Source organism: Mycobacterium sp. NGS61 (genome assembly GCF_059812325.1).
On the sequence record NZ_JCALCL010000019.1, the window covers coordinates 1 to 56,686 of the forward strand.

52 protein-coding genes, 2 tRNA genes and 1 pseudogene (1 of these 55 cut by a window edge) are annotated in these 56,686 nt (G+C 66.7%); 33 read left to right on the plus strand and 22 right to left on the minus strand.

Annotation, left to right across the window (positions count from 1 at the left end; all coding sequences use genetic code 11):
- Positions 1-45: 45 nt before the first annotated feature.
- The 3 genes and pseudogenes from AC5Y3Z_RS24355 to AC5Y3Z_RS24365 all read right to left on the minus strand — a co-directional run.
- Positions 46-990 (minus strand): annotated as a pseudogene (locus AC5Y3Z_RS24355) (IS110 family RNA-guided transposase); the annotation flags it as partial.
- A 550-nt stretch (positions 991-1,540) separates the two neighbouring features.
- A complete protein-coding gene (locus tag AC5Y3Z_RS24360; protein ID WP_463827491.1) occupies positions 1,541-1,897 on the minus strand; it encodes a hypothetical protein in 357 nt (118 codons plus the stop codon).
- A 238-nt stretch (positions 1,898-2,135) separates the two neighbouring features.
- Positions 2,136-2,498: a hypothetical protein gene (locus tag AC5Y3Z_RS24365; protein ID WP_463827490.1), complete on the minus strand. Its 363-nt coding sequence runs from the start codon at positions 2,496-2,498 to the stop codon at positions 2,136-2,138.
- Between the two features lie 664 nt (positions 2,499-3,162).
- Between AC5Y3Z_RS24365 and AC5Y3Z_RS24370 the strand changes: the two genes are divergently transcribed.
- Complete coding sequence (locus tag AC5Y3Z_RS24370) at positions 3,163-4,269, plus strand: tyrosine-type recombinase/integrase (protein ID WP_463827489.1); 1,107 nt, start codon at positions 3,163-3,165, stop codon at positions 4,267-4,269.
- Between the two features lie 15 nt (positions 4,270-4,284).
- On the opposite strand, the gene AC5Y3Z_RS24375 is transcribed toward AC5Y3Z_RS24370, so the two are convergent.
- Positions 4,285-4,358 (minus strand) — tRNA-Leu (locus AC5Y3Z_RS24375).
- Between the two features lie 350 nt (positions 4,359-4,708).
- Here AC5Y3Z_RS24375 and AC5Y3Z_RS24380 point away from each other — a divergent pair.
- The 10 genes from AC5Y3Z_RS24380 (at position 4,709) to AC5Y3Z_RS24425 (ending at position 17,931) form a co-directional block, all read left to right on the plus strand.
- Entirely contained in the window at positions 4,709-5,590 is an 882-nt protein-coding gene (locus AC5Y3Z_RS24380) for a PPE family protein, SVP subgroup (protein WP_463827488.1), read from the plus strand.
- A gap of 57 nt (positions 5,591-5,647) precedes the next feature.
- Positions 5,648-6,832: a PPE family protein gene (locus AC5Y3Z_RS24385; protein WP_463827487.1), complete on the plus strand. Its 1,185-nt coding sequence runs from the start codon at positions 5,648-5,650 to the stop codon at positions 6,830-6,832.
- Between the two features lie 492 nt (positions 6,833-7,324).
- A complete protein-coding gene (locus tag AC5Y3Z_RS24390; RefSeq protein WP_463827486.1) occupies positions 7,325-8,098 on the plus strand; it encodes a response regulator transcription factor in 774 nt (257 codons plus the stop codon).
- A gap of 7 nt (positions 8,099-8,105) precedes the next feature.
- Positions 8,106-9,635, plus strand: coding sequence for a sensor histidine kinase (locus AC5Y3Z_RS24395; RefSeq protein WP_463827485.1), 1,530 nt, complete (start codon positions 8,106-8,108; stop codon positions 9,633-9,635).
- 218 nt (positions 9,636-9,853) lie between these two features.
- Positions 9,854-9,943 carry a potassium-transporting ATPase subunit F gene (locus AC5Y3Z_RS24400; RefSeq protein ID WP_463827484.1) on the plus strand — a complete coding sequence of 30 codons (90 nt, stop codon included), beginning with the start codon at positions 9,854-9,856 and terminating at the stop codon, positions 9,941-9,943.
- Positions 9,943-11,604, plus strand: a complete 1,662-nt coding sequence (gene kdpA, locus AC5Y3Z_RS24405) for a potassium-transporting ATPase subunit KdpA (RefSeq protein WP_463827483.1) — start codon at positions 9,943-9,945, stop codon at positions 11,602-11,604. Before AC5Y3Z_RS24400 ends, kdpA begins: the two co-directional genes overlap by 1 nt.
- A 7-nt stretch (positions 11,605-11,611) precedes the next feature.
- Entirely contained in the window at positions 11,612-13,765 is a 2,154-nt protein-coding gene (gene kdpB / locus AC5Y3Z_RS24410; RefSeq protein WP_463827516.1) for a potassium-transporting ATPase subunit KdpB, read from the plus strand.
- 1 nt (position 13,766) lies between these two features.
- Complete coding sequence (locus AC5Y3Z_RS24415; protein WP_463827482.1) at positions 13,767-14,690, plus strand: potassium-transporting ATPase subunit C; 924 nt, start codon at positions 13,767-13,769, stop codon at positions 14,688-14,690.
- 8 nt (positions 14,691-14,698) lie between these two features.
- Positions 14,699-17,254 (plus strand): DUF4118 domain-containing protein, encoded by a 2,556-nt coding sequence (locus AC5Y3Z_RS24420; RefSeq protein ID WP_463827481.1) that lies wholly within the window; start codon positions 14,699-14,701, stop codon positions 17,252-17,254.
- A complete protein-coding gene (locus AC5Y3Z_RS24425) occupies positions 17,251-17,931 on the plus strand; it encodes a response regulator (RefSeq protein ID WP_463827480.1) in 681 nt (226 codons plus the stop codon). Before AC5Y3Z_RS24420 ends, AC5Y3Z_RS24425 begins: the two co-directional genes overlap by 4 nt.
- Here AC5Y3Z_RS24425 and AC5Y3Z_RS24430 read toward each other — a convergent pair.
- The 9 genes from AC5Y3Z_RS24430 to AC5Y3Z_RS24470 form a co-directional block, all read right to left on the minus strand.
- Entirely contained in the window at positions 17,894-18,883 is a 990-nt protein-coding gene (locus AC5Y3Z_RS24430; protein ID WP_463827479.1) for a Ppx/GppA phosphatase family protein, read from the minus strand. The two genes, AC5Y3Z_RS24425 and AC5Y3Z_RS24430, sit on opposite strands and share 38 nt — an antisense overlap.
- Positions 18,874-19,362, minus strand: a complete 489-nt coding sequence (locus AC5Y3Z_RS24435) for a DUF501 domain-containing protein (protein WP_463827478.1) — start codon at positions 19,360-19,362, stop codon at positions 18,874-18,876. The genes AC5Y3Z_RS24430 and AC5Y3Z_RS24435 overlap by 10 nt, the downstream gene beginning before the upstream one ends.
- Positions 19,355-20,044, minus strand: a complete 690-nt coding sequence (locus AC5Y3Z_RS24440) for an FtsB family cell division protein (protein ID WP_463827477.1) — start codon at positions 20,042-20,044, stop codon at positions 19,355-19,357. Before AC5Y3Z_RS24440 ends, AC5Y3Z_RS24435 begins: the two co-directional genes overlap by 8 nt.
- A gap of 6 nt (positions 20,045-20,050) precedes the next feature.
- Complete coding sequence (gene eno, locus AC5Y3Z_RS24445; RefSeq protein WP_463827476.1) at positions 20,051-21,340, minus strand: phosphopyruvate hydratase; 1,290 nt, start codon at positions 21,338-21,340, stop codon at positions 20,051-20,053.
- Positions 21,341-21,419: 79 nt separating this feature from the next.
- Positions 21,420-22,163 carry a lytic transglycosylase domain-containing protein gene (locus AC5Y3Z_RS24450; RefSeq protein WP_463827475.1) on the minus strand — a complete coding sequence of 248 codons (744 nt, stop codon included), beginning with the start codon at positions 22,161-22,163 and terminating at the stop codon, positions 21,420-21,422.
- A 329-nt stretch (positions 22,164-22,492) separates the two neighbouring features.
- Positions 22,493-23,548 (minus strand): nucleoside triphosphate pyrophosphohydrolase, encoded by a 1,056-nt coding sequence (locus AC5Y3Z_RS24455; RefSeq protein ID WP_463827474.1) that lies wholly within the window; start codon positions 23,546-23,548, stop codon positions 22,493-22,495.
- Positions 23,545-27,201, minus strand: coding sequence for a transcription-repair coupling factor (gene mfd / locus AC5Y3Z_RS24460; RefSeq protein ID WP_463827473.1), 3,657 nt, complete (start codon positions 27,199-27,201; stop codon positions 23,545-23,547). The genes AC5Y3Z_RS24455 and mfd overlap by 4 nt, the downstream gene beginning before the upstream one ends.
- Before the next feature lie 145 nt (positions 27,202-27,346).
- Positions 27,347-27,940, minus strand: coding sequence for a TetR/AcrR family transcriptional regulator (locus AC5Y3Z_RS24465; protein WP_463827515.1), 594 nt, complete (start codon positions 27,938-27,940; stop codon positions 27,347-27,349).
- 118 nt (positions 27,941-28,058) lie between these two features.
- Positions 28,059-28,286: a hypothetical protein gene (locus tag AC5Y3Z_RS24470; protein WP_463827472.1), complete on the minus strand. Its 228-nt coding sequence runs from the start codon at positions 28,284-28,286 to the stop codon at positions 28,059-28,061.
- 255 nt (positions 28,287-28,541) lie between these two features.
- On the opposite strand from AC5Y3Z_RS24470, the gene AC5Y3Z_RS24475 reads away from it, so the two are divergent.
- The 5 genes from AC5Y3Z_RS24475 to AC5Y3Z_RS24495 all read left to right on the plus strand — a co-directional run bounded on the left by AC5Y3Z_RS24475 (position 28,542) and on the right by AC5Y3Z_RS24495 (position 32,226).
- Positions 28,542-28,613 (plus strand) — tRNA-Gln (locus AC5Y3Z_RS24475).
- A gap of 101 nt (positions 28,614-28,714) precedes the next feature.
- Positions 28,715-30,178: a bifunctional UDP-N-acetylglucosamine diphosphorylase/glucosamine-1-phosphate N-acetyltransferase GlmU gene (gene glmU / locus AC5Y3Z_RS24480; RefSeq protein WP_463827471.1), complete on the plus strand. Its 1,464-nt coding sequence runs from the start codon at positions 28,715-28,717 to the stop codon at positions 30,176-30,178.
- 70 nt (positions 30,179-30,248) lie between these two features.
- On the plus strand, positions 30,249-31,229 hold the full coding sequence (locus AC5Y3Z_RS24485) for a ribose-phosphate diphosphokinase (RefSeq protein WP_463827470.1): 981 nt from the start codon (positions 30,249-30,251) through the stop codon (positions 31,227-31,229).
- Entirely contained in the window at positions 31,229-31,579 is a 351-nt protein-coding gene (gene arsC, locus AC5Y3Z_RS24490; protein ID WP_463827469.1) for an arsenate reductase (glutaredoxin), read from the plus strand. The genes AC5Y3Z_RS24485 and arsC overlap by 1 nt, the downstream gene beginning before the upstream one ends.
- A complete protein-coding gene (locus AC5Y3Z_RS24495) occupies positions 31,576-32,226 on the plus strand; it encodes an LpqN/LpqT family lipoprotein (protein WP_463827468.1) in 651 nt (216 codons plus the stop codon). The genes arsC and AC5Y3Z_RS24495 overlap by 4 nt, the downstream gene beginning before the upstream one ends.
- Positions 32,227-32,238: 12 nt before the next feature.
- Here AC5Y3Z_RS24495 and AC5Y3Z_RS24500 read toward each other — a convergent pair whose 3' ends face one another.
- The gene (locus tag AC5Y3Z_RS24500; protein WP_463827467.1) at positions 32,239-32,682 is read right to left on the minus strand and encodes a nitroreductase family deazaflavin-dependent oxidoreductase; all 444 of its coding nucleotides are present in this window, start codon (positions 32,680-32,682) and stop codon (positions 32,239-32,241) included.
- Between the two features lie 92 nt (positions 32,683-32,774).
- On the opposite strand from AC5Y3Z_RS24500, the gene AC5Y3Z_RS24505 reads away from it, so the two are divergent.
- The 3 genes from AC5Y3Z_RS24505 (at position 32,775) to pth (ending at position 35,117) form a co-directional block, all read left to right on the plus strand.
- Positions 32,775-33,641 (plus strand): oxidoreductase, encoded by an 867-nt coding sequence (locus AC5Y3Z_RS24505; protein ID WP_463827466.1) that lies wholly within the window; start codon positions 32,775-32,777, stop codon positions 33,639-33,641.
- A gap of 228 nt (positions 33,642-33,869) precedes the next feature.
- Positions 33,870-34,535 (plus strand): 50S ribosomal protein L25/general stress protein Ctc, encoded by a 666-nt coding sequence (locus AC5Y3Z_RS24510; RefSeq protein WP_463827465.1) that lies wholly within the window; start codon positions 33,870-33,872, stop codon positions 34,533-34,535.
- Positions 34,536-34,541: 6 nt separating this feature from the next.
- Positions 34,542-35,117, plus strand: a complete 576-nt coding sequence (pth, locus tag AC5Y3Z_RS24515; RefSeq protein ID WP_463827464.1) for an aminoacyl-tRNA hydrolase — start codon at positions 34,542-34,544, stop codon at positions 35,115-35,117.
- A gap of 112 nt (positions 35,118-35,229) precedes the next feature.
- On the opposite strand, the gene AC5Y3Z_RS24520 is transcribed toward pth, so the two are convergent.
- The 5 genes from AC5Y3Z_RS24520 to AC5Y3Z_RS24540 form a co-directional block, all read right to left on the minus strand.
- The gene (locus AC5Y3Z_RS24520; RefSeq protein ID WP_463827463.1) at positions 35,230-36,864 is read right to left on the minus strand and encodes a fatty acyl-AMP ligase; all 1,635 of its coding nucleotides are present in this window, start codon (positions 36,862-36,864) and stop codon (positions 35,230-35,232) included.
- A gap of 249 nt (positions 36,865-37,113) precedes the next feature.
- A complete protein-coding gene (locus AC5Y3Z_RS24525; RefSeq protein ID WP_463827462.1) occupies positions 37,114-38,067 on the minus strand; it encodes a 4-(cytidine 5'-diphospho)-2-C-methyl-D-erythritol kinase in 954 nt (317 codons plus the stop codon).
- A 37-nt stretch (positions 38,068-38,104) separates the two neighbouring features.
- The gene (rsmA, locus tag AC5Y3Z_RS24530; RefSeq protein ID WP_463827461.1) at positions 38,105-39,040 is read right to left on the minus strand and encodes a 16S rRNA (adenine(1518)-N(6)/adenine(1519)-N(6))-dimethyltransferase RsmA; all 936 of its coding nucleotides are present in this window, start codon (positions 39,038-39,040) and stop codon (positions 38,105-38,107) included.
- Entirely contained in the window at positions 39,013-40,140 is a 1,128-nt protein-coding gene (locus AC5Y3Z_RS24535; RefSeq protein ID WP_463827460.1) for a resuscitation-promoting factor, read from the minus strand. The genes rsmA and AC5Y3Z_RS24535 overlap by 28 nt, the downstream gene beginning before the upstream one ends.
- 180 nt (positions 40,141-40,320) lie before the next feature.
- Positions 40,321-41,163, minus strand: a complete 843-nt coding sequence (locus AC5Y3Z_RS24540) for a TatD family hydrolase (protein ID WP_463827459.1) — start codon at positions 41,161-41,163, stop codon at positions 40,321-40,323.
- Positions 41,164-41,222: 59 nt separating this feature from the next.
- On the opposite strand from AC5Y3Z_RS24540, the gene metG reads away from it, so the two are divergent.
- From metG to AC5Y3Z_RS24555, 3 genes are all read left to right on the plus strand, one after another.
- A complete protein-coding gene (gene metG, locus AC5Y3Z_RS24545; RefSeq protein ID WP_463827458.1) occupies positions 41,223-42,776 on the plus strand; it encodes a methionine--tRNA ligase in 1,554 nt (517 codons plus the stop codon).
- A 71-nt stretch (positions 42,777-42,847) separates the two neighbouring features.
- Positions 42,848-43,213, plus strand: a complete 366-nt coding sequence (locus AC5Y3Z_RS24550; RefSeq protein ID WP_463827457.1) for a PAS domain S-box protein — start codon at positions 42,848-42,850, stop codon at positions 43,211-43,213.
- Positions 43,214-43,279: 66 nt separating this feature from the next.
- Positions 43,280-43,840 (plus strand): LbetaH domain-containing protein, encoded by a 561-nt coding sequence (locus AC5Y3Z_RS24555; RefSeq protein ID WP_463827456.1) that lies wholly within the window; start codon positions 43,280-43,282, stop codon positions 43,838-43,840.
- Here the strand turns inward: AC5Y3Z_RS24555 and AC5Y3Z_RS24560 are convergent.
- The 3 genes from AC5Y3Z_RS24560 to AC5Y3Z_RS24570 all read right to left on the minus strand — a co-directional run bounded on the left by AC5Y3Z_RS24560 (position 43,837) and on the right by AC5Y3Z_RS24570 (position 45,468).
- Positions 43,837-44,532: a TetR family transcriptional regulator gene (locus AC5Y3Z_RS24560; protein ID WP_463827455.1), complete on the minus strand. Its 696-nt coding sequence runs from the start codon at positions 44,530-44,532 to the stop codon at positions 43,837-43,839. The genes AC5Y3Z_RS24555 and AC5Y3Z_RS24560 overlap by 4 nt on opposite strands.
- 131 nt (positions 44,533-44,663) lie before the next feature.
- Positions 44,664-45,341, minus strand: a complete 678-nt coding sequence (locus AC5Y3Z_RS24565) for a TetR family transcriptional regulator (protein WP_463827454.1) — start codon at positions 45,339-45,341, stop codon at positions 44,664-44,666.
- Positions 45,331-45,468, minus strand: a complete 138-nt coding sequence (locus AC5Y3Z_RS24570) for a hypothetical protein (RefSeq protein WP_463827453.1) — start codon at positions 45,466-45,468, stop codon at positions 45,331-45,333. The genes AC5Y3Z_RS24565 and AC5Y3Z_RS24570 overlap by 11 nt, the downstream gene beginning before the upstream one ends.
- A gap of 238 nt (positions 45,469-45,706) precedes the next feature.
- Between AC5Y3Z_RS24570 and AC5Y3Z_RS24575 the strand changes: the two genes are divergently transcribed.
- The 11 genes from AC5Y3Z_RS24575 to AC5Y3Z_RS24625 form a co-directional block, all read left to right on the plus strand.
- On the plus strand, positions 45,707-46,006 hold the full coding sequence (locus AC5Y3Z_RS24575; RefSeq protein ID WP_463827452.1) for a PE family protein: 300 nt from the start codon (positions 45,707-45,709) through the stop codon (positions 46,004-46,006).
- Between the two features lie 19 nt (positions 46,007-46,025).
- A complete protein-coding gene (locus AC5Y3Z_RS24580) occupies positions 46,026-47,204 on the plus strand; it encodes a PPE family protein (RefSeq protein WP_463827451.1) in 1,179 nt (392 codons plus the stop codon).
- 154 nt (positions 47,205-47,358) lie between these two features.
- Entirely contained in the window at positions 47,359-48,156 is a 798-nt protein-coding gene (locus tag AC5Y3Z_RS24585) for a glycosyltransferase family protein (protein ID WP_463827450.1), read from the plus strand.
- Positions 48,153-48,818, plus strand: a complete 666-nt coding sequence (locus AC5Y3Z_RS24590; RefSeq protein ID WP_463827449.1) for a PIG-L deacetylase family protein — start codon at positions 48,153-48,155, stop codon at positions 48,816-48,818. The genes AC5Y3Z_RS24585 and AC5Y3Z_RS24590 overlap by 4 nt, the downstream gene beginning before the upstream one ends.
- 51 nt (positions 48,819-48,869) lie before the next feature.
- Positions 48,870-49,433 carry a dTDP-4-dehydrorhamnose 3,5-epimerase gene (gene rfbC, locus AC5Y3Z_RS24595; protein ID WP_463827448.1) on the plus strand — a complete coding sequence of 188 codons (564 nt, stop codon included), beginning with the start codon at positions 48,870-48,872 and terminating at the stop codon, positions 49,431-49,433.
- Positions 49,434-49,469: 36 nt separating this feature from the next.
- Positions 49,470-50,315, plus strand: coding sequence for a WecB/TagA/CpsF family glycosyltransferase (locus tag AC5Y3Z_RS24600; protein WP_463827447.1), 846 nt, complete (start codon positions 49,470-49,472; stop codon positions 50,313-50,315).
- A gap of 17 nt (positions 50,316-50,332) precedes the next feature.
- A complete protein-coding gene (locus tag AC5Y3Z_RS24605) occupies positions 50,333-51,832 on the plus strand; it encodes a sugar transferase (RefSeq protein WP_463827446.1) in 1,500 nt (499 codons plus the stop codon).
- On the plus strand, positions 51,833-53,338 hold the full coding sequence (locus AC5Y3Z_RS24610) for a flippase (protein ID WP_463827445.1): 1,506 nt from the start codon (positions 51,833-51,835) through the stop codon (positions 53,336-53,338).
- Complete coding sequence (locus tag AC5Y3Z_RS24615) at positions 53,335-55,395, plus strand: glycosyltransferase (RefSeq protein ID WP_463827444.1); 2,061 nt, start codon at positions 53,335-53,337, stop codon at positions 55,393-55,395. Before AC5Y3Z_RS24610 ends, AC5Y3Z_RS24615 begins: the two co-directional genes overlap by 4 nt.
- Positions 55,392-56,642, plus strand: a complete 1,251-nt coding sequence (locus tag AC5Y3Z_RS24620; RefSeq protein ID WP_463827443.1) for a methyltransferase domain-containing protein — start codon at positions 55,392-55,394, stop codon at positions 56,640-56,642. The genes AC5Y3Z_RS24615 and AC5Y3Z_RS24620 overlap by 4 nt, the downstream gene beginning before the upstream one ends.
- Positions 56,639-56,686 carry the 5' portion of a transferase gene (locus AC5Y3Z_RS24625; RefSeq protein WP_463827442.1) on the plus strand. It continues 1,041 nt past the right edge of the window, so 48 of the gene's 1,089 nt are visible here — the first part of the coding sequence; it begins with the start codon at positions 56,639-56,641; the stop codon falls past the right edge of the window. The genes AC5Y3Z_RS24620 and AC5Y3Z_RS24625 overlap by 4 nt, the downstream gene beginning before the upstream one ends.

A 56,686-nucleotide genomic window follows, 5' to 3' on the forward strand; every position in this document is an offset into this window, starting at 1 on the left:
CAACGACTGGACCACTACAGGGGGCTCACCTCATATGGTCTGGTGTCAAGTGGCGGCTTGAAGTTGTCGAAAGACTGATCGGCAGACGTAGCGTTTGAGGCAGCGTCGGGTTTCGCGGGTGGACATGCCTTCTGCGGTGCGTCGGGCGACGTAGCGGCGGGTGGTGGGGTCGCTGGTCATTCGGCTGCGGACGATGATGTCGAACGCGCGGTTGAGTTGGCGGTCCCCGGCGCGGGACAGGCGGTGTCGGGTGGTGTTGCCTGATGAGGCGGGAAGTGGTGCCACGCCGCCCAGGGCGGCGAAGGCAGCCTCGGAGCGGATGCGTCCGCGGTGGGAGTAGGCGCAGATGATGATGGCTGCGGTGACTGGTCCAACACCGGAGAGCTCTTGGAGCCCGGGGGCCGCGTGCGCGGCTAGGGCGCGCAGCTGCTGATGATTGTCCTGCAGCTGGGTCGTGTGTTCCAGGACCGCTCTGGCTAGTTGGCGTGCGACCGCGTGGGTGTTCGTGGCGGCCAGTTTTTGGTTGATCCGCCATGCGGCGATCGCTCGGATCTGGTTGTCGTGCAGTGGTTTGCGTGCATCGATTCCGAGGTCGACTGTCCGGAGCAGGGCGGTCAATGCGTTGCGGTTGGCGGTGCGCTGCTGATCGAGGATCCTGCGTGCGGCCAAGAGAATCCGCAGATCCTCGCGTTCACTGCTCTGGCGGGGTACCGGTATGCGTTGGCGTTCGACCCCGAGCACTGATCGTGCGGCGAGCTCAGCGTCGATCACATCGGACTTGCCCGCACGATCGCGGTGCCGGCCCACGGGACGAGCTTCGGTGACTTCGATGCCGGCAGCCCCCAGTGCCGCGGTGACCCCGGCGCCGTAGGAGCTGGTGCCCTCGACCGCAGCCAAGACGTTCATTGCCGGGCTGTGTCGGCGGATCCAGGACAGCGCCCGGCGGTGTCCCGGACCGGTGTTCGGGAAGGTAGCGCCCGCGAGCACCGCGCCGGTGTGTGTCGATGACGCAGAAACCCGCTGCGGTAGCGCTTGTCGTCAGGTTCCCCTTCGGCCTGGGACACGAGCCAGATAGCTGTTAGCGCTTTGGCTTTCAGAGAGTTGGGGGCTAGCGTATGTAACGGCCCGTCGACATATTCTGCGATTTTAGTGGGCGTGCAAAAATTACTTTAAGGGCACTTCTCAGTGTCAATGCGAACCACGCCAAACGTGATACTGGTGCCCGTAGTAATAGCAGCCCCAGGCGGGGGTGTCGAAGTGCACACCACCCAGTTCCGATCGACGACCTGGGAACGGCCCTTACCGGTCAAGTCCTTCGAGCCCGAGTACCACACTTGACCATTTGTCAATGACTGGATGGCATCCTGAGCGCCCTGCAGATCCTTGCCAATCAGGTTCGGCATCGTCCAGGACGGATCAGCAGACGCTAGCGCTAGGCCCAAAGTCGTCGCCAGGCAAAGCACACCGAGGCCGACAACAGCGGCGACGATCAGTGATAAACGCTTCATGGTGTTCTCTTTCCTCCCTCTCCCTCCCGGCCTTATCCGCCGAGGAGTCCTTGGAGAAACCCCTCCCCAAATTTTGTACCGAAGTAAAGCCCTTGGTGCTGCGGGCAATAGGTATTAATGGACGCTGCTGTGATCTGCTCAGCCTCGTCTTGGAAGAAGTACCAACCGTCCGAAAGGCGCACGCCGACCAGCCTGTTGGTGAAGTTGTGAACGTTAAGCGCCGTAGGCGCTGCGTCAAGCTGGGCGCATAACGAGGGACCGAAGTTGTTTACCGCCCATATCCGATGTTGTTGGGCTTGATAACTGTCCGCGTGAGCCGGTGCCGCTAGCCCAATTGTGACCGCGACAGCCCCCACCGCCGATCCGGCGACGATTGCCTTCTTTGACATGGCGATTTCTCCTTCAGTGGTTCCTTGAATCAGTTCAGCTCTATGGGGCGTAGCGGCCCGGTGAGTATTGCCTTGTGGGTCAAGCCAGATAGATGCGCAGCAGTGGTGGACTTCGGGTCGACGATGACGACCACAGTTCCGTCCTGGGATGTTTCGCTCATCGCCCGCTGTCGCTTCTCGCGTCGCCGCCGACACGTATCTGGCGGCAGGAGGAGCTTGCCCGCCCGCTCGAACCTGATCAGGCCGTTAGGATCCGGTGACAGGTGACGTCGGAGCCATCACCTGCGTAGGCGGCGTCTGACCAAGACAGAACGCCGTTAATCCACATTTTGCAGTCGATGTAGCTTGCCGAGCCCATGATCGGATCCAGCCCGATCTGATCCCCCGGCCAGGCGTTGCCCTCGGTGTAGGTGTAGGTGCCGCTGGGATTACAGACCGGCTTGGCCACCCCATTCCAGCCGTGGTAGATGAGGATGCAGTCAGCTCCCACCCAGGTCACGGTGGTACGCACAAATGAGTCGGCGTGAGCGGGGGCGGCAGCGGCCAGTGAGATGCCGGTCGCCGCCAGGGCGGCTGCGGCGGCGGCGACGATCTTGTTCATGCGGGTTCCTTGGGTTTGCTAGCTTGATTCAGATATGAGGTTGGAGCCGATTGCAGAACACACGTCCCCGGATATGGCCAAGCGTGATGGTTAACTGGTGGACCCGCGATGGCCGCGTCGGCATCAATTTCGTTGTGTGTGGTGCGCACGCCCCCAAAGGAGCACGCCAAAAGGCGCATGTGCCCTATTGACCAGCGGTAACGCGCGATGCCCCCCGGCAATCTCCGCCCCCAAACCCCGAGAACAGAATAATCTCTGGCGGCCATTCGCGTGGCCGTTTTCGTGATATTGATTCGTCGGTTTGGCGACCTCTTATTTGGACTGGTAGATAATCGTGTGACAGCTGTGGTTGGTGAATGGTTTTGTTGCTCGTGTTTCGTCTGATCCGCTTCTACCGTGAGATAACAGGCAAAAGTGGCCACTCGACACCAACAGAGGATCCATCCGCCTTCACCTCAATGAACACAACTGCGCGAGAAACAGGTCCCGTTTATAGCAACGTCAATACGCCGCCCTCAACGACGATCACCACTCACCACCAGACGGTGTGATGCTGCTCAAGAATGGGAACGCTGCACGCGAGCGGCGACTTCCGGTAGGAGTGCACGTTCAGCACACGGGATAACGCGGCGAGGTCGCGTCGGTCGCGTCGGCAGGACGGCGAATGGAGCGCCAATGCTCGCAAGTCAGCGACCAGGTCACCGGCACCTGGACCGACCCCAAACTCTCAGCCGTCACCTTCGGCGTGATGGCGGAGCGGTGGATCTCCACCAAGGCCACGCGGGCACCTAAGACCGTCGCCGGTTACCGCTCGTTGCTGGACACGATCGTCCTACCCAAATGGGAGAACGTACCGCTGCGAGAGATCAGCTTTGATGACTTACAGATCTGGATTACTGGCCTGGCAGTAGACGGCTCGGTGCGCTTCGAGGGCAAGGGGCTCAGCGCCTCTCGGGTGCGCCAGGCCCACCAGCTGATCGGTGCGGTCCTGAAGTTCGCCGTCAAGGCCAAACACCTGCCCGCCAACCCTGCTGACGGGATCGAACTGCCCAGGCTGCCCGAGTTAGAGCAGCGCTATCTCACTCATGAGCAGCTGCACCGGCTGGCGATCGCCTCGGGCCGGTTCCACACGTTTGTCCTGGTGCTGGGTTACTGCGGGCTGAGGTTCGGTGAAGCTGCCGCCCTCCGCGTGGGGGACCTGCACCTTGAGGCGCGGCGCATTCGGGTCACCCGGTCAGTGACCTACGTTCCCGGTGCGGGGCTGGTTGAGGGGCCGACCAAGAATCACAGTGCCCGCACCGTGCCGGTGCCCAAGTTCTTAGCACCGCTCCTGAGAACCGAAATACAGGGCAACAAGGGCGCAGCGATTGATTTTTTCTCACGGCGCGGCGGCTATCTCACGCTGGGAGAAGTTCGGTGGGTATTTGACCCGGCAGTGCAGGCCGTCCTCGCCTCCGAGAGGGCGCAACGCGCGCAAGAGCTCAAGGAAACAGGCGAAGCGACCACTTTGGAGTTTCCCGAGATCACCCCACAGGAGTTGCGTCATACGTGCGCATCACCGGCGATCAGCGCGGGGGCGAATGTGAAGGTGCTGCAGACACTGCTGGGCCACAAGACGGCCACCCTGACATTGGACCGCTACGGCCACCTGTTCCCTGATGACCTGGGCAGCATCGCGGACGCTTTCGACGCTGCCGTACAAACTGCTGCGGACGATCTGCGGACGATTTCTCCACTGCAGGCAAAGGCATTCGAGCAAAAACGCTACTGAGCAGCGCTTTCTCTGTGCCCCCAGTCGGACTCGAACCGACACTGTGCGGATTTTAAGTCCGCTGCCTCTGCCAATTGGGCTATGGGGGCTCAGCGAGTGAATCTAGTGTGCGATGCGCCCCGATCGGGCATGCCGTCGGCCGCGCAACGCCAATGTGCGGCGGGGCGGGGACTCCGCTAGGATCGCGCGCCGCGCATCTGAATAGGCGCGCCCACCCCGTTGGGGCATATGACACGGCCGTATCAGCCGCCAAGAGCTTGTTAAAAGCATCCACGCGATCGTTAAGAGGCCGTAAACGTCCGTCACCCTGTGCGCTTCGGCGGGAACTGTGGGGCAGTAGCTCGTTAGCGTTACGCCAACGCACAGCAGCCGTTACGCAAACACTCAGGGCCGACGGGCAGTACAGGTCGGCCATGTTTCCGGATACAAGGAGCAACAGATGTCATACCTGACAGCGGTACCTGCAGAACTGTCCGCCGCAGCGGCACAGCTGGGTGCCATCGGCAGTGCTTTGGCGGCGCAGAACGCGGGCGCGGCGGCCCCGACCACCTTCATTTCTCCCGCGGCTTCCGACGAGGTGTCGATCATCCAGTCCGGGATCTTCACCGCCTACGGCGCTCTGTATCAGCAACTTGCGGCCGAAGCTCAGGCAATTCAGGAACAGTTCGTGCAGACCCTCGGCATGAGCAGCGGTACCTACGAGTCATCGGAGTCGGCGAACGCCGCAGCGGCGACTCTGGCGGACGCCGTCGGCTCCGCCGCCGCCGCCCCGGCGGCCTCCGACCCCGTCTCGGACATCTTCACCGAACTTGCGACGCTGCTCGGCGGACCGGTCGGAAGCGTGAACAGTGAGCCCCTCAGCCTCTCGGGGAACATGGCCAACATCGCCAGCTACGAGATCGGTAACTTCGCCTCGGCCTCGTCGAACATGCTCGGTCTGACCAGCGGCGGCTTGATGCCGGAGGGATACGGCGTCCCCGAAGAACTTGCCGCGGCAGCCGAAGCCGCAACCGCGGCCGAAGGCGCCTCAGCGGTCAGCGCGGTGAGCGGCGGCGCGCCGATCGCGGCGGTCGGCGAGGCCGCGATGGTCGGCTCGATGTCGGTGCCACCGAGCTGGGCCGCGGGCACCACCCTGGTGTCGAGTTCCACCACGGGTGCGCTCTCCGGAGCCGGCTGGACGACCGCAGCGCCCGCGGCTGCACCCGGCGCGTTCTATCCCGGCATGCCTGGCGTGGCGTCGGCGGCCCGCAACAGCGCCGGTTTCGGTGCACCTCGCTACGGGGTCAAGCCCATCGTCATGCCGAAACCGGTGAGCGTCTAAGCCCCGCACGCCGAGCCTGCCACTAATCGGAATCAAACTAAAAGAAACGGATAGGACATGTCTTTCTTAGGATTCCCCCCGGAAGTCAACTCCGCGCTGATGTACGCCGGCGCAGGCGCCGGCCCGCTGATGGCGGCCGCGACGGCGTGGAACAACCTGGCCGCCGAGCTGAGCACGACCGCGACCCAGTACGAGTCGATCATCACGTCGCTGACCACCGAGCAGTGGACCGGCGCCGGGTCGGCGGCGGCCGCCGCCGCGGCCCAGCCCTACGTGGCATGGCTGACCTCGACAGCGGCAGCGGCAGAGCAGGCCGGCATTCAAGCCTCCGCCTCGGCAGCTGCCTACGAAGCCGCCTTCGCGGCCACGGTGCCCCCGGCGGTGATCGCCGCAAACCGCGCACTGTTGGCCACCCTGGTCGCCACCAACTTCCTGGGCATCAACACCCCGGCGATCATGGCAACCGAGGCCCAGTACCTGGAGATGTGGGTCCAGGACGTCCTTGCGATGACCACCTACCAGGCCAGTTCGGCCGTCGCGGGAATCTTGGAACCGGTGACTCCGTTGGCGCCGGAAACCAACCCCGGCGGCGCGGGAGCTCAGGCTGCCGCCGTCGCCGCCGCGCAGGCGGTGGGACCCGCCGCCGGGTTGGGCGACATCGTCACCGGTTTGCAGAGCGAAATGTCCAACTTGCTCACCGGGGCAACCGGGATCGGCGATGGCATCTACAAGGCGCTGCCGGCCGGTGCACAGGACCTGATCACGGCACTCGACGGCTTCTTGGGCACCCCATTCATCTTCAACGGCATCCAGCAGGTCGGCGTGACGGCGTCGTGGTTCATGTTCGCCGCGATCCCCAACGGGATCTTCGCCGCCCACACCATCGACGGCAACATTGCCGCCGCGGCCGAGGCGGCCGGGGTGGGTGCCATTGCGGCCGAAGGGGCGGCCGCGGGACTGATCAGCGACGTGGGAGCAGCCGGCGCCGCCGCCAGCATGGGCGAAGCGTCGCTGGTGGGCACCCTGTCGGTACCGGCGAGTTGGGCCGCGGCCGCTCCGGTGGCCGCCAACGCCGGAACCGCGCTGGCGGGCAGTGGTTGGACCGTCGCCGGGGAAGCCGCGGCGCCGGGAATGATGGCTGGGATGCCGGGCATGGCCGCGGCCGCCAAGGGCGCCGGAGCCGCTGCCGGCCCGCGCTACGGCGTCCGGCCGATCGTCATGCCCAAACAGGTCGTCTGCTGACGCGACGATCCCGGTAGATCACACCGGCACGTTTCGACGCGTGGCCGCATTCCTTCGGGGGTGCGGCCACGCGCGTTTGTATTGACCAGGTCGTTAGTTTGCTACAGCAACGGCAATTTCCGGGCCCCCGGCCTGCTGCCCCATCGCTTCGACCGACTCCTTCGGCAGCCGTACCAGCCCCGTCGAATCCGGGCCGGCAGAACTCACCCACACCCGTCGGCACACCGAGCACCGGTCGTCGGCCCACATCTCCCAACGGTCGCCGGCCGACGGCCCCAAAGGAGCAGGATCGCCCGTTGCGAAACCTGCCCCACCGATGAATCATGCGCTATCACAGAGTCTTTGGAAGTTCCGGCGGATGGTCTGCACCGCTTCGATGCATATCGAACGCATATCCGATCGCTCCGCGGCCGCCGCGTACCATGGTCATTAGTTTTGAGAAATCTATGAAGCCAGTGACAACCACATATGCGGTTGAAAGAATGCTCGAATATGACAGCAATGACGGGATACGGGCGCGCGCAACGTCCACGCCAAGCAATTCTTGGGCAACTGCCGCGAATCAACCGGGCCGACGGCTCGCCGATCCGAGTGTTGCTGGTCGACGACGAACCGGCTCTGACCAATCTGGTCAAGATGGCGCTGCACTACGAAGGCTGGGATGTCGAGATCGCGCACAATGGGCGCGAGGCCATCGCCAAGTTCGACCGCATCGGCCCGGACGTACTGGTTCTCGACATCATGCTGCCCGACGTGGACGGCCTGCAGATCCTGCAACGGGTGCGCGAATCCGACACCTACACACCTACCTTGTTCCTCACTGCCCGGGACTCGGTGATGGACCGGGTCACCGGCCTGACCGCGGGCGCCGACGACTACATGACCAAGCCGTTCAGCCTCGAGGAACTGGTCGCCCGGTTGCGCGGGCTGCTGCGCCGCTCCAGCCACCTGGCGCCACCAGCCGACGAGTCCCTGAAGGTCGGCGACCTCAAGCTCGATGCAGCCAGCCGGGAGGTGACCCGCGGGGGCACCCCGATGTCGCTGTCGTCGACCGAATTCGAACTGCTGCGCTTCTTGATGCGCAACCCGCGGCGTGCCCTGAGCCGCACCGAGATTCTCGATCGGGTGTGGAACTACGACTTCGCCGGCCGCACCAGCATCGTCGATCTGTACATCTCCTACTTGCGGAAGAAGATCGACGCCGACAGAGAGCCCATGATCCACACCGTGCGTGGGATTGGATACATGCTCCGACCACCCGAATGAGTTCGGCATGACGGGGGATCGCTACACCCCGCGGTGGTTCCCGCGCTCGCTTCGCCGTCAGTTGCTGCTGGGTGTGCTGAGCGTGGTGTCGGTGGTGCTGGTGGCTGTCGGCGTCGTCTCGGTGTGGACGCTGCGCGGCTACGTCACCGCCATGAACGACGCCGAAGTCGCCGAATCGATGCACGCGCTCAGCCACGCCTACGCGCGGTACCGCAACGGGGAACACACCTCGGTTCACAACGGGATACCGCCGGTGTCGCAGGCGTTGCTGGAGTTCACCGGCCAGACCCCCGGAAACCTCATCGCCGTGATTCGCGACGGGAAGGTCATCGCGTCGGCCGTCTTCTCCGAGGACGAGCCACGACCGGCGCCACCGGATGTCATCCGCGCCATCGAAGCGCAGTCGTGGACCGACGGCTCGTCGCGCGTCGAGAATCTGGGCACCCTCGGCCCGCATCAGGTGGACAGCCGCATCGCCGGATCCGACCGCCTGGTGGTCGGTGTCTCGCTGAGCATCGCCGAGGCGATCATCTCCCGCAAACAACTCACCACCGCCGCCCTGGTTGCCACCGCACTGCTGGTCACCGCCGCCTTGACGGCGTGGGTGGTGGGCTATGCGCTGCGGCCGTTGAGCCGCGTCGCCGCAACCGCCGCGGAGGTGGCGGCGATGCCGCTTGCGCACGACGACCACCAGATCAGGGTGCGGGTCCGTCCGGAGGACACCGACCCGGACAACGAAGTCGGAATCGTCGGGCACACCCTGAACAAGTTGCTCGACAACGTCGACAGCGCGCTGGCCCACCGCGTCGAATCCGACTTGCGCATGCGCCAATTCATCACCGATGCCAGCCACGAGCTGCGCACACCGCTGGCGGCCATCCAGGGCTACGCCGAGCTGACCCGCCAGGACAGTTCCGATCTGCCGCCCACCACCGAGTACGCGCTGGCACGCATCGAGTCCGAGGCGCGGCGAATGGCGTCCCTGGTCGACGAACTGCTGCTGCTGTCACGGCTGGGTGAGGGCCAGGACCTGCAAACCGAAGAGCTGGACTTCGCCGATCTGGTGATCAACGCGGTGAACGACGCGGCCGTGGCCGCCCCCACGCACCGCTGGGTCACCAAGCTGCCCGACGTGCCGGTGTGGGTGAACGGGGACCACGCCCGGCTGCACCAGCTGTTGAGCAATCTGCTCACCAACGCTTGGGTGCACACTCCCCCGGACGTCACGGTGACCACCGCCATCACCTGCCACGCCGCCGGCAACCCCGACCCTGACGGCGCGGGCGGGCCCTACGTCGAGCTGACGGTCGCCGACGACGGACCCGACATCGACCCGGAGGTCCTTCCCTATCTGTTCGAGCGGTTCGTCCGGGCCGATAAGGCACGTTCCAACGGTTCCGGTCACGGACTGGGACTGGCCATCGTCAGCTCGATCGTCAAGGCGCACGAGGGCACGGTGGCCGCCGAATCCGCCAATGGTCTGACCGTGTTCCGGGTGCGGCTGCCACTGATCGATCCGCCGGTCGACGCCACCTAACGCGCCGCCGCTGCCTGCGCCGTAAAGGTCGCGGCCCACTCCGTAAAGAAACCGTCAAGGCCGCGGCCCCCGGGCCGCCGTCGCGCCTAACGTTCGATCCGGCCCTCACCCCGAGGGTCCACGTGCGCGAAAGTTGAGACGGAGATGTCGGTGGTGGCCTATCTCGCGCTGACCGTGGCGATCTTCGCCACGCTCGGGGCATTGCTGAAGTTGGACAGATGAGTTTCGCCAACACCGTGGGCCTGGTGCTGGCCGTCTTGGTCGCGGCGCTGCTGATGGCAGCCCTGCTCTATCCGGAGAAATTCTGATGGGCCCCGGTGCGCTGTTCCTGGCGTTGCTGATGATCGCGATAGCGGCCGCGCACGTCCCGCTGGGCGACTACATGTACCGCGTCTACAGCTCCGACAAGCATTCTCGGGCAGAGCTTCTCGTCTACCGCATGGTCGGCGCCGATCCCGCGGCCGAGCAGACGTGGAAGACCTACGCCCGCAGCCTGCTCGCATTCTCGGCGGTCAGCGTCGTCTTTCTGTACCTGTTGCAACTCAGTCAGAGCCGACTGCCGCTGCACCTGTCCGACCCGGCCACCCACCTGAGTCCGGCGCTGGCCTGGAACACCGCGGTCAGCTTCGTCACCAACACCAACTGGCAGGCCTATTCGGGCGAATCGACGCAGGGGCACCTGGTGCAGATGGCCGGGTTGGCGGTGCAGAACTTTCTGTCCGCCGCGGTCGGCATGGCCGTCGCCGTCGCGCTGATCCGCGGATTCGCTCGCCACCGCACCGAGGAGCTCGGCAACTTCTGGGTGGACCTGACCCGGGGTACGGTGCGTATCCTGCTGCCGATCTCGATCCTCGGCGCGATCGTCCTGGTCGCCGGCGGCGCCGTGCAGAATTTCCACCTGCATGACCAGGTGGCCAGCACACTGGCCGGCGCGCCGCAGATCATTCCCGGCGGTCCGGTCGCCAGCCAGGAGGCGATCAAAGAGCTCGGCACCAACGGCGGCGGGTTCTTCAACGCCAACTCCGCGCACCCGTTCGAGAACCCGACGGCGTGGACCAACTGGGTGGAGATCTTCCTGTTGGTCGTCATACCCTTCTCGCTGCCCCGCACCTTCGGCCGGATGGTGGGCAACAAGAAACAGGGCTACGCGGTCGCCGCGGTCGTCGGCGCGTTGGCCACGCTCAGCGTCACCCTGATGATGGTGTTCCAGCTGCAGCACCACGGCACCGTCCCGACGGCCGTCGGTGCCGCCAGCGAGGGCGTCGAACAGCGTTTCGGAGTCATCGATTCGGCGATCTTCGCCGACGCCACCACCCTGACGTCCACCGGTGCGGTCGACTCGACGCACGACTCGTACACCAGCCTGGGCGGTCTGATGACGATGTTCAACATGCAACTGGGCGAGGTCGCGCCCGGCGGTACCGGCTCGGGGTTATACGGCATCCTGATCCTGGCCGTGCTGACGGTTTTCGTCGCCGGGTTGATGGTTGGCCGCACCCCGGAATACCTCGGCAAAAAGATCACCCCCCGCGAAATGAAGCTGGCGGCAAGCTACTTCCTGGTGACGCCACTCATCGTGCTGGTCGGAACCGCCGTCGCGATGGCGCTGCCCGGCCAACGGGCCGGCATGGCCAACTCCGGGCCGCACGGGCTGTCCGAGGTGCTCTACGCGTTCACCTCTGCAGCCAACAACAACGGCTCGGCGTTCGCCGGTCTGAGCGCCAACACCGTCTGGTACAACACCGCGCTGGGACTGGCGATGGTGTTCGGCCGGTTCCTCCCCATCATCCTGGTCCTCGCCCTGGCCGGTTCGCTTGCCCGCCAAGGTTTTACCCCGGAGTCCCGCGGCACCCTGCCCACCCACCGACCACAGTTCGTCGGCCTGGTGGTCGGGGTGACGCTCATCCTGGTCGCGCTGACCTTCCTGCCCGCGCTGGCGCTCGGGCCGCTCGCCGAAGGGATCCACTGACGTGACGATCACCACCGAACCACCGACGAACCAGCACAGCGGCCACGCCGCGGCCGCAAAGCTGCCGGGCGGCCTGCTCGACCCCACCATGCTGGTCACGTCGCTGCCCGACGCACTACGCAAGCTCGATCCCCGCACGCTGTGGCGCAACCCGGTGATGTTCATCGTCGAGATCGGTGCCGTGTGGTCCACGGTGTTGGCGTTCGGGGAAGAGACCTGGTTCAGCTGGATCACCGTCGGCTGGCTCTGGCTCACCGTCGTCTTCGCGAACCTGGCCGAAGCGGTGGCCGAGGGACGCGGCAAGGCGCAGGCCGATTCGCTGCGAAAGTCCAAGGCCGACACCATCGCCCATCGCCTCACCAGTTGGACCCCGGGCAGTCCCGGCCCGGCCGAGGAGGTGGCCGCACCGCTGCTGCAGCAGGGCGACATCGTGGTGGTCACCGCCGGTCAGGTCATACCCGGCGACGGTGACGTCGTGGAAGGTATTGCTTCCGTTGATGAATCGGCGATCACCGGGGAATCCGCGCCGGTGATCCGGGAATCCGGTGGTGACCGGTCCGCGGTGACCGGCGGGACGACGGTGCTGTCCGACCGCATCGTCGTCAGGATCACCCAGAAGCCCGGCGAAAGCTTCGTGGACCGGATGATCGCCCTCGTCGAGGGCGCGAACCGGCAGAAGACGCCCAACGAGATCGCGCTCAACATTCTGCTGGCCGCGCTGACCATCATCTTCGTCTTCGCAGTCGCCACCCTGCAGCCGTTGGCGATCTATGCCAAGGCCGACAACCCGGGGGTGGCGGACACCTCGGCGCTGAGCGGTGACGGCATCAGCGGCATCGTGCTGGTGGCACTGTTGGTGTGCCTGATTCCCACCACCATCGGGGCGCTGCTGTCCGCGATCGGCATCGCAGGCATGGACCGGCTGGTGCAGCGCAACGTGCTGGCTATGTCCGGCCGTGCGGTGGAAGCGGCCGGCGACGTCAACACCCTGCTGTTGGACAAGACCGGCACCATCACCCTGGGCAATCGCGAAGCCGCACAATTCATTCCGGTTACCGGTATCACGCACGAGGAACTGGCCGACGCCGCCCAGTTGTCCAGCCTGGCCGACGAGACCCCCGAGGGCCGTTCGATCGTCGTCTACGCCAAGTCGGCCTACGGGTTGCGGGCGCGGACGCCGGGCGAGCTCGGCAACGCTTCGTGGGTCGAGTTCAGTGCGACAACCCGGATGTCGGGCGTCGACCTGGACGGACGGCAGTTGCGCAAAGGTGCGGCCAGCTCCGTGGCCGAGTGGGTCCGTAGCCATGGCGGCACCGTGCCCGCCGAACTCGGCAACATCGTCGACGGCATCTCCGCGGCGGGCGGCACCCCGCTGGTGGTGGGCCGGGTGCGCCAGGGCGGCCGCCCCGACGACGAGGCCCGGGTGCTGGGCGTCATCCACCTCAAAGATGTTGTCAAGCAGGGCATGCGGGGCCGATTCGACGCGATGCGGCAGATGGGCATCCGCACGGTGATGATCACCGGGGATAATCCGTTGACCGCCAAGGCGATCGCGGAGGAAGCCGGAGTCGACGACTTCCTCGCCGAAGCCACCCCCGAAGACAAACTGATGCTGATCAAGCGCGAGCAGCAGGGCGGGCGACTGGTGGCGATGACCGGCGACGGCACCAACGACGCCCCCGCGCTGGCCCAGGCCGATGTCGGGGTGGCGATGAACACCGGCACCTCGGCGGCCAAAGAAGCCGGGAACATGGTGGACCTGGACTCCGACCCCACCAAACTGATCGAGATCGTCGAGATCGGCAAACAACTGCTGATCACCCGGGGCGCGCTGACCACCTTCTCCATCGCCAACGACATCGCCAAATACTTCGCGATCATCCCGGCCTTGTTCGTCACCTTGTTCCCCGGCCTGGACCTGCTCAACGTGATGCGATTACACAGCCCGCAATCGGCGATACTGTCCGCGGTCATCTTCAACGCCGTCGTCATCGTCGCGTTGATTCCGTTGGCGCTGCGCGGCGTTCGGTACACGCCCAGCCAGGCCGCAAAGCTGTTGAGCCGCAACCTTTACCGCTACGGACTCGGCGGCATCCTCGCCCCGTTCGTCGGGATCAAGCTCATCGACCTGATCGTTCAACTGCTGCCGGGGATCGCCTGAGATGAACTTCGCCAACACGATTCGTCAACATTGGGCCGCACTGCGCGCGTTGCTCGTCTTCACCGTGCTGCTCGGCCTCGGTTACCCGCTGCTGATCTGGTTGGTGGCGCTGCTGCCCGGGTTGCACGACCGAGCAGAAGGGTCCCTGCTGCGGGTCGGCGGTACAACGCTCGGCAGCAAGCTGATCGGGCAATCGTTCACCGACTCAGCCGGCAACCCGCTCCCGCAGTACTTCCAGTCCCGCCCGTCGGCCGCAGGCGCCGGATACGACCCGATGTCCACCGGCGGCAGCAACCTGGGACCCGAGAACGTCATCGACACCATGGCCGATCCGGCCAAGATGGCCGCCGGAAAGAGTGCGGCCGACGCCGGCTTCAAGGCCAGCCTGCTCACCCTGGTCTGCTCGCGCAGCGTTGCCGTGGGGCGACTCGAGGGCGTGGACGGGTCGCGTCCCTTCTGCACGGCGGCGGGCGTCGGTTCGGTGCTGGCGGTGCTGGGTCCCCGCAACGAGCGCGGCCAGGTGGTGCACCCGACGCGGGTGGTCAGCATCAACGAGCCCTGTGCGTCCACCAAGCTGCCCTTCGTGGACAGTTACCAGGGCGTGCGAGTCGAATGCGCCGTCTTCGGCGAGGACTACGCCAGCGGCATGATCGTGCCGGTGCGCGGCGCCGCGCCCGGCCGGCCCCAGGTGCCCGCGGATGCCGTCACCGCCAGCGGCAGCGGCCTGGACCCGGACATCTCCCCCGGCTACGCCGAGATCCAGGTGAACAGGGTCGCCAAGGCCAGACATGCCACACCCGATCAGATCCGCCACATGGTGCAGCAGTATCGCAGCGATCGCACGCTGGGCTTCATCGGTGAGCCCGCAGTCAACGTCGTCCAACTCAATCTCGCGTTGGACCGCAGGTACCCGGCCACGGGTTAGCGCCGAAGGTGGATGATGTTGATGTGACCGACCCCGGCTTCACAGTGCACCGTCCCAAGCCCGGCGAGCTGCGCATCTATCTCGGTGCGGCGCCCGGCGTCGGCAAGACTTTCTCGATGTTGAGCGAGGCGCACCGTCGACTCGAACGCGGCACCGATGTGGTGGCGGCGGTGGTGGAAACCCACGGGCGGGCGAAAACCGCTGAGCTGCTTGACGACATCGAGGTCATCCCACCGCAATACATCGACTACCGTGGCGGCCGCTTTCCCGAACTCGACGTTCCGGCGGTGCTGGCGCGACACCCGCAGGTAGTCCTGGTCGACGAGCTCGCCCACACCAACACCCCGGGCAGCCGGAACGAGAAACGCTGGCAGGACGTCGAAGAACTGCTCGACGCCGGGATCACCGTAATCTCCACCGTCAACATCCAGCACCTGGAAAGCCTCAACGATGTGGTCGCCCAGATCACCGGGATCGAGCAGAAAGAGACGATTCCGGATTCGATCGTGCGACAGGCCGCCCAGGTCGAGCTCATTGACATCACCCCGGAGGCGTTGCGGCGCAGGCTTTCCCACGGCAACGTCTACGCGGCTGAGAAGATCGACGCGGCGCTGTCCAATTATTTCAGGCGTGGAAATCTCACCGCACTGCGGGAATTGGCGCTGTTGTGGCTGGCCGATCAGGTCGACACCACGCTGGCCAAGTACCGCGCGGAGAACAAGATCACCGACACGTGGGAGGCCCGCGAGCGAGTGGTGGTCGCTGTCACCGGCGGCCCGGAGTCAGAGACGCTGGTTCGACGGGCGTCGCGGATCGCCTCGAAATCCAGTGCCGAACTGATGGTGGTGCACGTGCTGCGCGGCGACGGGCTCGCCGGGCTGTCCGAGTCCCGGATGAGCAAAATCCGGGAACTGGCAAACAGTTTGGACGCCTCGCTGCACACCGTCGTCGGCGACAACGTGCCCGATGCGTTGCTCGACTTCGCCCGCGAGATCAACGCCACCCAGCTGGTGATCGGCACCTCCCGCAGGTCTCGGTGGGCACGCCTGTTCGACGAGGGCATCGGCGCCGCGATCGTGCAACGTTCCGGCAAGATCGACGTTCACATCGTCACCCACGACCAAGCCAAGCGGGGCACCCGGACACCTTCGTCGCCCCGTGAACGACGGCTGATCTCCTGGTTGGCGGCGGTAATCATCCCGTCGGCGATATGCACTATCGCGGTCACGCTGCTAGATCCCTACCTGGACACCGGTGGCCAGAGCGCGTTGTTCTTCATCGGCGTGCTCCTGGTGGGTCTGCTGGGAGGCGTTGCGCCGGCGGTGCTTTCGGCGGTGCTGTCCGGACTGCTGCTGAACTATTTCCTGATCGCTCCGCGACACAGCTTCACCATCGCCGCACCCAACAGCGCGGTGACCGAATTGGTGCTGCTGCTGATCGCGGTCGCGGTGTCGGTGCTGGTGGACAGTGCCGCCAAGAGAACCCGGGAGGCCCGCCGCGCCGCCCGAGAGGCCGAGCTGCTGACCCTGTTCGCCGGATCGGTGTTGCGCGGTGCCGATCTGGCCACGCTGTTGGAGCGGGTGCGCGAGACGTACTCGCAGCGCAGCGTCAGCATGCTGCGCGAACAATCGGGTCACCGTAAGGTCATTGCCTCCGTCGGCAAAGACGCCTGCGCCACAGTCGATTCCGCGGATACTGCGATCGAGGTCGGGGACGACGAGTTCTGGATGCTGCTGGCCGGGCGCAAACTTGCGGCGCGGGACCGCCGGGTGCTCGGCGCGGTGGCCAAGCAGGCTGCCGGGCTGGTCCGCCAGCGCGAACTCGCCGAAGAGGCCGGCCGTACCGAAGCCATTGTGCGGGCTGACGAATTGCGCCGGTCACTGCTTTCGGCGGTCAGCCACGACCTGCGCACGCCGCTGGCCGCGGCCAAGGTGGCGGCGTCCAGTCTGCGCGCCGCCGACATCGCGTTCTCCCCCGAGGACACCGCCGAATTGCTGGCCACCATCGAAGAATCCATTGATCAGCTGACCGCGTTGGTGGGCAACCTACTCGACTCCTCGCGGCTTGCCGCCGGCGTGGTGCGTCCCGAACGGCACTTGGTGTACGTCGAGGAAGTGGTGCAGCGCGCCCTGGTCAGCATCGGCAAGGGCGCCACCGGCTTCTACCGGTCAGCCATCGACCGCGTCAAGGTCGACGTCGGCGACGCCGTGGCAATGGCCGACGCCGGGCTGCTGGAGCGGGTGCTGGCCAACTTGATCGACAATGCGCTGCGCTATGCGCCCGACTGTGTGGTCCGGGTCAACGCGGGCCGCGTCGGCGCCCGGGTGTTGATCAACGTCGTCGACGAGGGCCCGGGCATCCCGCACGGCACCGAAGAGCACGTCTTCGAATCCTTCCAGCGCCTTGGGGATCAGGACAACACCACCGGCGTGGGCCTGGGCATGTCGGTGGCGCGCGGCTTCGTCGAGGCGATGGGCGGCGCGATTTCCGCCGGTGATACGCCCGGTGGCGGGCTGACCGTGCTGGTGGATCTGCCTGCCCCGTGCGAAGGCGGTGAACGATGACCCGCGTGCTGGTGATCGACGACGAGCCGCACATCCTGCGGGCGTTGCGCATCAACCTTTCGGTACGCGGATACGAGGTGATCACCGCGTCCACCGGGGCCGGCGCGCTGCGCGCCGCCGCCGACCATCCCCCCGACGTGGTGATTCTGGACCTCGGGCTGCCCGACATGTCGGGCATCGACGTGCTCGCGGGTCTCCGCGGCTGGCTCAGCGCACCGGTGATCGTGCTGTCCGCCCGCACCGACTCCGCCGACAAGGTCGAAGCACTGGATGCCGGTGCCGACGACTATGTCACCAAACCCTTTGGCATGGACGAGTTTCTGGCCCGGTTACGGGCGGCGGTACGCCGCAACACCGCGGCCTCGGAGCTGGACCAGCCGGTCATCGAAACCGAGGCGTTCACCGTGGATTTGGCCGCCAAGAAGGTCACCCGCAACGGCACCGAGGTGCATCTGACCCCCACCGAGTGGGGCATGCTCGAGGTGCTGGTGCGCAATCGGGGCAAGCTGGTGGGCCGCGAAGACTTGCTCAAAGAGGTGTGGGGACCGGCGTACGCGACCGAAACCCATTATCTGCGAGTGTATCTGGCGCAGTTGCGGCGCAAACTCGAAGACGATCCGGCCAACCCTAGGCATTTGCTCACCGAGTCGGGTATGGGCTACCGATTCGAAGTGTAGGCGCGGCGATCGACAGCACAATGCCGTCCAGGATGTCGTGTTCGCTGACCGTCAACTCGGCGATACCGGCCCGGTCGTGCAGTTCGCGGGCCAACTCCCGCACCACGATCGCACCGCCGCCGATCACATCGACGCGGCCCTCGTGCATAGGTCCCAACGCGGCGCGCTCAGCGCGGGTCATGGCGATCAACCGATCACAGACGTCCAGCAATGGGGCCAGCGCCACCCGCGAAAGATGAATGGCTGCAGCGTCATAGGTGGTCATCTCGTGGGCCAGGGCCGACAAGGTGGTCATCGTCCCGGCCAGTCCCACCCAGGTCCGTGCCCCCTCGACGGGCACTGCGCGCAGTGCGACCTCGAGTCGTTCGCGAACCACCTGTGCGGCCGCCTCGACTTCCGCCGCGGTCGGCGGGTCGGAATGCAAGCAGCGCTCGGTCAGCCGGACACAACCGATGTCGGCCGAGTAGCTGGCGATCACCTCGTCAGCCGCCTTGCCGAGCACGATCTCGGTCGAGCCGCCGCCGAGGTCGACAACAAGGAAAGGCGCGTTAGCGCTGTCCAATTCGCCGACCGCACCGCGGAACGACAACTCGGCCTCCTCGGCACCGGTGATGACTTCGGCGACCGCACCGGGGATCACCGTGCCCAGCACCTCGGCCGTCATCGCGAAGAATTCGTCGCGATTGCTGGCATCGCGGGTGGCGGAAGTGGCGACCATCCGCACCCGCTGCACGCCGTGCTGCGCCAGCAATTCAGCGTAGTCGGTCAGCGCGGCCCGGGTGCGGGCGATCGCGCCCGGAGCGAACGCGCCGGTCGCATCCACCCCCTGGCCCAGCCGCACGATCCGCATTTCCCGGTGGACGTCCGTCAGCCGGCCGTCGGCGACATCGGCGATCAGCAGACGAATCGAGTTGGTACCGCAGTCGATTCCGGCTAGACGGCTCATACCCATTGTCTCCCAACCAGATTCGCGGTCGCAGGCTCAGCAGCCAACAGTGCCAGCGCTTCGTCCCCGAAGGGGTTGATCCCGGGCCCCTTGGCCAACGAGTGTGCGATCAGCACATGTAGGCACTTGACCCGGTCCGGCATGCCACCGCCGGAAAACGTGGTTCCCAGTGGCTCGATCGCGTCGCGCTCAGCCAGATACGACTCGTGCGCCCGGCGGTACGCGGCCGCCAGGTCCGCGTCCCGGCCCAACCGTTCCGTCATCTCACGCATCAAGCCGGTGGTCTCCAGTCTGCTCGCAGCCGCCGTCAGCGCCGGATGCGTCAGGTAGTACAACGTCGGAAAAGGCGTTCCGTCAGGAAGTTTCGGAGCGGTCTTCACCACGCCCGGGGTGCCGTCGGGACACCGGAAGGCGATGCTGAGCACCCCACGCGGCTCGCGCCCGAGCTGTCGCGCCACCGCCTCCAGGTCCGCCCGATCAACCACCGGAATCCGGTGGATTCGGCGGCACCGGCCCCGGTTCGGGTGCCGGGGCAACAGTGGGCGGCAGGTGCGGCGCATCGGCGATGGTGTGCCACAGCGAGGTGTACCAGGGTTCGTTCTTGGCCTGGGGGTTGCCCTCACCGCCCGGCTGTGGCGCGGTCGCGGCCGTCGGCGGCAGCTGCACCTGGAACGGAATGTCGCCGGGTTTGACGAATCCCAGCCGTTCGCGCGCCTGCGCCGCGATGTAAGCCGGGTCGCCCAGCTGGCCCTTGCGTTGCTCCAGGTCGGCGATCTGGCGGCGCAGCGCGGTTTCGGTCGCGGTCAGCTGCGCCATTTCGGTGCGCTGCGCGAAATAGGTGCGCACCGGGCCGGCAATGGTCAACGTCAGCACGCAGACCACCGCGGCCAGAATGGCGGCTCGGCGCGCGGTGAAGCCGAGTCGCTGGTCGGAGCGCTGGTCGACGGATTCGCTGAACTTGCGCTTAATGGGCTCGACGACGTGGTCCTGCAGCGAATGCGCAGAGCTGCGGCTCTCGTCGGGCGCGGTCTGCGCGGGCTTGGACTGCGGCCTGGAGCCCGGTTTGGCGACCGGTTTGGAGCTGGCGCGCCGGCCCCGAGCCGAGTCGCCGGCCTTCCCCGGCCGCGATGCCGGGGAACGACGCTTCGGATCAGACTTGGCGGCCAAGCGGCTTTACTTCGGGTCCAGCGCGAATCGTGGGAATGCCAGGTCGCCGGCGTAGCGGGCCGCGTCGCCCAGCGCCTCCTCGATGCGCAGCAGCTGGTTGTACTTCGCGACGCGCTCGCTGCGGGCCGGCGCACCGGTCTTGATCTGCCCGCTGCCGACCGCCACCGCGAGATCGGCGATGGTGGTGTCCTCGGTCTCGCCGCTGCGGTGGCTCATCATGGTGCGGTATCCGCTGTGGTGGGCCAGCGCCACCGCATCCAGCGTCTCGGTCAGCGTTCCGATCTGATTCACCTTGACCAGCAACGCATTTGCCACGCCGCGTTCGATGCCTTCTTCGAGGCGTTCGGGATTGGTGACGAACAGGTCGTCACCGACGATCTGCACCCGGTCGCCGATGCTGGCCGTCAACGCGGCCCAGCCGTCCCAATCGTCTTCGGACAGCGGGTCTTCCAGGGACACCAACGGGTAGTTGCCGAGCAGCTCGGCGTAGAACCCGGCCATCTCCTCGGCGGTGCGGGTGGAACCTTCGAAGCTGTAACCGGTGCCGTCGGTGTAGAACTCGGTGGCAGCGACGTCGAGCGCCAGGGCGATGTCGGCACCGGACTTGAAGCCCGCCGACTCGATGGCCCGGACGATCAGGTCCAGCGCGGCGCTGGTGCCGGCCACGTCCGGGGCGAAGCCGCCCTCGTCGCCCAGGCCGGTGGAGAGCCCGTCTTTCTTCAACTCCGCCTTCAACGCGTGGTAAACCTCCGCACCCCAGCGCAGCGCCTCGTGAAAGCTGGGGGCACCGATCGGGGCCACCATGAACTCCTGCACGTCGACGCCGGTGTCCGCGTGCGCGCCGCCGTTGAGGATGTTCAGCATCGGCACCGGCAGGATGTGCGCGTTCGGGCCGCCGATGTACCGGAACAGGGGCAGCGCGGCACTGTCCGCGGCCGCCTTGGCGACCGCCAGCGACACCCCCAGGATGGCGTTGGCGCCCAGCCGGGACTTGTCCGGCGTGCCGTCCAGGTCGACCAGCGCCTGGTCGACCAGCCGCTGATCGTCGGCGTTGAGCCCGATCACCGCCGGACCGATCTCGTCCAGCACGGCTTGGACGGCCTTCTTCACGCCCTTGCCGCTGTACCGGTCACCACCGTCACGCAGTTCGACGGCCTCGTGCTCCCCGGTCGAGGCGCCCGACGGCACCGCAGCGCGGGCAAATGTTCCGTCGATCAGCGCAACCTCGACCTCGACGGTCGGGTTGCCGCGAGAGTCGAGGATCTCGCGGGCTCCGACCTGCTCGATAATGGGCACTGGGCTCTCCTTCGCCTGCTGACTTCTGACACACCCCCGGCAACGTTTAGCGTAAAGCCTGGGTCAGCGCTTCATCTTTCTACAGCGGATGACCCGCCGCATAGGCGGTCGCCCAGTCCCGCACCGCGCGTGCGTACACCCCGGAATTGTTGTAGGCGCGAAGCGCCGTGATCCAGCCGCGGGGCGTCGCGAGATCCTTTCCGCGCCAACATAAATATCCGGCGGCCGAGAGCGCGGCATCGTCGATGTTGTCCGCACTGGCGGCGCCGTCGTTGTTGGCGTCGACGCCGTACAGCCGCCACGTCTCGGAGATGAACTGCATGGGCCCCATCGCGCGTTGCACGCCGTCGTCGTCACTGGAGCCGTTCGACGCGGCCGCGTCGGCCTCGTCCACGATCCGCAGATTGCCGCCGGTGCCGTCGAGGCGCACCCCACGAATAGGCGGCCTGACGTCGCCGTTGGGCGCGATCGTCGCCCCCCGGTAGGTGCCGTTATGACTCTCGACCTGCCCGATACCCGCCAGCGTTGTCCAGGCGATATGACACTTGGGATTCTCGACCTCAGCCACCCGGGCGGCGTAGGCGTAGGCCTCCAGCGCGGTGACAGGCATCTCCAGAGCAGGCGCCCGCTGCTGCGCCCACTCCCGTAACTGGTCGGCGGGACGGCCGGCGGCATGGGTGTCCACCGGCGGTACCGGGTCCCCCGCGGGCGGTGGCACACCGTCAGGGATGAAAAGGCTGAGCTGCCACGTACAACTTGAAGCCAGCAGCATCGCGGTCGCCCCTATCACGGCGACCGCGCGCAACCAGCGTCTCGGCGACACAACTCTCCCTGTCGGATCTCCCTGTCGGACCCCGCAACGGTGTTTTCTCCCCGCTCATCGTCCCACGGGTTGCGGGCGGGCCCGGTTGACCGGTACGCCTAGCAAACGTGCGCGTCCGATATTTGGGACGCTGCCGCATCCCATCTGAAGCAGCTCGGCCAGCGCCTCAGGGACATATTCACGGCGCTATTTGTGGAGTGCCCCTGAGTCGCCGCAAAGATCACGGAGACGGTCTGTCGGCGCCCTCAGACGCTGCCTTCGCACACTGTCGATGGTGCCGGGCGCAAACGCCGGTGCCGAGCGCGATCACTGCCGTCGCGTGCAAACGGCTATCGCCGGCCTTTGCGCTTCTTGGATGACCCGCCGCGAGATTCCTTCTGCGACGTGGCCGGCTGCTCGGTTTCCGGCGCCGCGGCTTCCCCGTCGACGACATCGGATGTCGGGGTGCCGGCCACCCAGTGACTGCGCCACTCCTCCTCGGTGACGAAACCGAGCGGGGTCATGTCCAGCTCTTCGGCGATGCTGTCACCGCGGCGGCTCGCGGCAATCGCTCCCTCCACCCGGTGCACAGTGTCCACAAAATCCAGAACTGCTGCGCGCAAAGTGTTTTCGGCATCCACATCAGCAGATAGCGTGATGATGGTCAGCTCGGCGGGAATGAACTCCGCGGGCAGCCCGGCGTGGGTGACGCGCTCAATCACCTTCTGCGCCAACGCCAACGACGGCTGACCGGTGTGCACGTCGTCCAGCACGGAGTGCCGCGACTTTCGGGACCGTTCGGCCGCCTTGGCCGCCTCCCATTGTGCGAGCTGGTCCTGCAGCGAGATCGATTCTCCGGCAAGCACTCCCGGAACCCGGTTGCCGAGCTTGCGGATCAAGGTGTCGGCGACGTCGTCGATGGTGAACGGCAGCTGCGCCGCATCCTCGGCGATACGGGCGTGGAACAGCACCTGCAACAGCAGGTCACCGAGTTCTTCGCGCAGTTCGTCGACGTTGCCGCTGCGTACTGCGTCCAACAGTTCGTAGGTCTCTTCCAGCAGGTATCGGCGCAGTGAGTCGTGGGTCTGCTCGCTTTCCCACGGCCCCGCGGTGCGCAGCTTGTCCATCATCGCGACGGCATCCAGCAGCCGTTCGCCGCGTTGGCGATCCGGCGCCGAGATCAGCCGGGCTCCGGCGGCCAGCCGCGCGGTGACCGCCGGGTGACTGGGATCCGACGACAGCAGCACCGGCGCATCCTCACCGGTATGGGCCGGGTGCGCATCGGGCAGCGACCACGGCACCGCGATCGGCATCTCCTCGGTGTACTGCACCTTCCCGCAGAGCAACTCGATGGCATCGACCGGAACCAGTGCCGGCCGGCGGGGGTCGACGAGGACGACAATCATCTGCCTTGTCGCTCCTTACTCGGCGGTCCGGGCTCCGTTATACCAATATCTTGCTGCGGTTTACCCGCCATTGCGGTCACCAAGTCGGCCACCATCTGCACCAATTCGACATCACGGATGTGTCCGGCACCAATTCCGCCCGCCCGCGGAACGGGAACCTGGACCGTCGACGTGGTGGCGCGGTAGCGAGCACCCGGGTACATCCGCGCCAGCCGCACCTGGGCAGAGTCCGGCAACGTCATCGGGGACAGCCGCACCGTCGTCGCCGACACGGCACTGACTTCGGTGATCCCGGAGGTCCGGCACAGCAGCCGCAGCCGCGCCACCGCCACCAGCCGCTCGGCCGGTTCGGGCAGCGGGCCGTACCGGTCGGTGAGCTCCTCCACGACCGCGGCGATGTCGCTGTCCGACGCGGCGGCCGCCAGCCGGCGATAACCCTCCAGCCGCAGCCGGTCACTGGCGATGTAGTCCGGCGGTAGATGCGCATCGACCGGCAGATCGATCCGCACGTCCTTGGGCTCCTCGGCGGTGCTCACCGTCTCGCCGTCGGCGGCGGCCTTGTACGCCTCGACGGCCTCCCCCACCAGCCGCACATACAGGTCGAAGCCGACCCCGGCGACATGCCCGGACTGCTCGACGCCCAGGACGTTGCCCGCGCCGCGGATCTCGAGGTCTTTGAGCGCCACCGCCATGCCGGCGCCCAGTTCGTTGTTCTGCGCGATGGTCGCCAACCGGTCGTAGGCCGTTTCGGTGAGCGGCGCATTCGGTGGATACAAGAAATAGGCGTAACCGCGTTCCCGGCTGCGCCCCACCCGTCCGCGCAACTGATGCAGCTGGGACAGACCGAACGTGTCGGCGCGCTCGACGATCAATGTGTTGGCGTTGGAGATGTCCAGGCCGGTCTCCACGATCGTGGTGCACACCAAGATGTCGTAGTCGCGGTTCCAGAACCCCTGGACAGTGCGTTCCAGCAGGTCTTCGGGCATCTGACCGTGTGCGACGACGACGCGCGCCTCGGGGACCAGGCCACGCACCCGGGCAGCGGCGGAGTCGATGGAGCTGACCCGGTTGTGCACGTAAAACGCCTGCCCGTCGCGCAGCAGCTCGCGGCGCAACGCCGCGGCGATCTGTTTGTCGTCATGCGGACCCACGTAGGTCAGCACCGGGTAGCGCTCCTCGGGTGGGGTCAGGATCGTCGACATCTCCCGGATCCCGGCCAGGCTCATCTCCAGCGTGCGCGGGATCGGGGTGGCGCTCATGGTCAGCACGTCGACGTGGGTGCGCAGGCTCTTGATGTGCTCCTTGTGTTCGACGCCGAACCGTTGCTCCTCGTCGACCACCACCAGTCCGAGGTTCTTCCAGCGCACCCCGGTCTGCAACAACCGGTGGGTGCCGATCACGATGTCCACCGACCCGTCGGCCAGGCCTTCCACGACCTTGCGGGACTCGGCAGGATCGGTGAAGCGCGACAGGCCCTTGACAGTCACCGGGAACCCGACCATCCGGTCGGTGAACGTCTGCAGATGCTGGTCAGCCAGCAGTGTGGTGGGCACCAGCACGGCGACCTGCCGCCCGTCCTGCACCGCTTTGAATGCCGCCCGCACCGCGATCTCGGTCTTGCCGTAGCCGACGTCGCCGCAGATCACCCGGTCCATCGGGATCGGCTTTTCCATGTCGGCCTTCACCTCGGTGATCGCGGTGAGCTGGTCGACGGTCTCGGTGAAGCCGAACGCGTCCTCCATCTCGGCCTGCCACGGGGTGTCCGGGGCGAACGCGTGGCCCGGACTGGCCTGCCGCTTGGCGTAGAGCGCCACCAGTTCGCCGGCGATCTCACGCACCGCGCGGCGTGCTTTGGTCTTCGTGTTCGCCCAGTCGCTGCCGCCCAGTTTGCTCAGCGCCGGCGCCTGACCGCCCACATACCGCGACAGCTGGTCCAGCGAATCCATCGGGACGTAGAGCTTGTCGGACCCGCCGCCACGCTTGCTCGATGCGTATTCGAGCACCAGGTACTCGCGCCGGGCGCCGCCGACGGTGCGTTCGACCATCTCCACGAACCGGCCGATGCCGTGCTGATCGTGCACCACCAGATCGCCGGCGGACAGCGCCAGCGGGTCGACGGTGTTGCGGCGCTTGGCCGCCAGCCGCTTGCCCTCGACGGCGGTGGCGCGGCTGCCGGTCAGGTCGGCCTCGGTGATGACGACCAGGTTGGCCCCCTGGACCACCACCCCGTCGTGCAGCGGGCCCTTGAGCACACCGACCACACCGGCCGTCGGGGCGGACCCACACTCCAGCATGGCCGCGGGGATGTCCGACTCGGCCAGCCGTTCCACCATCCGGTGGGCGGTGCCGGCGCCGGGCGCGACCATCGCGGCGTACCCGCCGGTCGCGACGTGCGCGCGCAACATCGCGAAGATGCCGTCGATGTCGTGCTGATGCCCCCGCGCGGACGGCGCGGCCCGGATGTCCAGCTCGACCGCCGACTCGTCGGACAACTGGCTCAAGGTCCACCACGGATGACCGGCGCTGGTCGCGGCGGCGCGCACCTCGTCGAGTTCGGTGAACCCGGACCCGCCCAGCTGTTCGACGTCGACGGGCGCGTCGGTACCCAGCGCCGCCACCGACCACGACGCCTCGAGGAACTCCCGGCCGGTCTTGATCAGGTCGGCCGCGCGGGTGCGGACCTTCTCCGGGTCACACACCAGTACCGGGGTGCCGTCGGGTAGCTGATCGGTGAGCTGCGCATGAGCCCCGTCTTCTGCGGGCTGCAGCACCGATTGCAGCGCCTCCATGCCGTCGGTCGGGATGCCCTCGGCGAGCTTGGCGAGCATGTCGATGATGCTGCCGGTCACGGTGTTCTCGGTGGCCGGATGCTCCTTGGCGAGTTCGGCCGCACGTGCTTTCACCTCAGGGGTGAGCAGCAATTCGCGGCAGGCGACCGCAATCAGCGTGTCCACCTCGACGTCGGGGATCGAACGCTGGTCGGCGACGGAGAACATCCGCATCTCGGTGATCTCGTCGCCCCAGAACTCGACGCGCACCGGATGTTCGGCGGTGGGCGCGAAGACGTCCACGATCCCGCCGCGGACCGCGAACTCGCCGCGACGCCCCACCATGTCCACCCGGGTGTAGGCCAACTCCACCAGCCGCTGCGCCACGTCCTCGAACGGCATCTCGTCACCGACGGTGAGCGTGAGCGGCTGCTGATGCCCCAGCCGCGGGGCCATGGGTTGCAGCAGCGATCGGACTGCCGTCACCACCACCCGCAGCGGCGGACCCAGCCGCGCGTCGTCGGGGTGGGCCAGCCGGCGCAGCACCATCATCCGGCTGCCCACGGTATCGACGCCGGGCGACAACCGCTCGTGCGGCAGGGTCTCCCACGACGGGAAGACCGCGGCGGCGTCGCCGAAGACTCCTCGCAGCTCGGCGGTCAGGTCGTCGGCTGCCCGGCCGGTGGCGGTGACCACCAGCAACGGACCATTGCTGGCCAGCGCGCTGGCTACGAACACCCGCGCGCTAGCGGGTCCTACCAGCGGCAGTTCGGCAGGCCGATCGGAGGCACGCTCGATGAGCTGTTGGAATGTCGGTGCGGTCAGCGCCAATTCGACGAGCCCCGCGATCGGGGTATCTGGGCTAGCAGCCCCCGGTGCGGTCATGATGCGCCCATTCTAGGGCGCTTCAATTCCGCAGCCCGTCGGGCGGCGGGCGTCCCTCGGGGTGCTGACTCTGCGCTCAGGGCGCGCTCACTCGCACTTCCCCGCCACAGCCGCAGAATCAACCGCGCCCGCGCACCGAGCTGGCTTATTCGTCCCGCAGCTGCGGGTCGGCTTCCAGATGCGTCAGGCCGTTCCACATCAGGTTGACCAGATGCGCGGCGACCACTTCTTTCTTGGGCTCGCGCGTGTCCAGCCACCACTGCGCGGTCATCGACACCGAACCCACCAACGCCTGGGCGTACAGCGGCGCCAGGCCCGGGTCCAGACCGCGCCGGGCGAAGTCGCCGGCCAAGATGGAGCTGACCTGGCTGACGGCATCGTTGAGCAAGCTGGAATAGGTGCCCGAGCTGATCGCGGCGGGCGAGTCCCGGATCATGATGCGAAAGCCGTCGGTGCGTTCTTCGACGTAGGTGAGCAGCGCCAACGCCACCCGCTCGACACGGACCCGGGACCGGTTGTTGGTCAGCGACGACGTGATGCCGTCCAACAGCGCCGACATCTCCCGGTCGACTACGACGGCGTACAGCCCCTCCTTGCCACCGAAATGCTCGTAGACGACGGGCTTGGACACATTGGCGCGCTGGGCGATTTCTTCGATCGACGTGCCCTCATAGCCGCGTTCGGCGAACAGCGACCTGGCGATGCCGATGAGCTGATGTCGGCGCTCGCTGCCGGTCATCCGGGCGCGGGGCGTCCGCGCTTCCTTCTCCACACTTTTCAGCGGCTCAGCCACGGGAATCAGGGTATCGGTGTTTGCGGTCGTTGCACCGAACGTCGACGGGTCGGCTGCGGAGCGGTCAAGCGGCCTTGCCCGGCTGCCCCGACTGTTCCATGGACCCCTTGGTCCCGGCCGGCAATAAGGCGACGATCACGATGCCGATCAGACCCAGCAAAGCGCCGAGGGCAAAAGACTCGCCGACGCCGCGGTTCTTGCGTCGCGCGACCCTGACCGCGTACAGCCCGCACAACACCGAAAGGACGACCGAGAACACCGCAATCGGCCACAGCTCGCCCAGGTTGTCCATCTCAGACATTCTGCCGTCGACGCACGTGGCGGTCTAGCCGGCCGCAAGCACCCGGCGGCCAGCCTCCTCCTCCGGCCGCAAGCGCCCGGCATCGTCGGCAGACCCAGCCCCACACTCAGCCTCCTCCTCCGGCCGCAAGCGCCCGGCATCGTCGGCAGACTCAGCCCCACGGTCAGCCTCCTCCTCCGGCCGCAAGCGCCCGGCATCGTCGGCAGACTAAAGTCATCTGGGCGGTCGCGCACCGGCCACTCCCAATCCGTCGTGGTGTAATCGGCAGCACCTCTGATTTTGGTTCAGATAGTTCAGGTTCGAGTCCTGGCGACGGAGCCCCGTTTTTTGCCGCGAGCGTGCATGAAATGCCACTCTTAACGGCGTGTCGGCGTACAAATGCGCACGCTCAGCGCGCCAAACTTCGGTGAGGAGGGTCGATGACGTTTCGTGGTGACACCGCGGTCCTGGTCCTGGCGGCCGGGCCCGGCACCCGGATGCGCTCGGACACCCCCAAGGTGCTGCACACCCTCGGCGGGCGCAGCATGCTGTCACACTCCCTGCACGCGATGACCAAGCTCGCGCCGCAACATCTGGTCGTGGTACTAGGCCACGACCACCAGCGCATATCCCCGCTGGTCGGCGAGCTGGCCGACAATCTGGGCCGCAGCATCGACGTCGCGCTGCAGGATCGGCCGCTGGGCACCGGGCACGCGGTGCTGTGTGGTCTGTCCGCGTTGCCCGACGACTACGCCGGCATCGTCGTCGTTGCCGCCGGCGACACCCCGCTGCTGGACGCCGACACCCTGGCCGACCTGATCGCCACGCATAGTTCGACGTCTGCGGCCGTGACCGTGCTGACCACCACGCTGGACGACCCGCACGGCTACGGCCGCATCCTGCGCACCCAGGACGACGAGGTGATGGCGATCGTCGAGCAGACCGACGCCACCGCCTCGCAGCGCGGCATCCGTGAGGTCAATACCGGCGTCTACGCGTTCGACATCGCCGCCCTGCGCTCGGCGCTGGGCCGGCTGAGTTCCAACAACGCCCAGCAGGAGCTCTATCTGACCGACGTGATCGCGATCCTGCGTCGCGACGGCCACACGGTCAGCGCCCGCCACATCGAGGACAGTGCGGTGGTGGCCGGGGTCAACAACCGCGTCCAGCTCGCGGAGTTGGGCGCCGAACTCAACCGCCGCGTGGTGGCCGCCCACCAACTTGCCGGAGTCACTGTGATCGACCCTGCCACCACCTGGATCGACGTCGACGTCACCGTCGGCCGCGACACCGTCATCCAGCCGGGCACCCAGCTGCTCGGCCGTACCCAGATCGGCGCCGGCTGCGCTATCGGACCGGACACCACGCTGACCGACGTCAGCGTCGGCGACAGCGCAACGGTCTGCCGCACCCACGGCTCGTCCTCGACGATCGGCGACGGCGCCACGGTGGGACCGTTCACCTATCTGCGGCCCGGGACCGTGCTCGGAGCCGACGGCAAACTCGGCGCATTCGTCGAGGTCAAGAACGCCACCATCGGCACCGGAACGAAGGTGCCGCACCTGACGTACGTGGGCGACGCCGACATCGGCGACCACAGCAACATCGGCGCCTCCAGCGTGTTCGTCAACTACGACGGCGTGACCAAACGGCGCACCACCATCGGCTCCCATGTGCGGACCGGCTCGGACACCATGTTCGTCGCCCCGGTGAACATCGGCGACGGCGCGTACACCGGCGCCGGAACCGTGGTCCGCGAAGACGTGCCGCCGGGCGCCCTGGCGGTGTCAGCCGGTCCCCAACGCAACATCGAGAACTGGGTGCAGCACAAACGCCCCGGGTCGGCAGCGGCAAAAGCGGCCGACGACGCCGGCCGCAAGCCCGAATCAGAACAGACACCGTGAATTGGTTTCCCGGAAACCCGGCTACGATGAGGCCTTCCATTCCCGATCCCGACACGGCGAGGGCAGCACGTTGAGCCACGACTGGACCGACAACCGCAAGAACCTGATGCTGTTCAGCGGCCGCGCCCACCCGGAGCTGGCCGAGCAGGTAGCCAAGGAACTCGACGTTCACGTCACCGCGCAGACGGCGCGCGACTTCGCCAACGGCGAGATCTTCGTGCGGTTCCACGAGTCGGTGCGCGGCTGCGACGCCTTCGTGCTGCAGTCCAATCCGGTGCCGGTCAACACCTGGCTGATGGAACAACTGATCATGATCGACGCGCTGAAACGGGGCAGCGCCAAGCGGATCACCGCGGTCCTGCCGTTCTATCCCTACGCCCGGCAGGACAAGAAGCACCGCGGCCGCGAACCGATCTCGGCACGGCTGGTGGCCGACCTGCTGAAGACCGCGGGCGCCGACCGGATCGTGACCGTCGACCTGCACACCGACCAGATCCAGGGATTCTTCGACGGACCCGTGGACCACATGCGCGGGCAGAACCTGCTGACCGGCTACATCCGCGACAACTATCCCGACGGCAACATGGTGGTCGTCTCCCCCGACTCCGGGCGGGTCCGCATCGCGGAGAAGTGGGCCGACTCCCTCGGCGGCGTGCCGTTGGCGTTCATCCACAAGACCCGCGACCCCCGCGTGCCCAACCAGGTGGTGTCCAACCGCGTGGTCGGTGAGGTGCAGGGGCGCACCTGCGTGCTGATCGACGACATGATCGATACCGGCGGCACCATCGCCGGCGCGGTCAAGCTGTTGCGCGACGACGGCGCCAAGGATGTGGTGATCGCGGCCACCCACGGCGTGCTGTCCGACCCGGCCGCTGAGCGACTGGCCGCCTGCGGGGCGCGTGAGGTGATCGTCACCAACACTTTGCCGATCGGTGAGGAGAAGCGCTTCCCGCAGCTCACCGTGCTGTCCATCGCGCCGCTGCTGGCCAGCACCATCCGGGCGGTCTTCGAAAACGGCTCAGTCACAGGACTGTTCGACGGGGACGCGTAATGGGTTCTGGTCGCACCGTGATCTACCACAACCCTAAGTGCAGTACGTCGCGCAAGACGCTGGACTTGTTGCGGGACAACGGGTTAGAGCCTGAGGTCGTCCAGTATCTGAAGACGCCGCCCACTCGGGACGAATTGGTGCAGCTGATCGCCGATGCCGGCATCGAGGTGCGTGCCGCGGTGCGTAAACGCGAGTCTTTGTACACCGAACTTGATTTGGCCGACGCCGGTGACGACGAGTTGCTCGACGCGATGGCCGAGCATCCCAGCCTGATCGAACGGCCGTTCGTCGTCACCCCCAAGGGCACCCGACTGGCCCGACCGATCGATGCGGTCCGCGAGATTTTGTGAGAGACAAGCTTTTCAGCACCCTCGTGGTTACTGTCCTGGCGTTATCGGGGGTCGCCTGCGGCGCCAAAGCCCCCGACTATCAATCGATCTGGACGACCAGTGCGACTACCAGCGGGTCTGCCGAGCCGACGGCCCCGCCGGTCCCGTTGTCGAAATATCTTGAGGGTGAAGGAGTTACCGGTGAACCGGTCTCGCCAGGTGACCTGACCGATCTGACGGTGTCGATTCCCACGCCGCCCGGGTGGTCAGCACGCGGCGGCGATCCGAAGGTCACCGCCGCCAGAACAATGATCTCTAAGGGGAATAACTACCCGGCGGCAATCATGGTGGTAATCAGGCTGCGCGGAGAATTCAACCCTCGCGAGGCGATCAAGCACGCCAATGCCGATCTGCCGCAGGACTTCCACCAATTGGACGCGTCCACCGCTGATTTCAACGGCTTTCCCTCGTCGATGGTGCAGGGTACCTACGAGCTGAAGGGCGCGCGGATGCGCAGCTGGAACCGGGTGGTGTTGCCCACCGGTGCAGCGCCGGGAAATCAGCAGTATCTGGTGCAGCTGATCATCACCAGCCTGGCCGACGAGGCCGTCGCCGAGTCCAATGACGTCGAGGCGATCATCCGCGGCTTCGTGGTCGCCAAGAAGTAGCGCCGGTCCTCCTCAGGCCTTCGGTGTCAGCACAATCACCGGGATCGGCCGCGAGGTCTTCTTCTGGTACCCGATGTACCGGTCGGAGTTGTTGGCGTTGACGAGTTTCCACAGTCGCGCGTAGTCGGGATCATCGGGCAACACCGGGTGCGCGGTGACGGCCAACCGCTTTGCACCGACATTGATTTCGACGTTGGGGTCGGCCTTCAGATTGTGATACCAGCCGGGCGCCTTGGGATACCCGGCCTTCGACGCCACCACCAGGTAGTCGTCGCCGTCTTCGGCGTAGGTCAGCGTTGTCGTGCGCGGCTGACCCGTCTTGGCTCCCACCGTGTGCAGCAGCAGGTTGGGTGGCATCCCCGGCAACCGATGGCCTATCCGGCCGTTCGTGGCCTGATAGATCTTGTCGTGAATGCTGAGGAACTTGAAAAGCAACCGCTCGGACGAGGATGTCATCGCCTCAGTCTTATGGAGTCACGCCGCATTTGACCAGCCGGCAGAGCCGCCCTGTCCGAGGCCGCACTGTGCACGCCAATACAGTGGGGACCATGACTTGGACAGCTGCTGACCTTCCCTCGTTCGCCGGCCGCACCGTGATCGTCACCGGCGCCAACGGGGGGCTGGGCGCGGTCACCGCCCGCGAACTGGCCCGTACCGGCGCCACGGTCGTCATGGCCGTCCGCAACACCGAGAAGGGCGAGAAAGCCGCGGCCGAGATCGACGGTGATGTGCAGGTGCGCGCGCTGGACCTGCAGGATCTGTCCTCGGTGCGGCAGTTCGCCGAGAGCGTCGACGGCGCCGACATCCTGATCAACAATGCCGGGATCATGGGTGTCCAGTACGCCCTGACCACCGACGGCTTCGAGAGCCAGATCGGCACCAACCACCTCGGGCATTTCGCCTTGACGAATCTGCTGCTGCCCAAGCTCACCGACCGGGTGGTCACGGTGTCGTCGATCATGCACTGGCCGGGCCGGGTCGATCTGGACGACCTGAACTGGCAGCGCCGCAAGTATTCGCCCTGGCTGGCCTACTGCCAGTCCAAGCTGGCCAACCTGCTGTTCACCAGCGAACTGCAGAGGCGACTCGAGGGCGCCGGGTCGTCGCTGCGCGCAGTGGCGGCGCACCCGGGTTACTCGCGCACCCACCTGCAGGGAGCGTCCGGTCGCAAACTCGAGGACGCCGTCATGTCGACGGTGACCCGGTTCCTGGCCACCGACGCCGATTTCGGCGCCCGGCAGACGCTGTATGCGGCGTCCCAGGATGTGCTCGGTGACACGTTCATCGGGCCCCGCTTCGGCCAGTTCGGCCGCAGCCAGCCCGTCGCACGCAGCCGGGCCGCCAAGGACACGAACACCGCGACCAAGCTGTGGGAACTCTCCGAGCAGCTCACCGACACCAAGTTCGCGCTCTGAAGCCGCCCCAGAGTCGCTGACTCTGCGCCGACGGCGGGCGTCTCTCGTCCGAAGTCGCCACAGCCGCAGCGTCAACAGCCGGTCCCGAATTTCCGCCGCGACCCGCCGATGCGGTAACCTAGCCGGGCGTCACGGCGAGGGTGCACCGGTTCGACCAGCACCGTTATCGACGGAGACCGACAAATCGTCGCGTTCCTGGCCGTGCCCCGAAACACAGGAGCGACACACATGGCTAAAGCCACCGCCAACCAGCTCACCGCCACCGTGCGTACCGAGACCGGCAAAGGCGCCTCCCGCCGGGCCCGCCGCGAAGGCAGGATTCCCGCCGTTCTCTACGGCCACGGCAGCGAACCCCAGCACCTCGAACTGCCCGGCCACGACTTCGCCGCCGTGCTGCGCCACTCCGGCACCAACGCAGTGCTTAGCCTGGACATCGCCGGTAAGGAACAGCTGGCGTTGACCAAAGCGCTGGACATCCACCCGATCCGCCGCAGCATCCAGCACGCCGACCTGCTGGTCGTGCGCCGCGGCGAGAAGGTCACCGTGGAGGTCACCGTCGTGGTCGAGGGCGAAGCGGGTCCGGACACGCTGGTCACCCAGGACGCCAACGCCATCGAAATCGAGGCCGAGGCGCTGTCGATCCCCGAGCAGTTGACCGTCTCCGTTGAAGGCGCGACCGCCGGCACCCAGTTCACCGCCGGCCAGATCGAGCTGCCCAACGGTGTCAGCCTGGTCTCCGACCCCGAGCTGCTGGTCGTCAACGTGGTTCCGGCGCCGACCGCCCAGGACCTGGCCGAGGAGGGCGCGGGTGAGGAAGGCGAGGCCGCCGAGGAGGGCGCGGAAGCCGGCGACGAGGGCGGCGACGCCGACGCCGACCAGGCCGAGTCCGAGTAGGAAAGCGTGGCCGAACCGCTTCTGGTGGTCGGCCTGGGCAACCCGGGCGACAACTACGCCCGGACCCGCCACAACGTCGGCTTCCTGGTTGCCGACGTACTCGCCGCCAGAATCGGTGCAAAGTACAAGGTGCACAAACGTTCTGGCGCGGAGGTGAGCACCGGCCGGTTGGCCGGCCGGTCGGTGGTGCTGGCCAAGCCGCGCTGCTACATGAACGAGTCGGGGCGCCAGGTGGGGCCGCTGGCCAAGTTCTATTCGGTGCCCCCCGCCGACATCATCGTCATCCACGACGAGCTCGACCTGGAGTTCGGCCGCATCCGGCTCAAGCTGGGCGGCGGCGAGGGCGGCCACAACGGGCTGCGCTCGGTGGCATCGGCGCTGGGCAGCAAGGACTTTCAGCGGGTCCGGATCGGGATCGGCCGGCCGCCCGGACGCAAAGACCCGGCAGCCTTCGTGCTGGAGCCGTTCAACGCAACCGAACGCGCCGAAGTGCCGACCATCTGCGAGCAGGCCGCCGATGCCGCGGAGCTACTGATCGAACTGGGCCTCGAACCCGCGCAGAACCGGGTGCACGCCTGGTAGAAGCCAGATCCATTGTGCTAGCACTGCTTTGAGTGTGAACGCGGGGCGGGCGACACGCCGTGCCGAGCGCCACCGGCTCACACTCAAAGCCACCGGCTCACACCCGCCCGCGCTACGTAACCAGCGTGACCGAGTTGGCGCGGCGCAGCTTGCCCGACGGCGTCTTCGGGATGGTCCCGGGCCCCAGCACCACCACGTTGCGCGGACGCACGTCGACCTCCTTGACGACCTCGTGTGCCACGTCGTGCTCGATGCGACGCACCTCGGCCGGGTTCTCGAAAGCGTTCGACTCGACGGCCACGGCGAAGGACTCCCGCGAATGCCCGGCGTCGAGGCGGACCGCCACCGCGCAGCCGGGACGGACCCCGTCGACCCGACCCGCCGCCCGCTCGATGTCGGTCGGGTAGATATTGCGCCCAGCCATGATGATCACGTCCTTGACGCGGCCGCACACCACGACGTGGCCTTCGTCGGTGAGGTAGCCGAGGTCACCGGTGTCGTACCAGCCGTGCTCGTCCTGCGCCGGGATGAAGCCGCCCATGGTGATGTAGCCGGGCGTGAGGCACTCGCCGCGCAACTCGATGACACCGACGCCGCGCGACGGCATCACCGTGCCGTCCTCGTCGACGATGCGGGCTTCCAGATCCTGCAGCAGCGGCCCCAGCGTGGCCAGCCGGCGGGTATTGCCGTGGGTCGCGGGGACGGCCCGGCGCAGCGCGGCCAGCAGGTCGGCGTCGACCTCGTCGACCACCAGGCCGGAGTTGCACTTCGAGAACGACACGGCCAGCGTCGTCTCGGCCATGCCGTAGGCCGGCAGGATCGCCGACGACCGCAGCCCGAACGGCTTGCCGGCGTCCAGCAGGTCCTCGACGTCGGCGGGTTCGACCGGCTCGGCGCCGGACAACGCGAAACGCAGCGTGGACAGGTCGAACTGCCCCGGCTTGGCCTGCCGTCGCAGCCGCTTGGCCAGCAGCGCGTAGGCGAAGTTCGGCGCCGCCGTCATGGTGCCCCGGTACTTGTCGATCAACTTCGCCCACAGCAACGTGTCCCGCAGGAAGTCCATCGGGGTGACCTTGACCAGCTCCGCCCCGAAGAACATCGGGATGGTGAGGAAGCCGACCATGCCCATGTCGTGGAAGCAGGGCAGCCAGCTGACCATCACGTCTTTGTCGACGTCGTATTCGGCGCCGACGAACATCGCCTCGGCGTTGGAGTAGATGTTGCGGTGGGTGATCTGGACCGCCTTCGGCGAACCCGTCGAACCCGAGGTCAGCTGCATCAGCGCCAGGTCATCCTCGCCGACGTCGATTGGGTCGATGGGGTCCGACGCGAGCAGATCGGTGACTGTCAGGACCTTGATGCCCTTGTCTTCGAGCACCGGAATCGCCACCGTGAACGGCTCGGAGACGATCACGGCCTTGGCCTCGATCATCCCGATCACCGTCATGGTGTCCTCGGCCCACACCGCCAGGTCTGTCCGCGGCGTCGGCTGGTGCAGCATGGTCAGGCTGGCGCCGCGCATCCACAGGCCCTGCGCGGTCGGCGCGATCTCCACCGGGAAACCCGCGAGGACGCCGACAGCGTCGCCGAGACCTACGCCCGCGGCGGCCAGCCCGCCGGCAATGCAGCGGGCCCGCTCGTGCACCTCGCCCCAGGTGTGCCGGATGGGTTCGTGGGGTTCACCGGTGACCATGCCCGTCGTCGCGGTGCGGGCACTGCGGTACATCTTCTCGGTAAACCTGCTCACGCAAACCTCCTCGGTTCCAGCGCATCCCCAAGGTCCGGGTTTTCATGTTGCACCCGCCAGATCTCGCTTGAGGGCAGGCGCGCACACATTTTGGGGAGCGGTTAGGTCTCGATTTGGTGATGAACGCGGTCCTGCGCTGGGTTTGCTTTTGCCAACCGTGACTCGTCACCGCGGCTTATCTTAAGCAACTCTTAAGTAACTGCCAAACGGTGACGGGATTTGAGTGCGATCTCACATCGACGACGGCCGTCAGGCACCGTCGGCGGGGGTCGGCACCACCCGGGCTCCCGGCACCGGACCGGTGGCGACCCGGACCGTGCGGCACACCCCTGCCCCGGTCAGCTGCGTGGCGACATCGACCGCCGCCTCCGCGGAGGCGCACAGAAAGGCGCAGGTCGGACCCGAACCGGACACCAGGCCCGCCAGCGCGCCCGCATCCACTCCCGCCCGCAGCGCCCGGCGCAACGCCGGGTCCAGACTGACCGCCGCGGCCTGCATCTCGTTGCCCAACAGCGGCGCGAGCTGGTGCGGGTCCCCGGCCGCCAGGGCCGCCAGCACGGGGCCCGCCTCGTCCAGCCGGGGCGGATCGCCCACCTCTCGAAGCCGGTCCAACTCCCCGTATACCGTCGCGGTCAGCAACTCGCTGTCGGCGAACGCCAGCACCCAGTGGAACGTGTTGCGCGACAACACCGTAGCGAGCTCCTCGCCGCGCCCCGTGCCCAGCGCGGTGCCACCGTGCAGCGCGAACGGCACGTCGCTGCCCAGCTGGCTGGCGAGCAGGCGCAGATCACGGCGCGGCAGGTTCAGTTCCCACAGCGAATTCATCGCCACCAGCACCGCGGCCGCATCGGCACTGCCGCCGGCCATGCCACCGGCCACCGGGATGGATTTGTCGATCAGGACGGAGACGTCCGGCGCCCGGCCCACGTGCTCGGCCAGCAGCTCGGCGGCCTGCCAGGCCAGGTTGCGCTCGTCGGTGGGCAGCTTGTCGGCGCCTTCGCCGACCAACTCCAGCGACAGCACGTCGGCGTTGCGCACCGTGACCTCGTCGAACAGCGAGACAGCGTGGAACACCGTCGTCAGCTCGTGATAGCCGTCATCCCGCCGGTCACCGACGGCCAGATAGAGGTTGACTTTGCCCGGCACCCGCACGGTGACCGACCCGGTGGGCACCCACAACTCGGCGGTGTTGCTCTCAGACATCCGCGACCACCGCAGCAGACTATCGCGGCGCATCCCGTCAGCCGGCCGAGACCTGTGCGGGATCCTCCCCGCCCCCGGGGTGGTCTGACGCCGACTCGGAACGCTGCAGCAACCGCACGAAATCCTCGATCGACAGCGTCTCACCGCGCCGGGCGGGGTCGATGCTGGCGGCAAGCAGCCGACTCGCGGACTCGTTGCCGGAACCGGCCCACTGCACGAAGGCGTTGCGCGACGTCTTACGCCGCTGACCGAAGGCGATGTCGACCAGCTCGAAGACGCGCCGGCGGAACGCTTCGTCGGTGGGCCACGGCGACGTCTCGTGGCGGTCGATGCGCACCAGCCCCGAATACACCCGCGGGATGGGCCAGAACACCGTCGGCGGCACCGTGCCGCAGCGGCGTACCCGGCCGTAGAAACCCATCTTGACGCTGGGCACCCCGTATTCCTTGCCACCGGGATCGGCAGCCAGCCGTTCGGCCACCTCGGCCTGCACCATGACCGTCACGACACGGATGGAGGGAAATTCCGCGAGCAGATGCAGCAGCGCCGGCACCGCCACGTTGTAGGGCAGGTTGGCCACCACCGCGGTGGGTTGCACGTCGAGTTCTTCGCGACGCAGCGACAGCACGTCGCGGTTGATCACCGAAAATCGCTGCATCTCACTGTGGGAATGTTCGGCGATGGTCTGCGGCAGCCGGGCCGCCAGCACCGGATCGATCTCGACGGCGGTGACGGTCGCGCCGCGGTCCAGCAGCGCCAGCGTCAGCGACCCCAGCCCCGGCCCGACTTCGAGGACCACATCGGACTTGCCGACGCCGGAGGCCGTCACCACGCGGCGCACCGTGTTGGCGTCGTGAACGAAGTTCTGTCCGAGTGATTTCCGTGGCCGCAGATCAAGCTCTTTGGCCAGCCGCCTGATTTCGGTGCGTCCGAGCAGCCGGATCGTCAGCGCGCACCCACCCGGCCACTGCACACGGGCCAGGCACCCCAACCTTGGCGCTGCCGGGTCACCTCGGCGACGGCGATTTGTTCCTCCCGGGTGGCCAGGTCGGCCCGGGGCGCGTAACGCAGCCCGCCGTTGGCCTCCCAGGTGCCCTGGTCGAACTGCACGCCGCCGTAGAAGCCGTTGCCGGTGTTGATCGCCCAGTTCCCGCCGGCCTCGCAGCCCGCCAGCGAGTCCCAGACGCCACCGTCGCTGACCGGGGGAACCTCGGTGCCGGGCTTGGTGCCGACCCGGACCACGGCTTCGCGGGCCGGGGCCAGCACCGTGTTGGCGATCGGCAGGCGACCGGTTTCGACACCGTTGACCTCAGCCACCGCGAAGGTCACCTCCTGGGTGCCGGGGCTGCCCGGGTCCTCGACGACCTGGCGGCTCATGTTCAGCTCCGGGTCCTCGATGCGCCGCGCCGGGGGCGGCAGCGGCATCTGCTCGGTGACCCGCTGGATGCGGTTGCGGGTGACCTGGATCTGCATGCCGTCGACGACGGGCGCGTTGGCGGCGGGTACTACCTGGTCGCTGTCCTGCAGGGGGGCGCCGGCCGCGGCGAGCAACCCGGCGACGTTGGGCGCGGGCAGGTGCACCGTGCGCTGCACGCCGCCGTCGTCGATCTGGACCGTCTTGGCGCTGACCACCGGCAGAGCCATGCCGTTCAACGGGACGCGGCTGGCCCGGGATGCGGCGGCGGGGGCGGTGTCGGTCATCGCCAACTGCGCCAGCGCCTCGTCCACGGTGGACGCGGTGGTCCACACCTGCCGGGAGTTCTGGCCGTCCAGAGTGATCTGCAGCGGGCGGCTGCGGCGCAGCACGATGGTGGCGGCGTCGCCGACGGAGACGTCCCCGGCGGGGTAGAGGTCGTCCCGCGCGTCCACGTCGAAGCCGTTCTCCGCCATGATGTCGCTGACCCGCGACTTCATCGTGTTGACCTGGATGGACGTGCCGTCCACGGTCAAGGTCACCGTCTTGGACGCGGACACGGCGAAGCCGCCGGCGAATGCCAGTACCACTAATAAAGCGCCAACCACCAGGCGCAACATCGGCGATTCAGTTTGATGAAGTTTAGTAAGCAGATTCAATGTCTAATCCCAGTTAGTCCCGACCTACAGCGACCGTTACGCAGCAACAACTCAGCATTGAGCTACCGACCATATTCAGCTGAAATGACAAAATGGGCCCAGAGGCCCACCCGTACGATCACAAGACGGTAACGAAACGTCGGGTGCTGAGCAACTCGAGCATGTCGAATTCAGGACCGTTCAGCGGCCGCACCCCTGCAGTCCGTAGGCCCTTACCGCATTGCTGGCAGTAATCTGCGCCAGCTCCTCGGCCGGCCGGTCGACCAGCTCAGCCAGGGCGCGAACGGTATACGGCAGGCAGTAAGGCTCATTTGCTGCACCGCGGTACGGGTGCGGCGTCAAAAATGGCGCGTCGGTCTCCACCAGAAGCTGCTCCACCGGTATCAGCAGGGCGGCCTCGCGCAACTCTCGAGCATTGCGAAAGCTCACCGTCCCGGACAGGCTCAGCAACCATCCGGCGGCTACGCACTCCCGGGCCATCGCGCTGTCCGAGGAGAAGCAGTGCATGATCACGGTGTCGGGAGCGCCTTCGGCGCGCAGCACGTCCAGCACGTCGCGGTCGGCCTGCCGATTGTGGATCATCAGCGGCTTGCCCAGCCGTTTGGCCAGATCGATGTGCCACGCGAAGGCCTCGCGCTGCACCTGCGGCTGCGCGCAACCGTCGAGCCGGCCGGGCCAGTACAGGTCCATTCCCGTTTCGCCGACGGCCACCACCCGCGGGTGGGCCGCGAGTTCCTCGATCTCGGCGCGGGCCGCCCCGGTGAGCGCATCGGCGCGGGTGGGGTGCAGGGCCACCGCACCGTAAACCCGGGAGTCCCACTCGGTCGCGTCGGTGACCCAGCGGGCCGAGTCCATGTCGTCGGCGATGGTGACCACCGCCACCACGCCGACGGCGGCCGCGCGGTCGAGGATCGCGCGCACGTCGGCCGCGTCGACCGCGCCGCAGGCATCGAGGTGGGTGTGCGCGTCGATCAACGGCGAGAGCGGTTCCGGCGGCGGCGGTGCTGCGCGGGTGGGGCTCACGTTGCACACCCTCTCACGTCGCGCCCACGCACCCGCCGCACCCAATAGGGTGAATCCCGATGAAGCCCTACTACGTCACCAACGCCATCACCTATCCCAATGCCGCGCCGCATCTGGGGCACGCCTATGAGTTCATCTCCAGCGACGTCATCGCACGCTTCAAGCGCCTCGACGGCTTCGACGTGCGGTACCTGACCGGCACCGATGAGCACGGACTCAAGATGGCCCAGGCCGCGGCGGCCGAAGGATTGCCCACCGCCGCGCTGGCGCGCCGCAACTCCGACGTCTACCAGCGGCTGCAGGAGAAGCTGAACATCTCGTTCGACCGGTTCATCCGCACCACCGACGCCGACCATCACGAGGCGTCCAAGCAGATCTGGCAGCGCATCGAGGCCGCAGGCGACATCTATCTGGACGCGTACTCAGGCTGGTACTCGGTGCGCGACGAGCGGTTCTTCGTCGAATCGGAGACCACGGTCGTCGACGGAACCCGGATCGCCGTGGAGACCGGCACCCCGGTCACCTGGACCGAGGAGCAGACGTATTTCTTCCGGCTGTCGGCGTACGCCGACAAGCTGCTGGCCCACTACGAGGCGAATCCCGATTTCATCGGACCCGACGTGCGCCGCAACGAGGTGGTCAGCTTCGTCTCCGGCGGGTTACGCGACCTGTCCATCTCGCGGACGTCGTTCGACTGGGGCGTGCAGGTGCCGGGACATCCCGACCACGTGATGTACGTCTGGATCGACGCATTGACGAATTACCTTACCGGCGTTGGCTTTCCGGATACCGAATCGGAGTCGTTCCGCCGGTACTGGCCGGCCGACCTGCACATCATCGGCAAGGACATCATCAGGTTTCACGCCGTCTACTGGCCCGCGTTCCTGATGTCGGCCGGAATCGCGCTGCCTCGAAGGGTTTTCGCGCACGGATTCCTGCTCAACAGTGGCGAGAAGATGAGCAAGTCGGTGGGCAACATCGTCGACCCGGTGGCTCTGGTCGACACATTCGGGGTGGACCAGATCCGCTACTTCCTGATGCGCGAAGTGCCGTTCGGTCAGGACGGCAGTTACAGCGACGAGGCCATCATCACGCGGATCAACACCGACCTGGCCAACGAGTTGGGAAACTTGGCGCAGCGGTCGTTGTCGATGGTGGCCAAGAACTTGAACGGGACGGTGCCCGATCCCGGTGAGTTCATCGGCGCCGACACCGAACTGCTGACGACGGCCGACGGGTTGCTGGAGCGGGTGCGCGCACATTTCGACACTCAGTCGATGCACCTTGCGCTGGAAGCTATTTGGCTGATGCTCGGCGATGCCAACAAGTACTTCTCGGCGCAGCAGCCCTGGGTGTTGCGCAAGAGCGAAACCGATGCCGACCAGGACCGGTTCCGCACGACGCTCTACGTCACCTGCGAGGTGGTCCGCATCGCGGCGCTGCTGGTCGCTCCCGTGATGCCGGAGTCGGCCGCGAAGTTGCTCGACCTGCTGGGCCAGCCCGACGATCAGCGGTCGTTCAGCGCGATCGGTACACGACTGAGACCGGGCACCGAACTGCCGGCGCCGGCCGGGGTTTTCCCGCGGTATCAGGCTCCCACCGAAGTCGGGTGAAGTGAAGTTTCGCCGTAGGCCATAATCGGGCTGTGGAGCGCAGACGGACTCGGCAGGTCAGCCAATCGCCGATGACCACCCTCAAGCAGCTGCCTGCTCTGGTGGTGCTGGAACGGATCCCGGTTCCCGTCCTTGCTGTCGCCGACGACGGCAGCATCCTGTTCACCAATACGGCATTTGCACAGATGGTGGGCTGCGAGCCCGAAGAGGTCCTGACGCTGAGGTTCCACGAGATCTTCCACCAGGCTCCCGAATCGGAGTCATCACTGCTCTCCTTCGTGCACGCCCTGGCGAACATGGTGGTGGAACTGGCACATAAGGACGGCTCGGTGGTGCGGGCCCTGATGAGCCGCTCGGCGGTGATGCGCGCCGACGACAAGTTCGCCCTGGCCGCTTTCCAGGACCTCACCGAGCAGTTGTGGGAAGAGGAACGCTGAGGCACCTGCCTCAGACTGCAAGTCACGCTCTACCCATTTTCTGATACTTGTAGTATGGTTTGGCGGGTGATCAGGACGCGCAGTGACCTTGACGCCTACCTGGCGGCGGATTTGCAGGCACAAGGCTTGGAGCGCTGGCGGCATCGCTACCGCATCACCCAACGCGCGCCGTACTTCCAGCGGATGCTGCGCAAAACCGAATACTGGACGAACACCGCCCGGACGCCGGCCGGTCACCTCGTCGCCGCCTACTTGCGGCTGCGATTGAAATTTCTGGGCGAGAAACTCGGCTTCGGCATCTCGCTGAATTCGTTCGGGCCGGGCCTATCGGTTGCCCATGTCGGCTGGGTGCACGTCCATCACCTCGCCAGAATCGGCGCGAACTGCCGGATTCATCAGGGAGTCACCATCGGTGAAGGGCGACCCGGCGAGTATCCGACCATTGGCGACGACGTGTTCATCTTTCCCGGCGCGGTAATCCTCGGTGTCGACGTCGGCAGCCGCGTCGGGATCTATGCGGGCGCGGTCGTCACCAAGCCGGTGCCCGACGACGTCGACGTCGCCGGCGTCCCGGCCCGCATCATCAGGGACCGCCGGCCCAGTAACGCCGCGAGCGCAGTCGGCTAGTTGCCGTCCGGCACGACGGCGATACTGGGACGGTTGTGGCGCATCGCCTCTCGGGCCAGGAACTGCTGGAAGTACGGCAGCGATGCGTCGGAGGCAACGCCGGGCAGCAGTAGCAGCCAGATCTGGCTCAGTTGCGAGGTGCGTTCGGTTCGCGGACCGTCTGTGCTGCGGCCGCGCGCCATCGCGATGGACAGCAGGCGCGTTCCGACCATCGCCCCGACGATCACCTCGCTGAGTGCGACCGGGTCGACGTCTTCGCGCAGATCACCTTCGGCGATTGCCCGACGCGCCTGCGCGGTCACCTCGGCAACCCAGGCCGAACAGGAGCGCGCCGCCGCGTCGTTGTATCCGCTCAGCGCGGCGACCAGTTGGCCGGCCGCGCGGGCCGTCTTGTCCGCATTGAGCACCGCGGCGATGGCGAACGTGCCGTGGATCATGTTCTCCAGGGCCGGAGACGCCGATCCGCAGACGTTGCGAAACGCTGCGAGCAGAACCTCGGCACCCTCGTCGATGATGTCGGAGGCCAGGGCTTCCTTCGAATCGAAATGGTGGTAGAGCGCGCCCTTGGTCATGCCGGTTCGCTCGATGATCGTGCCCCAGCCGGCCGCGGCATACCCGACTTCGCTGAAAACGTCGATCGCGGAATCGAGGATCTTCCGGCGGGTCACCTCAGACCGAACCTGGCGCGCCATATCCCGCCCTCCGCAGCATGTTCTTCCGGTTAGGCTCCGGACCTGCACGTCTCGTTCTTCCTGGTCAGCGGGTAAGCCTAACAGCCGCCGGAGCGGCGTCTCTGACTATGCGTGGTTTCGTTCCGCGCCGTTCACCGCGCGGACGGGGACGCCCCGGCGGCAGAGATGGCCAGCGCGGTGCGCCGACGGACGAATTGGGTGAAGTAATCGAGCCGGTCGGGTTCCAGGATCCCCGCCAGCACCAGCATGCAGTTTCTTTCCAGATCGAGCAGGTAGCGCTGCGGATCGTCGAGGTCGCTGGTCTGTCGCAGCCCCATGTACATCGATACGATGAGCCGCCCCACGTCACGCGGTTCCCAGCGGGCAGCGACATCACCTTCGGCGATCGCCCTCTCGACGACCCCGGCCAGCATCTCCATCCAGCCGTTGAGCAGTTGCGCCTGCAGCCCCTCTGTCCGCCCGACCGTCTCGAGCAGGTGCGACGCGGCCCGGGCCACATCCGTTGTCATGTCCTGGACAGCGGCCAGGTAGCAGAAGTCGACCAGGGTCTCCAAGCCGGAAAGGTGCCTGGCCAGCAGATCGTCGACCGCCGTCCGCCCCGCCGAGGTGTGCTGGTTGATGATGGCAACCGCAAGCGCGTGCTTGGACCGGAAGTGGAAGTACATCGCGCCTTTGGTCAGTTCGGCTTCGGCGAGAATATCGTCCAGGCCGACATCGTGGTAGGGACGTCGAGCGAACTGGTGTGCGGCGGCCCGCAGAATATGTTGCCGGGTGGTGTCGGCCCGTCCGTCGGCCTGTTCAGTCGTCATACGACCCGTTGGTCGGGTGACCCGCCGAGACCGCGGCGTCGCCCCTGGCACCGATGCGCGTCGCTTCCACCATCACGATGCCTTCCTCGAGCGGACCGCCGGGTTCGTAGGACGAAGGTACCGGCACTTATGCCTCACGTAGCAATTACACGCCACTGCGAGGTTAGCAGTCTGGTCCTGATCCGATGTGTTCTACGCCACACAAGACCGGAAAACCCCTCTACAAATACTTGAAGTCAATCTGAGGACTCGCGAGCGTACAAAAAGTATGTATAGTTCGGTTTGAACAGGATGCTGGTTTGGGCAACCGGGAGCCGGAAGCCGCGACGCGGTCGAGATCGAGTCCGATGGATGGGGAGGGGCGCATGTCGTTCGTTACCACGCACCCAGAAGTGTTAGCGGCCTCGGCCGGTTCCTTGCAAGGTATCGGCGCCGCCGTCAGCACAGGCAGCGCTGCCGCAGCGATACCCACGACCAGCCTGGCCCCGGCGGCGGCCGACGAAGTATCCGCCCTGACCGCGATGCAGTTCGCCGCACACGGGCAGATGTACCAGGCCGTGAGCGCTCAGGCCGCCGCAATTCACCAGATGTTGGTGCAGACCATGCAGGTCAGCGCGGAATCCTATGGCGCCACAGAGGCCGCCAACGTAGCTGCGACCAGTTGACGCACGGGGGATAAGAGCAATGGACTATGGGGCACTGCCACCGGAGATCAACTCCGCGCGGATGTACCTCGGCGCAGGCGCGGCACCCTTGCTGACGGCTGCCGTGGCATGGGACGAGCTGGCGGCCGAACTGCAGACGGCGGCTTCGTCGTACTCGTCGGTGATCAGCGGCCTGACCAGTGGACCCTGGTTGGGTCCCGCGGCGATCGCCGCGGCGGCAGCGGCCACCCCTTATGCGGTCTGGGTCGGAACGACCGCAGCCCAGGCCGAGCAGGCAGCCAGCCAGGCCAGGGCCGCAGTCGGCGCCTATGAGGCCGCCTACGCCATGACGGTCCCCCCGGCGGTGGTCGCCGCCAACCGGACGCTGTTGGCGGCATTGGTCGCCACCAATTTCTTCGGTCAGAACTCGCCGGCCATTGCAGCCACCGAGGCGCACTACAGCGAGATGTGGGCGCAGGACGCCCTGGCCATGTACAGCTATGCGGCCAACTCGGCTGCGGCTACCACGCTCGCACCGTTCGAGGCGCCGCCGCAGGTCACTGATGCAGCTGGGCTGGCCAGCCAGGCCACCGCGGTGTCCGAGGCCACCGGCGAGGCCGCCGCCACCCAGACCACGCTGTCCTCGTTGGTGAACTCGCTGCCCACCGCGTTGCAGGGCCTGGCGGCCCCGACCTCGCTGGCTTCGGCGGAGTCCGCTGCCGCGGCGGCCGTCCTGCCGACCAGCAGCGCGATGTCCAGCGGCGACATGGCCAATTATCTGAACATCGCGGTCATGCCGCTCTTCGCGCTGAGCAGCCTGTTGAGCATTGCCCAGACCATGCAGGGCATGGCCCAGACGGCCGGCGTGGTGGCCGGTGAAGTGGCCGCCGAGGCAGCAGAGGCCGCGGCGGGGGCGGCCGCCGCAGGTGCGGAGGCTGCCGGTGCGGGCGCATTGGGTGCGATGGGTCAGGCCGCGAGCCTCGGCTCCCTGTCGGTGCCGCCGACGTGGACCAGCGTGATTCCGACGGCGCACCTGACCGGCATCAGCTCGGCACTGCCGGGAGCCAACGGCGCCGCCCTGGGGGCGGTGCCGCCGAGTCTGCTGGGCGGCATGCCGCGCGGTGCAGCGGCCGCGGGCCCGGCTCCCGGCCCCCGATACGGCCTGGTTCCCACCGTGATGGCGCAGCCGCCGTCAGCGGGCTACGGCGCCGTGCTGTGACCCGGAGCTGACGCGAGTCCCTGCACCGGAACAAGGACAATCCAGTCGATAACAAACTCAACGTTGATTTTTACGCTATAAACCATCTTAATAGTATGTATACTGAGTAGTAACTAGTGGCCGAGTTTGTCGGTCCGCCTGGAAGGGGCACGGAATGAAGGTCGTACTTTTTTGCGGCGGTTACGGCATGCGGATGCGCAGCGCCGACGGCGACCTGATTCCCAAACCCCTGCAAATGGTGGGCCCCCGCCCGTTGCTGTGGCACGTGATGCGTTACTACGCGCACTACGGGCACACCGAGTTCATCCTGTGCCTGGGCTACGGCCAGGCCATGGTCAAGGATTTCTTCGTCAACTACCGCGAGACCGAGTCCAACGACTTCGTCATGCGCGGCGGCAACGTCGAGCTGCTCGACACCGACATGTCGGACTGGACCATCACCTTCGTCGACACCGGCTTGGAGTCACCGATCGGCGAGCGGCTGCGGCGGGTCCGCAAGTACCTCGGCAACGACGAGTACTTCCTGGCCAACTACGCCGATGTGCTCACCGATGCCCCGCTGGACACCATGATCGACCGATTCCACGACGCGGGCGCCGCAGCGTCGATGCTGGTGGTCCCCCCGCAGTCATCGTTCCACTGCGTCGACGTCAGCACCGACGGCGACATCAAAGAGATCGCCCCCATCGCCAAGTTCCCCATCTGGGTCAACGGCGGTTACTTCGTGCTGCGCCAGGACGTCATCGACCTGATCCCGGAGAACGGCGACCTGGTCGGCGATGCGTGCATGACGCTGGCGGGCACCGGCCGGCTGCTGGGCTACCAGCACGACGGCTTCTGGAAGCCGGCCGACACGTTCAAGGAGCGCGCTGAACTCGACGCCGACTACAACAGAGGCATCCGTCCCTGGGCGGTCTGGGAAGCACCGGTCGCGGCGGGCCAATCGGCATGATGCCACTGTCGTTGGGCACCGGGATCGGTTCCGTTGCCGTAATCGGCGCGCACTGCGACGACATCGCGATCGGCGCGGGTGCCACCCTGATGCACCTCGAGCGCAACAACCCCGGCCTGGTCGTCCACGCCCTGGTGCTCACCGGCGCGGGCACCGAACGCGAGGTCGAGGAAAAGAGCGCTCTGGCAGCACTTCTGCCGCAGGCCGACGTGCGTCTGACCGTGACAGACCTACCCGACGGGCGATTGCCGGAACACTGGGGATCGGTCAAGAGGCACCTCGCCGACTTCCGCCGCAGCTGCGAGCCGGACCTCGTCCTCGGACCACAGCGCGGTGACTACCACCAGGATCATCGTCTGCTCGCCGAGCTGCTTCCCACCGAGTTCCGGGCGCACCTGGTGCTGGGCTACGAAATCTTGAAGTGGGAGTCGGATCTACCCAATCCCACGTTCTACGTGCCGATTCCAGACGAGCTGGCGCAGCAGAAGGCCCAGCTGTTGGCCGAGTCCTACCCGTCACAGCTGGGGCGGGACTGGTTCGACGACGAGACGTTCCTCGGCTTGATGCGGATCCGGGGCGTGCAGTGCCGCGCCCGGTACGCGGAGGCATTCGTAGTGGAAAAAGCCGTGCTGGATCCGACCGTCGGGACGCGGCGCAGCTAGCCAGTACCGCGAACCACCGCACCGAATCAGCAGAGGGGACAAGAGATCCGCATGAAATACACACCCACCAGCGTTGCGGGCGTGACGATCGTCGACATCGAACCACACCGCGACCACCGCGGGTTCTTTTCGCGGGTATTCTGCGCCGAGGAATTCGCGCAGCACGGCCTTATCGCCGAGGTGTCCCAGACCAGCATCTGCTTCAACCAGACCCGGGGCACCGTGCGCGGTCTGCACCGCCAGCTGCCGCCGCACGCCGAGGCGAAACTGGTGCGCTGCATTCGCGGTGCCATCGCCGACGTCGCCGTGGACGTGCGGCCGACATCGCCGACCTACGGCAAGCATGTGATGGTGGAACTGAGCGCCGACAACCACCGCGCGCTGTTCCTGCCCCCGTACGTCGCCCACGGCTTCCAGACCCTGACCGACGACACCGAGATCATCTACCAGATCAGCGGTCCCTACGTGCCGGGCAGCGAAGAGAACTTCCGCTGGAACGAACCGACCTTCGCCATCCAGTGGCCGCTGCCGGTCACCGTCATCTCCGAAAAGGACGCCAGCTGGCCGCTATTGGAATCGATCGCACTGACCGAGCCACACAGCGAGGCGTCATGACCGACACACACGAAACACGTTCGGGCTAGGTCGAATATGACGCACGACACCCTCCCCCGGGCCGCCGTCCGCATGGTCGTCAGCGGCAGCATCGTCGAACGCTGCAAAACCGACGAAGTGTTGTCGATCATCGGGTCGCGCCTCGACTCGCCGTCCGGCCGCGGGCTGGCGGTAGGCTCGGTCAACCTCGATCACCTGCATCATTTCCGCACGGTGGCCGCCGCTCCCGCTGGACAACTGGAATGGCTGCTGCTCGCCGACGGTATGCCGATCGCGTGGCGGGGTCAGTTGCTGACCGCACAGCCGTGGCCCCGTGTGACCGGAGCAGACCTGCTGCCCGCCGTGCTGGCGCTGGCCGAAGCGGGCGGGCACCGCGTCGGCTTCTTCGGCGGCACCGCCCAGACGCATCAACGGCTGGCCACCCGGCTGCGGGAAAGCTATCCCGCACTGGTGATCTCGGGCATGTGGGCGCCGGGCGCCGACGACATCGAAAAACGTTCAACGTCCTTGTGTGCGGCGATCCGTGCCGCCCGCACCGACATCCTGATCGTGAGCCTAGGCAAGCCGCGCCAGGAACAGTGGGTCGACCAGCACGGACACGCCACGGGCGCAAAGGTTTTCCTGCCGTCGGGCGGTGCCATCGACTTTCTGGCCGGCACCACCAACCGGGCGCCGCAGTGGATGCAACGGTCCGGGCTGGAGTGGCTGTACCGGTTGACCCGCGAACCGCGGCGGCTGGCCCGCCGGTACCTGTTGCAGGGACCGATCGCGCTGCTGCGCGCCGCGCGCGCCCAGCTCATCTGTTACCCCGGCGTCCACTATGTCGCCACCCCAGCCCACGTCGAAACCTCCGGCACCGCAACCGAAGCGGTGCCCGCATGACCGAGGGAGCGGCCAGCATGACTGCCACACTGCCGGCACACACCAGCCTGCCGTCCGTACTCACGTTGCCCCCGCGGCGTGTGAGTGCCATCCCGCGCTGGCAGCAGCGATACTCGGCGCGGTTGCGCGTCACCGACTCGCTGATCGTGTGCGCGGCAATCATGCTCGCGCAGTTCCTCCGGTTCGGTGACGACCCGCACATGTCGGGTTACCCGGGTCCGGTGATGACGCTGTTCTCCTGCGTCTTCGCGGCACTGTGGCTTACCTCGATCGCCGTGTTCCACACGCGCTCCCCGCGGATCATCGGCGCCGGAATCGACGAGTATCGACGCATCGTCAGCGCGTCGTTCTCGGTGTTCGGCATCATCGCGATCATCACGCTGCTGGCCAAGATCGACCTGGCCCGCGGGTATCTGGCGGTCGCCCTTCCGGTCGGCACGCTGGGCCTGGTGGCCAGCCGCAACCTGTGGCGAAAGTACGTGTGGCGCATGCGGATCAAGGGTCAGTACCAGACCATGGTGCTGGCGATCGGTGACCGGTCCGGTGTGGCGCACCTGGCCCGGGAGCTGATTCGCAACCCACGAGACGGCTACGTCGTTGTCGGGGTGTGCATCCCGGGTTACGGCCCGCAACGCGGCGAGATGCTCACCGTGGGCGGCCGGGAAATCCCGATCCTGGGTGACGAGTCCGCCGCGGTCACCGCCATCGGACACTGCGGCGCTGACACCGTCGCTGTGACCCGCACCGAACATTTCGGCGTCCACGGCATCCGCGACCTGATGTGGCGGCTGGAGACGATGGACGTCGACCTGGTGGTATCGCCCGGAGTGATGGATGTCGCCGGCGCGCGGCTGACCATGCGGCCCATCGCGGGATTCCCCTTATTGCACGTGGAGAAGCCGCAATACGAAGGGACACAACGCCTGCAGAAGCGCGCGTTCGACTTCTGCTTCGCTCTGGCCGCCCTGCTGGGGACCGCACCGGTGCTGCTGGCAGCCGCGGTGGCAATCAAATTGACCAGCAAGGGACCTGTCTTCTACCGCGCCGAACGGATCGGTCTGGACGGCCGCCCCTTCACGATGTTGAAGTTGCGCACCATGGTCGACGGCGCGGACAGGCAGATCGATCAGCTGCTCCCACTGAACCAGGGTGCCGGCGGCATGCTGTTCAAGATACATCAGGACCCGCGAGTCACGCCCGTCGGAAAGATATTGCGCCGCTTCAGCATCGACGAACTCCCGCAGTTCATCAATGTGCTCAAGCAGGACATGAGTGTGGTCGGCCCGCGCCCGCCGCTGCGCCGCGAAGTGGAGAACTACGCCGGGGAGGTCAAGCGGCGCCTGCTCGTCAAGCCGGGGGTGACCGGCCTATGGCAGGTGAGTGGCCGTTCCGATCTGTCCTGGGAGGACTCGGTGCGACTCGACCTGTCCTATGTCGACAACTGGTCGATGGCCGGCGATGTCGTGATCATCGCCCGAACTCTGCGCGCCGTCCTGGCCAGCGACGGAGCCTACTAGATGAAGGGCGACACCGTGATCGAGCCGACGGCTCGTGAAATTCACGACGCGGCACCGGAGTCCGGGCCACCGGCAGCGGATGTGCCACAGTCCCGGATCGCGCACGCGATCTCGATTCAGCTGATCTGCCGGGTGCTCGGGATGCTGGCGTCGGTGGTGTCGGTTTCGATGACCGCCCGCTACCTGGGTCCCGGCGGATACGGCCAGCTGATGGTTGCGGTCGCTTTCATCGGAATGTGGACCAGCATGACCGATCTCGGTATCACCACCGTGATCGTGCGGCGCGTCACCTCCGGCCGAGGTGAGCTGGAACGACTTGTTCGCGTCAATAGTGGCCTGTCCCTGGTCTATTGCGCGCCGTTGGCGATGCTGGCCGCGGTCACCGGATGGCTGCTCTATCGCGACGCCGACGTGCGGGTGATGCTGGTGGTGCTGTCCGGACAGCTGTTGATGTTGACGGTACGGACGCGGTTCGATCCGGTATTCCTTTCCACGGTGCGCTTTTCCGCGGTCGCCGCCTCCGATGTGGTGGGTCGGCTGGCCACGCTGGCCATGGTCAGCTCGTTGGTGGCCACGCACGCCGATGTGGTCTGGTTCGCGGTCGCACAGCTCATTCCGCCAGTTGTCCAGCTGGTGATCCAGGGTACGGCGGCAGCCCGGCACGTCGCGCTGCGCCCGATCTTCTCCGTTCGCGAGTCGGTCGACCTGTTACGGGAAAGCCTGCCGTTGATGGGCGTTGCGGTGATCGGCATCCTGTACTGGCGCGCCGACGGGGTGATCCTGTCGTTGCTGAGCAGCCATGCCGAGGTCGGCGTGTACGGCCTGGCCTACATGATCGCGTTCAATACCGAAGCGTTGTCGATCTTCTTCCAGAAATCGACGCTGTCGACGGCGACCACGCTGTACTCCCGCGATGTCAGCGCCTACGTCGACTTCCTGCGCCGCAGCGTCGAACTGATGAGCTTCGTCGCCCTGCCGGTCGCCGTGGTCGGCAGCCTGCTGGCCGCACCCCTGATCGAATTGTTCGGTGACCGGGAATTCGTCAGCCGCGGGGCGCCGACGCTGGCACTGCTGCTCATCGCCGCCGCATTGCGGTTCGTCACCGGAACCCTGGGCCAGGGCCTGTTCGCGTGCCACGAGCAACGATTCTTCTTCCGGGTTTTCGTGGCAACGCTTTTCGTCAACGTTGCGCTCAACCTCGGTCTCGACGGTCGCTTCGGTGCCGTCGGTGCCGGCATCGGTCTGGTCTGCACCGAGCTGTTCGGGTTGGTGTTGGCCAGCTGGCGGTTGCGTCGCCACTGTGGCTACCACACGCCGTTCAACTTCCTGCTGCGGCTGCTGGTCCCGACCGCGGCCAGTGCCGTTGTGGTGCTGCTGCTTTCGGGCCTGCACGTGGTACTCGTGCTGGGCGCCGCCGCGGCAACCTACCTCGCCGTCAACCTGGCGATCGGCCCCGTCAAATTGTCGATGTTGACCGCACTCTTCCGGAAACAGGTGACCGCATGACAACCCAGCTGGACCGCGCGTATCTCAAACCCCCCACCCAGAGCGACACCGTCCTGCAGGCCGATCGGCCGCTCTCGGCGTTGATCGTCACCTACAAGAGTCATGACCTCGTGGAGCAGTGCCTGGCCGGACTGGCCGAGCATGCCCCGGAGCTGCCGGTGTACGTCTACGAGAACAGCGGTGACGAGTACCCGGGCCGCGAGGAACTGGCCGCCCGCCACCCGGATGTGCACTGGGTGTTGGGCGCGGTGAACCTCGGTTTCGGCGCTGCCTTCAACGCCCTGGTCGAGCACACACCGGCAGACACCGATCTGCTGTTGCTGAACGCCGACACCCGGCTGACCGGGCCGCTGACGCGCACCAGGGAATTGCTCCGCCGGCCCGGGGTGGCAGCGGTCTCACCACTGATCGAGGACCCTGCCGCGGCCGGCCCACAGCGTTGGGACATCGCGACCCGTCGCCGCACCCTGACCCGCGCCCTGGTGGCCGCTGCCGGCTACTCCGACCGGTTGCGGGGCACCCCGCTCTCACACCTGTACACCGAGCAGCCCGCGGAGTCGCACAGCATCGAAGGCTATGTGGCCGGCATCTGCCTGGCGATCAAGCGGGCCGCCTGGAATCAGATCGGCGGCTTCGACGAGGAGTTCTTCCTCTACGGCGAGGAGACCGACTGGCAGGAACGGGCCAGTGCCGCGGGCTGGCGCGTTCTGCTCGCCGACGAACTCGACGTCGAACACGGCAACCCGGCGGCCGCCGACGGCGCCCGCGACTCCGCGTCGGCGCACGGTGCACAGGTGTCCACCGTCGAGCGCTTCCGCAACCGGGATTTGTTGCGCGCCAACATCGCCCTGCTGCTGGAACGGCGCGACAGCGTCCACCACGCCGACGTCTACCTGGCCGCCACATCGGTGTTGGACCGGGTACAGCGCTCCAAACGCGAGATACGCAACCGCACCCTGGCCACCACCGCAGCCAGGAACACCGGCAAGCCGTCCATCGTGATCACCACCAACCGTCTGGTGTACGGCGGCGCGGAGCGCCAAAAAGCGTTATTGGCGGCAGAATTGGACCGCCGTGGCTATTCCGTCACGATCGTGTGCATGCAACGGTTCGGCCCGCTGATCAAGGAGATCCCGCACAGCGTGCGGGTGGTGCGTCAGCCATGGTGGGCGCCGATGGTCGACCTGCCCGCTGGTCCGGCGGTCCTGATCAGCGGCGACACCAACACCGAGACCGGGTTTGCCACGCTCTGGCGGGCCGCTTCCCGCGAACGGCGCTGGCTGGTCGCCCCGCACGTACCGCCGGAGACCGACCGGCCCATCTACTCCCGGCCGCTGACCGCCGCGATGAGCCGCGCCGACGGTTTCATCGCGCTGGCACAACGGCATTGGGACATGCTCACTCCCCACCACAAGCTGAGCGCACAGCCGTTCATCGCCCCCAACGGCGTCGACGCACCGGGGCAGCCCACCCGTCGGGTCCGCGCCGCGGGCGAACCGCCCCATCTGGTGATGTTGTCGCGCATCGTGGAACACAAGAATCCGCACGTGCTCATCGAGGCACTGAGTGGGCTGACCGAACTTCCCTGGAAACTCTCGATTTTCGGGGACGGGCCAGACCGGGAGAGGTTGGAGTCCCGCACCCCGGCTGCCTTGCGCGATCGGGTGCAGTGGTGCGGCTGGTCACGCGGACCCGGGCCGGCACTGGCTGACGCCGACCTGCTGTGCGTGCCGAGTCGCTCCGAAGCCTTTCCCCTGGTGATACTGGAAGCAATGTCGCGCGGGGTGCCGGTGGCCGCCTCCGGCATCTGCGCGGTTCCCGAGATGCTGGATTTCGGCCGGGCCGGATTCGTCGTCGAGCCGGTCGCGGTATCGGCATGGCGCGACCAGCTGGCCCAGATCCTCACCGATCCCGGCACACTGCCGGAGGTCGGGCAGCGCGGCTGGGAGCGCCTGCGCACGCACTACACGGTGCAGGCCATGACCGATGCCTACCTCGACGCGATCGGTGCCGTAACCTCCAACAGCACGAAAACCACAGAAACGAGTGTCAGATGAAGTGCCGCCTGTGCGACTCAGACCGCATGCTCAGCATCCTGGACCTGGGCGCGACTCCGCCGTGCGAAAAGATCCTTGCCGCAGACGAACTCGATCTGCCCGAGGCCACCTATCCGCTGCACCTGCGGCTGTGCGAAGACTGCCTGCTGCTGCAGATCCCGGCGCTGATCACCCCTGAGGAAACTTTCACCGAGTACGCTTACTACTCCTCCTATTCCGACAGCTGGGTCCAGCACGCGGAAACATTCGTGGCGGATGCGGCCACGCGTCTCGGCCTGGGTCCCGACTCGTTCATGGTCGAGGTCGCCAGCAACGACGGCTATCTACTGCAGCACGCGGTGGCCCGCGGCATCCCGTGCCTGGGTATCGAACCGTCGATCAACGTCGGCGCCGCGGCCACCGAGCGTGGCGTGCCCACAGTCTCGGCGTTCCTCGATCAGGAACTGGCGTGCAAGGTGCGTGCCGAACACGGCCCGGCGAATCTGGTGGTCGCCAACAACGTTTATGCCCACATTCCCGATCTGCGTGGCTTCACCCAGTCCCTGCGCGGACTGCTGGCCGACGACGGCTGGCTGAGCATCGAGGTGCACCATGCGCTGAACCTGGTGTGCCTGGGCCAGTTCGACACGATCTACCACGAGCATTTCCAGTACTACACCGTCTTCTCGGCGCAGAACGCGCTTGCCAGTGCGGGTTTGGCGGTCGTCGACGTCGAACTGCTCCCCACGCACGGTGGTTCCATCCGCGTCTGGGCCCGGCCGATCCAGGTGGCCGGCCGCCCGACCGACCGGGTCAACAAGATCCTGCGCATCGAGGAAGCAGCCGGGTTGCACCATCCGGAGGGGTACCTGCAACTGCGCCGGCGCACCGAGCAGATCCGCCAGGACCTGTTGCGTTTCCTGCTTCAGTGCCGCGCGGAGGGCAAGCGGGTGGTCGGCTACGGCGCGCCCGGTAAGGGCAACACGCTGCTCAACTACTGCGGTATCCGCACCGATCTGCTCGAGTACACGGTGGACCGGAACCCTTACAAGCACGGTCATTTCACGCCGGGTACCCGGATACCGATTCACGATCCCGAGCTCATCGCCAAAGACCGCCCGGACGTGGTGCTGGTGCTGCCCTGGAACCTGGAGACCGAGATCACCGAACAGCTCAGTTACGTCAGCGAGTGGGGCGGCCAGATCGTCTACCCACTCCCCACCCTGCACATGGCGACCGATGTGACGCGTAGTGCCGCGCTGCGGTGAGCGGCTGCCGCGGGTGCGGTGAGGATGACCTGACCCGGGTGCTG

What these genes read in the sequence shown, in the direction of transcription:
- AC5Y3Z_RS24565 (WP_463827454.1), bottom strand. Translation starts at nt 45,341, where the DNA reads ATGACGACTGAACAGGCCGACGGACGGGCCGACACCACCCGGCAACAT.
- AC5Y3Z_RS24365 (WP_463827490.1), bottom strand. Translation starts at nt 2,498, where the DNA reads ATGAACAAGATCGTCGCCGCCGCCGCAGCCGCCCTGGCGGCGACCGGC.
- rfbC (WP_463827448.1), top strand. Translation starts at nt 48,870, where the DNA reads ATGAAATACACACCCACCAGCGTTGCGGGCGTGACGATCGTCGACATC.
- mfd (WP_463827473.1), bottom strand. Translation starts at nt 27,201, where the DNA reads ATGACCGCACCGGGGGCTGCTAGCCCAGATACCCCGATCGCGGGGCTC.
- AC5Y3Z_RS24575 (WP_463827452.1), top strand. Translation starts at nt 45,707, where the DNA reads ATGTCGTTCGTTACCACGCACCCAGAAGTGTTAGCGGCCTCGGCCGGT.
- AC5Y3Z_RS24620 (WP_463827443.1), top strand. Translation starts at nt 55,392, where the DNA reads ATGAAGTGCCGCCTGTGCGACTCAGACCGCATGCTCAGCATCCTGGAC.
- AC5Y3Z_RS24370 (WP_463827489.1), top strand. Translation starts at nt 3,163, where the DNA reads ATGGAGCGCCAATGCTCGCAAGTCAGCGACCAGGTCACCGGCACCTGG.
- AC5Y3Z_RS24610 (WP_463827445.1), top strand. Translation starts at nt 51,833, where the DNA reads ATGAAGGGCGACACCGTGATCGAGCCGACGGCTCGTGAAATTCACGAC.
- AC5Y3Z_RS24400 (WP_463827484.1), top strand. Translation starts at nt 9,854, where the DNA reads ATGAGTTTCGCCAACACCGTGGGCCTGGTGCTGGCCGTCTTGGTCGCG.
- AC5Y3Z_RS24380 (WP_463827488.1), top strand. Translation starts at nt 4,709, where the DNA reads ATGTCATACCTGACAGCGGTACCTGCAGAACTGTCCGCCGCAGCGGCA.
- AC5Y3Z_RS24465 (WP_463827515.1), bottom strand. Translation starts at nt 27,940, where the DNA reads ATGACCGGCAGCGAGCGCCGACATCAGCTCATCGGCATCGCCAGGTCG.
- glmU (WP_463827471.1), top strand. Translation starts at nt 28,715, where the DNA reads ATGACGTTTCGTGGTGACACCGCGGTCCTGGTCCTGGCGGCCGGGCCC.
- AC5Y3Z_RS24605 (WP_463827446.1), top strand. Translation starts at nt 50,333, where the DNA reads ATGACTGCCACACTGCCGGCACACACCAGCCTGCCGTCCGTACTCACG.
- AC5Y3Z_RS24560 (WP_463827455.1), bottom strand. Translation starts at nt 44,532, where the DNA reads ATGGCGCGCCAGGTTCGGTCTGAGGTGACCCGCCGGAAGATCCTCGAT.
- AC5Y3Z_RS24390 (WP_463827486.1), top strand. Translation starts at nt 7,325, where the DNA reads ATGACAGCAATGACGGGATACGGGCGCGCGCAACGTCCACGCCAAGCA.
- AC5Y3Z_RS24385 (WP_463827487.1), top strand. Translation starts at nt 5,648, where the DNA reads ATGTCTTTCTTAGGATTCCCCCCGGAAGTCAACTCCGCGCTGATGTAC.
- AC5Y3Z_RS24585 (WP_463827450.1), top strand. Translation starts at nt 47,359, where the DNA reads ATGAAGGTCGTACTTTTTTGCGGCGGTTACGGCATGCGGATGCGCAGC.
- AC5Y3Z_RS24510 (WP_463827465.1), top strand. Translation starts at nt 33,870, where the DNA reads ATGGCTAAAGCCACCGCCAACCAGCTCACCGCCACCGTGCGTACCGAG.
- AC5Y3Z_RS24500 (WP_463827467.1), bottom strand. Translation starts at nt 32,682, where the DNA reads ATGACATCCTCGTCCGAGCGGTTGCTTTTCAAGTTCCTCAGCATTCAC.
- AC5Y3Z_RS24360 (WP_463827491.1), bottom strand. Translation starts at nt 1,897, where the DNA reads ATGTCAAAGAAGGCAATCGTCGCCGGATCGGCGGTGGGGGCTGTCGCG.
- kdpA (WP_463827483.1), top strand. Translation starts at nt 9,943, where the DNA reads ATGGGCCCCGGTGCGCTGTTCCTGGCGTTGCTGATGATCGCGATAGCG.
- AC5Y3Z_RS24590 (WP_463827449.1), top strand. Translation starts at nt 48,153, where the DNA reads ATGATGCCACTGTCGTTGGGCACCGGGATCGGTTCCGTTGCCGTAATC.
- AC5Y3Z_RS24600 (WP_463827447.1), top strand. Translation starts at nt 49,470, where the DNA reads ATGACGCACGACACCCTCCCCCGGGCCGCCGTCCGCATGGTCGTCAGC.
- arsC (WP_463827469.1), top strand. Translation starts at nt 31,229, where the DNA reads ATGGGTTCTGGTCGCACCGTGATCTACCACAACCCTAAGTGCAGTACG.
- AC5Y3Z_RS24430 (WP_463827479.1), bottom strand. Translation starts at nt 18,883, where the DNA reads ATGGGTATGAGCCGTCTAGCCGGAATCGACTGCGGTACCAACTCGATT.
- AC5Y3Z_RS24455 (WP_463827474.1), bottom strand. Translation starts at nt 23,548, where the DNA reads ATGATTGTCGTCCTCGTCGACCCCCGCCGGCCGGCACTGGTTCCGGTC.
- AC5Y3Z_RS24395 (WP_463827485.1), top strand. Translation starts at nt 8,106, where the DNA reads ATGACGGGGGATCGCTACACCCCGCGGTGGTTCCCGCGCTCGCTTCGC.
- AC5Y3Z_RS24615 (WP_463827444.1), top strand. Translation starts at nt 53,335, where the DNA reads ATGACAACCCAGCTGGACCGCGCGTATCTCAAACCCCCCACCCAGAGC.
- AC5Y3Z_RS24580 (WP_463827451.1), top strand. Translation starts at nt 46,026, where the DNA reads ATGGACTATGGGGCACTGCCACCGGAGATCAACTCCGCGCGGATGTAC.
- AC5Y3Z_RS24505 (WP_463827466.1), top strand. Translation starts at nt 32,775, where the DNA reads ATGACTTGGACAGCTGCTGACCTTCCCTCGTTCGCCGGCCGCACCGTG.
- metG (WP_463827458.1), top strand. Translation starts at nt 41,223, where the DNA reads ATGAAGCCCTACTACGTCACCAACGCCATCACCTATCCCAATGCCGCG.
- AC5Y3Z_RS24470 (WP_463827472.1), bottom strand. Translation starts at nt 28,286, where the DNA reads ATGGACAACCTGGGCGAGCTGTGGCCGATTGCGGTGTTCTCGGTCGTC.
- AC5Y3Z_RS24525 (WP_463827462.1), bottom strand. Translation starts at nt 38,067, where the DNA reads ATGTCTGAGAGCAACACCGCCGAGTTGTGGGTGCCCACCGGGTCGGTC.
- AC5Y3Z_RS24550 (WP_463827457.1), top strand. Translation starts at nt 42,848, where the DNA reads ATGACCACCCTCAAGCAGCTGCCTGCTCTGGTGGTGCTGGAACGGATC.
- AC5Y3Z_RS24425 (WP_463827480.1), top strand. Translation starts at nt 17,251, where the DNA reads ATGACCCGCGTGCTGGTGATCGACGACGAGCCGCACATCCTGCGGGCG.
- AC5Y3Z_RS24415 (WP_463827482.1), top strand. Translation starts at nt 13,767, where the DNA reads ATGAACTTCGCCAACACGATTCGTCAACATTGGGCCGCACTGCGCGCG.